The following is a 57671-nucleotide window of genomic DNA, read 5'->3' as shown; positions in this document are numbered from 1 at the left end:
AAAGCAAGGAGCCTTATCAAATGGCTGGCATTTATTGCCTAGATTGCACATCATTTTGCGCGAATTTGAAGCGAACAAAAATGATCTCAATAAGTGGGATGCGATTAAAGCTCAGCTTGGCTTTAGCCTTTTTGATCAAACCGAGGCTAAATCAATCAGCAATAATGATTTTCTGATCATTGCCATGAGCCATGCCACTAAACTCAATTATTTACCGCTGTTTGAAATGTGGGGATTAACGGTTTCTGATAAAGCCAAGTTACAAGTGAATCAATTTGGCTATACTGCCACCATAAAACAGGTGTTCGCATTTGAAAAAGACGGTTATTGCTACGGTTTAGACATGCCAGCCGTGGCCATTGATGGTATTCAACCTTGGCCTTTTAATTAGCAAAGCAAACAATCAAACAATAAAATCAGAGGGTTAATATTATTATCCCTCTGATTTTTTTATTAGCCTCAATATTATGCCGTTAAACAAGGCATTTTAAATCGCTATCTTTTCTATTAGGTTGCCAAAACACTTTCACCATCAATCAGCATAATTCGTCAATAATACTGGTCAAATAACGCTAATTACTGTAAAAGCTTCAGCCAAAATCATCATCCAATTAAATGGTATTCCGCTATGTCAGATAAATTCTTTTTTAAAGGTCGCAGAACCCCAAAACCGGCCTATGGCGAAAGTGGCTATAACACCAAACGCCAAACCAAAATTGGCACTGAAGCCAGCCCGTTGCAATTAACAGTTCAATCGGATGAGCGCAAACAAGCGGTGCAAGCCATTGTCGATGAACAAGGATTATTTGCCATTATTACCATAAATAGTGACATTGAAGAAAACATCGTTCAGCTTGAGCGCATCTTAAACAAACCTAAAGCGGTTGTTGCTGAAGCAAAAATAAATCGCAATGCCCCTTGCACCTGCGGCAGTGAAAAGAAATACAAAAAGTGTTGTGGTCAATAACCTTGTTATCTTAAATCTATGTCAGTCGACACCACTGGCATAGATTGCTTTCAAGATCGCAATACAAGCAAACGTTCTACAATCATTCACACAGATTCATTAGTCAAAGCCACTCTCTTCTATCGCCCAATATACAGGTTACTGGTAAGCATCTTTTACCTGCAAATCACTTTCATGCGGCAGTAAAAACCACAAATAGCGATCGACTTTAGCTTAGCAAGTAAATGAGTAAGCAAAGATATAGCCCGCTAAATCACCATAACCACATTGGCCTTGGTTTTTAACGCCAAAGTTAGGTAAAGTGTCTGCCAATTTCGCTAAACAATCATAACAAAAGGGTAACTTATGAGTGCTAATTCACACTCAGGCAATGACCTAAGTGAAGTAAAACAACTTGGTATGTGGGCCTCCATCACCAGCCTTGGCTATATTTTCTGGCTAGTGGGCGGCATGGAGCTGGTAGAACGTATTGCCTATTATGGCGTAAAAGCGAGTGCGGGCTTATATGCTAAATCACCGCAGTCTGAAGGCGGATTAGGGATTAATCTACACGATTACGGTATTATCCTCGCGGCCTGGGCCTTACTACAAACTTTTATTCCCGTTTTAACCGGGGGCATATCTGATCGCGTTGGCTATAAAGAAACGATATTTGTATCAACCATTATTAAAATCATGGGTTATCTCACCATGGCTTTATTCCCTAATTTTTGGGGTTTTTTAGGCGGGGCCATGTTGTTGGCTGCCGGTACAGGGGTATTTAAACCCGGTATTCAGGGGACATTAGTTCTCTCCACAAAACGTGAAAACACGTCTATGGCTTGGGGAATTTTTTACCAAGTGGTCAACATTGGCGGATTTTTAGGGCCATTAGTTGCAGTGCATATGCGTCAGTTATCTTGGGATAATGTGTTTTATGCTTGTGCGGCGATTATTTCATTAAACTTTTTATTTCTATTAGCCTACAAAGAGCCTGGTAAAGATGAACGAGTTGAACGTGCGCGCAAAGTAAAATCGGGCGAAATAAAACAACAAGCCCTGTGGAAAGATGCCCTGCATGAGCTGAAAAAACCTGTTGTCATTTACTACATGCTGGTATTTGCCGGTTTCTGGTTTTTATATAACTCATTGTTTGATGTGCTCCCTATTCATATTGCAGAATGGGTGGATACTAGCATTATTGTTACCTCTTTATTTGGCCCAGAAGGTACCAGTAACGGTATCTTACAATTCTGGTTAGGCTTAAATAATGAAGGCACAAAGGTGATGCCTGAGGGTATGCTGAACTTGAACGCAGGTATGATCATGACAACCTGTTTTTTAGTGGCTGCCTTTACGGCTAAATACCGCATTACCACCGCCATGTTAGTGGGTTGTATTTTAAGCATTGTGGCCATCATGTTAGTCGGTGCATTTAATGCGGCATGGATGATGGTATTAGCCATTGCGATGTTTTCTTTTGGTGAAATGATGATCAGCCCAAAGAAAAATGAGTTTATGGGTAACATTGCCCCTGAAGGTAAAAAAGCCATGTACCTTGGTTTTGTGATGTTACCGCAAGGGATTGGTTGGACATTAGAAGGGTATTTTGCGCCTAAGCTTTATCAAATTTATGCCTCAAAAGAAATCATTTCTCGCAATGAGCTAGTGACTCGAGGCATGAGCCAATCCGATGTTGATGCCATTCCTCAAGGTGAAGCCTTTATGCGCTTAGTTGATTTTACAGGCATTGAAGCACAGCCATTAACCCATATGCTTTATGAAGCGAATAACATTGGTATGGCTTGGTATATTATTGCTGCGATTGGCATTATTTCTGCTGTGGGCATTTTCATCTACGGTAAGTGGTTACTGCAAATGCAGCGCCAGCAAGCCTAACGATATTCGATGGGGTGTAGCGCGAGTTACAATCACCTCAACAGACGCAAATAATAAAGGGAGATGCATGTGCATCTCCCTTTTAGTTTGGCTGAAGTATTGAGTGGCTATTTAGATAGCATGGCAATGAAAATTATCACGTCATTGTTACCTGTATACTTCATAGATTGTTTAATAAGTCGAACTAACCTTACCTAGTGTGCTGTTGTGAATTAATGTGCACCTCCCATATGGACCTTATCGATACCATAAGTTTTACCTTCTGCGTGACAAGTCGCACATGATTCAACAGGTAAATTAGCGGTTGTTGCAGGATTACCTTCTACATATGCGCCATTACTTTCAAAGTGAGCTAAAGCAGAACCTTTAATGTGACAAGAGCGGCAAGATTCAGCAATAGGCGAAATATACTCAGTCGCACTCACTTGAATAGAACGTTTACCTGAAGTTAAACCACCATCATCAGCAAACAACGTTGCGCCTGCTTTATGACATGCCTGACAATCTGTTGCTAAGGCAGGATAACCCACGGTGTTGATATTTTTATCAAAGTATATTGCCCCACCGTCCCACGCACCGCTATGGAATCTGTGCGATACGGTAACAAGGTCTCTGTTACTGAAGCTTAAGCCATCAATATTAGCAAAAATCGGTTTACCATCGGCATCAACCTCACCGGTATCGTAGGCCACATCACCGTGATATGAGCCAGGATAACGGTTATTGTGACAATCCATACATTGGGTAAACTCGGTAGCTCCGTGAGTCCCTTTAACATGAGTTAGATTACCATGACAGGTATTACATTGGGCTTCACTCACCGTGATACGAGCTGGGTCATCAACGCGAGCGATAACTTCATCTGCCGTAGGGTCTGATAAATTGAAGTACTGAATGGGTGCATTATTCGCCACACCAAGTTGTTCAATATCGCCATCGGCATTTTTTGTACATTTGACAATTTTGTCAGCTTCAGCACAAACCTGAACTTCTGCGGTGACATATATTGGTCCCATTAAGCGGCTGCTACTAAAGTCTTTAGCTAGGGTCATAACCCCACCCGTTACACTTTTTACATCAGTGACAACCGACATACCTAAGCCTCTAAGTGGGGTGCCATCGGCTTCTAAGTTACCAATTAACAAACCCCGTCTGGTACTGGTCATGTACTCACTTAAGTTAGTGCCATCGGCAATGGCTACCCCATTTAACATCACTTTAGCGGTAATCGTTAAGGTAGAAACTAAAGGGTCAGCTGTGGTAGTTGCTACGGCAGAGGTAAAGTCAAAGGTTAAGCCTTCAGCAACTCGGTCTCGCTGGCCCACTTTATGCGCTTGCATAGGACTTAAAACGCCTGCGCCATGACAACCTGAACACACTGCATCACTGCCAGGAACAATACCACGGTGGTTTTCACCCGTTACTAAGTCAACATTCACGTGACATGACAAACAAGCTTCGGCATAAACATTATCATTCCATGCAGTACCATTGTCATGACAAGTGGTGCATTGGCTAAGCTCGGCTGGAAAACCAATTTCACCAAACATTTCTTTGGCTTCACCGGTTAAATCATCCGCAATATGATGACCTGCGTGAATGGTGTGGATCATCGCATTAAAGTTAGCATTAAAGCCTTTTTCAGGATCGTCCTGTCCACCAGCATAAGCAGGGTTATGACAAGCAACACAGTTTTCTACTTTTTGGTAATTATGGTGAGCACCGATATTCGCAATACGCATATCAGTATCCGCATAACCTTCCATTGGGCTATGACACTTAATACACGCCGCATTTGATACCGTATCTTTAGCTGAAATAGCTAACTCACCGGTCGCAGGAATAAAATCAACTGGAGTTGACATTATCTTATCTGATATGCCCGTACCATCAGCCATGGTCACGTCATAGGCGCGAATAAATACCCGCACAAGGTCATTGGCATCGCCAGCGGCCAAGACAACAGGCGCATTACCATCGTGGGCCCAAGTACCCGTATAGGTGCCGGGGTTGGCTTCATCTTCAACTAAGGTACAAGCATCAACCTCTGCGCCGCCTCGGGCAGTGGCTTTGCCTGTTGGCGTACAATACATGCTACTGCCAAATTCATTTGCCAAGGTATGGTTCACCCACAGCATTGGCGCGCCGGTGTCGGTTGTATTTTCAGATTGGCTCATGACATACAGCGCCACTTTCTCTAAACCAGAAAATGCTTTTGCATTACCCGCTGTATTTTTACCTATTGCAGTAAATTTAAGGGTAAATGGGCTGTCACCAACCACAACAATATCTTCAGGCATGACAGAAACAACTAAATCAGCTGCTGAACTCACAGTGGTTACAACATCACCTGCAGGAGTACCAGGAGTGCCGGGAGTACCAGGTTGACCTGGAGCGCCAGGTGCTCCAGGGGCACCATCTGAACCGTCAGATCCGCATGCAGCTAGGCCGAATGCGGAAATAAAGGCGATGGCGATTAACGATTTATTATAGGTTTTCATTTTAAATCCCCCGATTTAATGAAATATGCTTTTGCATACTTAAAATATAATGAAAACCTTACTTTTTGCGCGGGTAACGTATCGAAGATGTGAACAAAGGTTAAAGTTTCGTTAAGTGAAATTTACAATTTCTAATTTGCGGATTGCAGATCCTTTAATTGGTGATTTCTCTTTTTGAAATCGATAAAGCAGTAAATGGTTATTCAAACATAAAAACAATACCACTAATTAGGTATAAGATTAAATATTCAATTTAAAAACAATCAATTAAAATAGTTAGAGGTTACATGTTTATTTTTATCTGTTGAGAGGGTATAAGTGTTTTATTTACGAAACAGTTAAAAACAACTTATTAATGAGAGTAATTATTATTTGCTTGGAGGCTTCAGAATATCGACGATATTGCTCATCGCCTTCAAAAAAACAATACACAGGAAAATTCATCACCTTCTTTAACTTGTTTAACTCTTTCGTTGGCAAAGGTTGCGAACATACCCGAGGAATATCATTGGCTATCAACCCCTCAGGCATTATTGTTAATGACACACTGCCCATGGTCATCAGATGCCAATACCAATCATCTAATCCTGAAACGTACTCGATATTAGTCAAAAAATGGCCACTTTCTTGGCAATACAACTCTAAAGGATCAATACGATGGTTATAGCCGTGACATTTTAAATACACATAATCAAATTCAGCAATATCCGCTATCGAGATAGGAGCTGGGCATTGCCAAATAGGATGATCTTTACTCGCGACAACATAAAGGCTACTGACCTCAATAATGGGAGTCACATTCAGCCCATGTTGGTTTTGTTCATCAAAGCCAATGCCGAAATCAATTTCACCTTTATGAATTTTCTCTTCCGTGTCATTTTGCCAAGGATGTAAGCGTAAAGGCCCAAAATGATTAAAAAATTCAGGTAAGCTCAACGACATCGCCAAACTGGTAATGATACTGGGAGACACAGCCACATTGAGCACGGGTTTTAATGGGTTTCGTTTGGTTTGTTGTGCGACCGATTCAATTTGATCAATAGTATCGCTGAACTGACAAATAGGTTGATAAAGCTGTTCGGCTAAAGGCGTTGGTTTTAATCCTTGCTGGCGACGATAAAATAACTCATCGTCAAAAGTATTCCGCAACGAAGTTAAGCAACGGCTAACTTTAGGTGCTGAAACCCCCAAAGCTTTAGCGGCCAAATTGGCATAACCCGTTTCATAAATGGTTTTAAAAACCAATAAACAAAAAACATCTAACTCGCTTATTTTTTTGATTACTTGAGTATCCACACTTTTTCTCGGTGTTCGGCCAATTAATCAAAGCTAACATCTCACTCAGGTTAAAAAATTGATCTATCTCGCTAAATGAGTATCTACTGATGTAATCGTCAATTTAACAATGGTGAAATCACCCCGAATAACAAATTGATTTTTATATTACAAATAATAACCTTAGGTATAAATTGAATTAATCTCAGATATCGACAAAGCTCTAAATTTTCCTTGGTCTAAATCATCGTCTAAACAAATTGCCCCCACCGACTCTCGGTGTAATGCAATCACAGGGTTTTGAAAACGACCAAACATGCGTTTAATTTGGTGATACTTACCTTCTTTTAACTCAACCAAAGCCTGATGAGTTGACAGCACAGTTAACTTCGCCGGTTGGGTGGTTATGCCTTCATATTCAAACCACATCCCTTGCTCAAAAGCCGCTATATAGGTGTCATCAATCGGGTTCGCTAACGTGACTAAATAGCGTTTAATTACTTTACTTTCGGGCGCCATTAACCTTTGTGACCATTTGGCATCATTTGTAATTAATAATAATCCGGTCGAATTAAGATCTAACCTACCCGCTATATGCAGTAAATCGTGGTCAATACCTTTTAATAAATCTAAAGCCGTAACATGCTGCTCGTCAACCGTAGCACTCACCACGCCTTTGGGCTTATTTAGCATCCAATAAGCACGTTGTCGTTGTTGCAATACATTACCTTGACATTCAACTAGGCTAAATTCATCTATTTGGGTATCTGCAGTTAATACCTGATGCCCATCGATAAATAACTGCTTGGAAGCAATCAAGTTACGTACCATTTTTTTAGGTATTTGCAGGCGTTTAGCTACAAAAGTGTCAATTCGTCCACGCTTGGAAACCATAAGTTATCGATTTATCAAAGTTGAGTTAGGTTACATAATACCTTACCCTGTAGGTGGAAAAAACAAACAAGGAGTAACATGGTTTCGCAACCTGCTAGTACAGAATTGCGCTCTGGGATGACAATTAGCGAGCTTAAACAAGCCATTTCATCACTAGATAAATTTTTAGAAGACAATATTCTACATTGCTCGATTAACGAAACGCTGACCAATCGCGCGAACTTTTTTGACCAATTGCTCAGCCTACTTTGGCAACACCATCAATTTGATAGCGATTCTATCTCACTGAATGCCGTTGGCGGTTATGGCCGTCAAACCTTGCATCCTTTTTCAGATATCGACATTTGTATTATTCACGACGCTCCTTTAAATCAGCAAGACTCAGCAAAAGTCAGTGCGTTTTTAACCCAGCTATGGGATTTAAATTTAGACTTAGGCCACGGTGTTCGCTCACTGCAAGACACTTATCAAAGTTGCCGCGATGATGTCACAATTGCCACCAGCCTGTTAGAAATTAGACATGTTATTGGTAAAGAAGATCATGCGAATAAGGTGCTAAAAGCCTTGTACAGTGATGAGTTATGGCGCAGCGATACCTTCTTTGAAGCTAAGTTAGCAGAACAACAGCAGCGCCACGCTAAAGCACAAGGCACGGCATACAGTATTGAGCCTAATTTAAAAACCAGCCCTGGTGGTATGCGTGATTTACAAACCTTAACCTGGGTTGCACGCAAACACTTTGGCGTGGCAGATATGCTGACCTTAAGACGTCGCGGCTTTTTTACCAACGACGAATACGCCGAATTAATGGAGTGCCAAAACTTTCTATTTAGGGTGCGCTTTGCGTTACATCAAGCCGCCGCCCGTCCTGAAAACCGCTTACTACTTCAATACCAAGCTGAAGTCGCTAAGCTTATGGGGTTTGGTGAAGGCAGTTCATTAGGCGAAGGTGGCAATATTGCCATTGAAAAAATGATGCGCCAAATCTTCCGCGCAATGAAAAGGATACGTGAATTAAACCAACTGCTAATGGCTTATTTTTCCCGAGAAATAGCACCTAATACGCCCTCTCACGTTATCCCAATTAATGATAAATTTGAAATCGTTGACCAACATATTCATGTACGCGATGAAGATGTATTTATTGACCGTACACAAATTATGGCGCTGTTTTTACTGATTGCCACACACCATGACCAAATTACAGGCATCAGTCCTGAAACGCTAAGGTTACTCCGTCAAGTGCGACGACGTTTAATGGGCGATCTGCAGGATTTTCAAGTTTGCCGACAAACCTTTAAGCAAATTTTTAATCACCCTGAGGGCATGGGCCTAGCAATCACCCTTATGCATCAACATGGTATTTTGGCATCATACTTACCACAATGGCGTGAAGTGGTAGGTCAGATGCAATTTGACCTGTTTCACGCCTATACCGTGGATGAACATACCCATAAAGTGCTTAAAAATATTTATCGCTATGGCACAGATATTCAAAACGGCACTATCGACAAAGACAGGCAATTAGCTGCCGATATTTATGACAAAATGCCGAATAAATCCTCACTGCTTTTTGCGGCTTTATTCCATGATTTAGCCAAAGGGCGTGGCGGTGACCACAGTGAATTAGGTGCGGTAGATGCACGTTTATTTGCGAAGTTTCATGGGCTAAAACTGTCTCAAGAACGGTTAATTTGTTGGTTAGTAGAAAACCATCTCCTAATGTCGATTACATCCCAACGCATGGATATTCATGATCCAGATGTGGTTAATCGCTTTGCCAAAGCCGTTGGCAGTCAAACGCGTCTTGATGCGCTGTATTGCTTAACCATTGCCGATATTCAAGCGACCAATGATGACTTATGGAACAACTGGAAAGCCGCACTGTTAAAAGAATTATATTTTTCAACCCGTAAAGCACTTCACAATGGCTTTGAAAATGTGCAACAGTTACGAGCAATTGTGCGCGATCATAAACAAGATGCACTGCAAATCCTGCTGGCAGATGATGCAGATATTGACACTGTTAAAGCGCTATGGAAGCGTTTACCATTGGCATTTTTTAGTCATGCTGAAGCCAATAATATTGCGCGCTACAGTAAAGCCTTAATTAAGCATCAATTACAACCTGACTACGATAGCCAGTTCGAAACCTTGATACTAATCGATAATGTGACCGTGAAAGGCTGTAGTGATGTGTTTGTTTACAGTAAAGACAGACCAGGGCTGTTTGTTAAATTATTCAATGCCCTCGCCACTTTAAAAATCTCGGTAAAACAAGCACAAATATCGAAAACCAAAGATGGCTATGTGGTTGAGTCATTTAAGGTCTTAGATTTTGATGATATGCCTATTTTTAGCGAGACTCGTCGTAATCAGGTGCTGCAGAAACTCTATCGAGTGCTTGACCATGATGCAAAACTGCCGAAAATTCGTCAGCCACGTACTCACAAAAGTTTCGAAAATCAGCTAAGTATTGCGTTTTTATATTCTCGCCAGTCGACACGTACCGTACTTAACGTGTCTGCATTAGATACCAGTGAGTTTATGGAACAAATATCCAGTGCATTTAGAAAACAGGAACTGACCATTCACAGTGCCAATATCAGCACTGTGGGTGAAAGAGCAGATAATGTCTTCTTGCTGTCAAATGCACAAGGTCAAAGGCTAGACCAGAATGAGCGCCAACAATTAACTGAATTGCTTAACCAAACAGTGGGCGACTAGCAACCTGATACCATCTGATTAACGCTGATAATTTCTGCACATTATCGGCGTTTTTATTTATCCGTGAGTAGCCATTCAAATCAGTTGTGAGATAATAGGCGCCAATATAATACCAATCACTGTCAATAAGTGATCAGATATAACGAAGAAAAATACAGCATAACAAGGTAAGTTTTTATGATAAGCAGTTGTTATACATTCTAAAAATTTAACGCCGTTAATGCATGTTTTCACCCGCTAGAATAAACAGTAATTTATTACGATTGGTATACCCCCAAAGTTCACCCTAAAAGAGCTATCCATACCTATGACAAAGCCATTCTCGTTCAACCATGAATTTACCCTTGATAAAAGCTACTTTGCCGAAACCTATGATGCTTCTATCGATCCTCAAATTAAAGGGAAAGACTTTATAAAAACGGCCATTTTTGCTGTTATTGGTTTCGGTATTCTACTGTCAACCAATCTTGGTAATCATGAGCTTGCCCATAAAAACACTTACTATTTAGGTTATTTTTTCATTGGATTAAGTGTCGTAGAGGCACTGAGTATTAAGTTTAAACGCACTTGGTGGTTATGGCGTCAAATGATGAGCAAAGCGGCTAACAACAATGCCTCGTTGACATTAAATGAACAAGGGATATTAATCGAGTCGGTTTATGTTAATCAAACCACCTTATGGACAGACGTGTACCGTATTAGTGAAATGGATACTGGCTTTATGATCACCCTAGCAAACAGTAAAAGTTACTTAAGTAAACGGGGATTATCTGAAGAGGCGATCGCTTTCATTCGCACAAAAATATAAACCTCACCATAAAATAAAACTCTTACGCTGCAAGGTATAGTTAATTTGTTGAAGTTAGATTAATATTTGGTTAACAGCATTCAGTATCATGAACTGCCCAAAGTACATGCTTTGGCACGACTGGTACTGATAAGTCACACCATAATAATGATAAAGTGCTATCGAAAATAGGATATTAAAATGAAATACCCTGCTATTAGCTTATTATGCTCCACTGTCGTGTTATTTTCGGCTGCTGTTAACGCTCAGCCCCAGGCACAACTAAAAGATGTTATTTCGCTGAAAGCCGCCTGTGCAGAAATTGCTCAAGAAGATGCTTTACCCGAAAATGAAATTCCCTCTTTTTTACTCGATTGTGTCAATGACCAACTGAATGAGCGCGGTTATGAGAGAGTTGAATATTTAGACGGTGTCACGCCAAATGATAACGTCGCAATCGATACAGATAATGAATCAACTGACACATCAGAAAATCAAAAGTCCTTGGTTGAAGCCTTGTCTGAAGAAGACACGTCGCCGGAAGAAGTTAACCAGTAATACAACATAACACCTACGGTTTAAGTAGGTGTTATATATTTTACAGTTAATCATGGTTAAAAATTACCGTTAACAATCAACTGGTCTCAATACTTGTCATGCTCGCTTGCTTATCTTCAACAGCTTGCCAATAACCTTGTTTAATCCCCTTTTCAATCATTTCAGCTACCGCTAACTCAATCGCTTGTAATACACAAAACTGCACAGGCTCATTGGTCGTAAAACCTACTTCCGCCTCTGCTAAACGATTCAAACTGGTAAAACGGAATAATCCAGCGCGCATCTCTTGTGATAACACACGCTTAGTCGTCGATACCGACATCATTACTTTACCTGTGTGCACATCTACAGCACGTAAATAAATGGTAACCTGATCTTCACGGTACATTTCTGATGCCCCAATGCCATAATACTCAACTCCCGCACCACCGGTACTGGTATTGGTTTCATAGCTAATTATCCCACCCTCTAACAATAAACGAGCATTAGATAAACTCGGAACATCATCATCCTTTGCTCCCTGCTTTTTACTGATTTTACGCTCTGTTAATAGATTTTGCAGGCCCTCACGCTCGACTGGGGTAAACCACTTAGAATCTAACAGGGTTTGGATCAACATTGATGTTGCCCCTTGAGTCACCGCTGTTGAAAATGAACTCACGTTTGCTTGAGGTTTATATTGACCAGTTTGATCTCTAAAAGAGTACACAGCAACAGGGATAGGATATTTAGGCCCTGATTGTGCTTGAAGAGCCAGCATAGTTTCACTTGTTGGGTTAACTTGCGCAGCGGTTAAATTAAGCTCGGGTTTAGGGATCAAACTGCAACCAGACAATAATCCTAATAAACCAAATAGAGCAATTGATTGGGAGAATAATTTTTTCATTCAATTACACCCCATAAGTTGGCATTTCAATAACGGTGACATCACCCGAAAGCAAGTTTGTGATAGTTAACATCACGCCATTGCCCGTAGAAACCACCTCAATACGAAAATCACCCGTATCATATACACCATCGGTGATTTCACCATCTGCTACGCCGCGTGTAATGGTATTTATAATGTTTCTTTCTAATGACTCTTTAAACCGTGTCACAAAATCTTTTTCATTTGTGGGAGATTGATTATCATTCTGCGCGTTGGCTTTATTAAGTAAAAAAGATCCATTTAAAGCAGAACCGCCAAAACTGGGATTAACCGGGGTATAGACTAATTCAGTCGACGCCACTCCAGTTACAAAAAAAGCACTCATGCAGAGTGTATAAAATGGTTTTAACATCCTGTTTTTCATTTTTTTATCCTAAAATCCGTCTGATGAATCTGCAAAACCCGTTGTTAGTGAATTTGCTTTTATTTGAGCAATGTAATCAATGGTAATTAATACCGCTTGCTCTGCCCGCTCTTTAATCGGCATTGCACGTCGCCCAAAATGAGTGCGGTATATTTGCGTACCATTGACTTCTAGCGTTAATAAGGTACCCGCTTGCGGGTAAACGGTTTCGTAAAGGGTAACATTGAAGCCTTGGGTAAAGGGAAGGTCGCGCCAGTAGCCAGAGTAATAGAAGCCAAAGTCTTTACCAAAACGTGTTAACGTTCTATCAATTACTAAGCCGCTAATTTCAATATCAGTCTCTTGAGCTAACGCTTTAGAAGGTAGGCCTATTACCGTCATTAAACTCAACAATAAACTGCCCACTAGGCATTGTAGGTTTAATGTATAAACGTCGCGACGCTTTCCTGTCATTGATGGGTAATCCTTCCCCTAAGTATAGAAAGGTAACATTAACAACATCACCCCAGTTACGTCATCCTTCAATGGGTAAATTCCGCTTAAATTAGCCCGTTTGTCTAGGTCTAAAGTAGTAAATTAGTACTTTTGGGTAGGCTAGAAATTGCAAAAGCAGCCCTGAGGCTGCTTTAGAATAAAACATACAAATTTATATCCTTACAGTGCCTGCACAAAAATACCAATAGATGCTCCTATTGCCACAAACCAAGATAATGACCGTAAAGTACCGTAATTTAATAAATATAAAACGTGGTAAACCACTCGGGCGATAACATGGATAATGGCTAACGTGCCGCAGGTTTCGTTAACCGTGTCGGTCGCCATCACCGTTAATACCGCAAGGCCAAATATAAGCAATGACTCGAACGCATTTTGATGCCCTGCTAACGCTCTTGCCCCAAATCCAGTCAGTTTCGCTTGTTGGGCTCGTGGATGGGCATTGTCGTAGCCACCTAATTTTGCCATCGCCACAGCAACTGGGATTTTGGCCAGATAGGGTAATAGCATCGCGATAAATAAACAGGTGATTAAAATATTCATTTTCATTCCTTGTTGTTATGTTTGTTTGATGAAGGCAATTCAATATATCAAGGCGAACTGTTCTTTGCTTAGGCTAGTTCACCAATTGATAAAATAATTAATAATATCAATTATATAAATAATACAACCTCAGCCTATCTTATCCAGTCGCGAACAAATCACCTGCGCATCTGCAAAGCCACTTTGACAAATCTTCGACCAGCATTAAAGGTATGCTAAATGCTGGGCTGACGAGCCCTATCTAAGGCTTCACATAACGCTGTCACCCCTAATAATGCTCTGGGTGAAGCCCGGTGCAGTAAGTCTGCATTAAGTTGATAAATATGCTTATTTTTTACCGCAGGTAACTCTGGCCATGCCGACCAATCAACCCCTAAAATATTACCCTCATCCTGACTTTGTAATATCACTTGCGCTTGGGTTAGCAATACATTCTCAATACTAATTTGTGGATACTCACTGGCGGCATCATAAAACACGTTATCGCCATGACATGCTGCAATACTTTGCTGTATCCAGCTGCCTTTCGCCACTGTCATTAAAGGCGTTGACCAGAGTTGATAAAACACTTTAACAGATGGTTTACGGCTATTGTGTTGACGAATATCAGTTAATTGCGTCCGATAGTCTGCGGCAACTTGATAAGCCTGTGTTTGCAAACCTGTTAGCTCTCCTAACTGCTCCAATTCACTCGCTACATCATCTAATGACTTAGGATCGCTATTAAACACCTTAAAACCTAATTGCTTAATATGATTAATGTCTTCGAGTTTATTGCCACTTTGCCACACCACGACTAAATCTGGATTTAACTCAATAATACGCTCAATTTGAATACCGTAATATCCGCCGATGCGTGGGATAGATTTTGCCGCTTCAGGGTAATCAGCATGATCTGTGGTAGCGACAATCATATCGCCAGCGCCAATTGCAAATAGCATTTCTACCCCGTGGGGCGACAATGCCACAATCCGTTTTACTGTATGGCTAGCATTTAACGGATAATCAGCCGCTAAAACGGTACCGCCCACAAAGGCCATAAACAACATAACCATTTTGATTAATTGGTTAACAATACACTGTGGCAAATGAAAATCCTTATCATAAAAATGAACATGATGGAAAAGCAAAAACACTGCTAGATATTACACATACTGCTGATTTGCAGCGCTAAACAAACGCCCTCACCACCCCTGCAACTTAGCTAGGTCAATGAGATTTTCTGGACGATATTGATCATCTTGCTGCCAACGCTGTTTCACTGAATCATGCACTTTAATCGTGTCCCCCATTTCGATTGGGCGTAACGACTTTTGCTTTAATCGATAAAACTTACGCCTAGAATTAGTTATCTTGGCTAACGGATTAAGCACAATACCATTCAATAAATGATTTTCAATGTTTAACCCACTTAACTGCGCTTGTTGCATCATCCACTGTAATGAAATATCTGACAAGGCACTGCCATCGGCATCTGGAGGGTAACTGCCCCCCACATTACAGTGAGCACCGGCAAACCACATTTGTTCTATACTCACGCTATCTTTTGGTGACCATATGGTAGGCTCAAAGTCTTCGAGGTGTTCATCAATAGCCAAAGCATGCCGTGCCACTTTGACATTGCCACCAATTTTGGTGTCATAAAACTCATCTTTGTCTTCAAACAAGCCTAAAAATGAAAATGGGATCCCCATGGCACCTACCGTGTCCCAAACACCAATAAAGGCGACGTCTCTTGAGGGGTGCGAATATTGCTCTCTAAAGGTAATTGATTTACAGCCATCAGGAGCGTATTTATCATCTTGGATTTTGTAATGATCAAATGCCTTCTGAATGAATTTTGCTTCGGGACGTTTAATAATGCCGCAATTATTTATCAAACCAGATAAACAGCGCACCGTATAAGCCCCGCGGCTAAAACCGAACAGCCAGATCTCATCACCTGGTGAATAATTTTGCACAATGTAACGATATCCATCGACAATGTTTTTATGTAATCCGCGTCCCGTTGCTCCGCCAATCAAGGCGTCATGATATGAACCAATTCCCCAATCATAAAATACCTGCTGCGGCTTACCATCATCTGCAATCGGCTGAATAGCACGGGCCAATTTTAGCACATTGGTGGCATAGTCCTTTGCTACATCAAGCTCAGGGCGATTCCAAGTGCCGTCGGCACAAACGATAATTCTCTTATTCATGGTTATAAATCCTTTTAATCGTTGCGCTATAGACTAAGGCCCTATTGGAAACTTGTCTAAAAAACATCTACTGTCATAGTAATTATTTCACTCTTACCACTGACACTAAAGCGAGTCCGAAGATGATAAACCCAGCTGATTGCATACTAATGGTCGTTGATGTTCAAGGTAAGCTTGCACAAGTGATGCAGCATTCTAGCCAATTACATCATCAAATATCGACCCTGATTAAAGGCACTTCACTGTTTGATATACCGATCATTTGGCTGGAGCAATTGCCTGACAAACTCGGGACAACATCAGCGGAACTGGCTGAAATACTGGCCCCTATTTGCCAGCCGATTGCCAAACAGCACTTCAGCGGGTGGCAATCGGCACAAGTACAAACCCTGCTCGCTAAAAAAGGCCGTAAACAGATTATTTTATGTGGAATTGAAACCCATGTCTGCGTTTATCAAACCTGTAAAGATTTGCTACAACATGATTTTTCTGTCCACATCGTCGCAGATGCAATGTCTTCGCGCTCAATCGATAACAAGGTTTTAGGCATTCAAATGATGCTAAACCTTGGTGCACAACTTACCAATGTCGAGTCGTTGTTATTTGAACTGCAACATCAGGCTGAAGGTGACCGATTTAAAGCACTATTAAAATTGATTAAATGATCTTTTCACGCTAATCGGCGTATCATCATTTATGTTTGTGACCCTGATAGGTTGGTATGAATAAACAATCCGATCCGCTAAAGGCAGCTAGAATCCCTAGTAGCCGTTTTTCACGCTTTTCTGCCTTTGGTGGATTAGCCACTCGCCTTGCCGGGAATGTGATTAAAGAAGGGGTCAAGCAATACAGTCAAGGACAATCACCTAAACTGCAACAACTAATCATGACCCCAACCAATATTGGCCATGTCGCCGACAAATTGGCACAGCTTCGTGGCGCGGCAATGAAAGTCGGTCAAATGTTGTCTATGGATGCTGGGGAGTTATTACCGCCAGAGTTATCAGATGTTTTAGCAAGATTACGCTCTGAAGCTAATTTTATGCCCCATAAGCAACTTGTTGGGGTGTTAAAACGCCATTGGGGCGAGCACTGGCTTGATGCATTTGGTCAATTCGAACTGCGCCCATTTGCTGCAGCCTCTATTGGTCAAGTGCATTTAGCCTATTTAGCCACTGGTGAAAAGCTTGCCGTTAAAATTCAGTATCCAGGAATTAAAGACAGTATCGACAGCGACATAGATAACGTAGCAACAATGTTAAAAATGTCGGGCCTAATTCCGGATAACGTCAAGCTTGACCAACTCCTGCTAGAGGCCAAACAGCAATTGCACCATGAGGCGGATTACATTCACGAAGCCGCCTTGTTGAATCAATATCAGCATTGGGTTGAACAACAAAATCACTTTGTGGTGCCTAAGGTATATCCGCAGTTAAGTAATGACAGCATCTTGTGCATGGAGTTTGTTGAAGGGACGCCGATAGAATCGGTGATGTCACTCGATCAAGCCACCCGAAATAATATTGCCAGCCGCTTATTACAACTGTTTTTAGATGAGTTGTTTACCTTTAAATTGGTGCAAACCGATCCTAATTTTGGCAATTTTCAATACCAAGCTGATACAGGAAAAATTGTCCTGTTAGATTTTGGTGCAACCCGCGCGATTCCAGAACATTTATCTAATGGATACAAGCAATTAATGGAAGGTGCTATCACCAGTGATTATGAGGTCATTTCTCGCGCAGCATCTGACATTGGCTTTTTTCAAGATAATATTACTCACCATCAACAACAGCAAATTGTGAATATATTTCACCAAGCCTGTGAACCACTGCGTTGCGATGGCGAGTATGATTTTGCACAAAGTCAGCTGGCTAAACGTATTACTGACGCTGCAAAAGTTATGAGCACCCAACAGGATCAATGGCACACGCCTCCGATGGATGCGATTTTTATTCATCGAAAATTAGCAGGTATTTATCTATTAGCCGCCAAAATTAAAGCCAAGGTGAATGTCAGAGCATTATTTTCTGTTCATCAGGCTAGCGATGATGCAAGAAAAGCGTAACATATTCTGTCTATTCAGCGGGTAGTGACAACAGCGGCATTACCCACTCATCAGCATCATCTGGGATCATTATGAATACTGCGTTATCAATCAGCCTAAAAAGCTTATGTTTGTTGGGATTATTAATAAACCATGCTAGCCAAGCTGATCCTGCCACTCTCAACACTGATAAAATCTCGCTATCAATACCCATAACCGGCTCTGTAACCCCAACAGCCACCGGCAGTGATCTTTCTCGCGACACAAATCAACAGCTTATTGTGACTCAAATTGCCGAGGGCGTTTATCAGCACAGTTCGTTTTTGAATGTCACCAATTTTGGTTTGGTTGACGCCAATGGCCTAATCGTTGTGCAAAATAAGCAGGCGTATATTATTGATACCCCATGGACAGATAACGACACAGCAACATTACTTGAATGGATAAAACAACAAGGCTTTACCGCGGTAGCCAGCATTTCAACCCATTCACATCAAGACCGCGCTGGCGGTATTGGCTATTTAAACAGCCAAGGCATTAACACCATAGTGTCTGAAAACACCCAAACCATTTTAGCTGAGACAGACAAACCCCAAGCACAAAACACATTTAAAGGTCAGCATTATAGTATGCAAACCGATCTTATCGAGGTGTATGACATGGGCGCAGGCCACACCAAAGATAACCTCATCGTCTGGTTACCCAAGCAGAAAATATTGTTTGGTGGCTGCCTGATTAAGTCGCTGAGCTCAAATAGCATGGGATACATAGCAGAAGCCGATATACAAGCTTGGCCATTGACCATCAAAAAAATAATCCAAGAATTTCCGCATATTAACCAAGTGATTCCTGGCCATGGTGCAAAAGGTGATACCAGATTACTTAATCACACAATCAGCCTAATCCAACAATATCATAGCCAGCAACCACAATAAGTTTGTTCGATATTGCGGTGTAAAATTAATAAAAACCACTCGATAAGAGTTCTTACAAGGAGAGTCACCATGTTTAGTCACGTTATGATCGGTGTTAATGATATACAAAAGTCGAAAAAGTTTTACGATGCAATATTAGGCGAATTAGGTCATGCACCGGGCACTATCGATGAGAAAGGTCGCTGTTTCTACTTTACACCAACGGGTATTTTTGCCTTAACTAAACCCATTAATGGCGAACCTGCTACCCACGGTAATGGCACAACGATAGGTTTTGCCGCAGCAACACCTGAATTGGCCAATGCTTGGGAAGCCGCAGGAGTAAAAAATGGCGGCACCGCCTGTGAAGATGCCCCCGGTATTCGTCAAGGACCGGGCTTTCAGCTATACCTAGCCTATTTACGTGACCCTGATGGAAATAAACTGTGCGCGTTGCACAGAGTATAAAAGCGACCTAACCACATTGTGCTTTACTCATCAGGCACTGCAGAGTAAAGCACAGTGATTAACACAATCAGTCATTAACCCGCTCCACTAATCGATAAGAAAAAAGCTAAGATGAATTTGAACATTGAAAAAGTTGGCCAAATTGCAATTGCCGTAACAGACATCAATAAATCCGTTGCCTTTTATCAAGATATTCTTGGCTTAAGCTTGTTATTTGAAGTGCCTTCGGGATTAGCTTTTTTTAACTGTGGTGATACAAGAATAATGCTCACCACCTTACAGGGGAAAAGTGAAGACCATAAAACCTCAGTGATTTATTATCAGGTATCAGATATTCACCACGCCACAAAACACCTAAAAGCTAAAGGTGTGACCTTTGAGCGCGAGCCTCAATTAGCCGCTAAAATGACCGACCATCATTTATGGATTGGTTTTCTTCGCGACCCAGATAACAACTTAATCGGCTTAATGGCTGAGCTCCCATTGGAATAAATCCATCCTCTATTGTGCGCCATCTATAATGGGTATTGCACCCATGCTACTTAATGTAGCAATTGATGATGTCCCATCGCCCCCATAAATCACCCGTTAGTGGTGCATCCGCTTCACCAACAAGGTAAAATACCCGTCCTTTTTATACTGTGAGTGGCCTTTTACCATGTCTGTTATCGACCCCTGCTTTATTCAATTCAATGACAGCATTGCCCAACACAGTTTACCAACCTCTTTTACGTTTCCGTTTTACTACCAACCACACCCAGTATGTTTACAAGCTGCACATCAACTTCAGCAAGACTGGTTAATCAAAAATCCCTGGCAGCATAACTTTGGTTTAGACCCTGAAAATGATCGCGGTATGGTCATTGGTAAAATGTTTGGAGTGTTGGTGGTAAAAGATCAACAGGGAAAAGTGGGGTTTTTAGCCGCATTTTCAGGCAAGCTTGCCGATCAAAATATTCTGCCACCTTTTGTGCCACCGGTTTTTGATATGCTGACTAAAGACAGTTTCTTTAGCGAAGAAAACAAACAGATTAATGAAATTAACCAGTTAATTATTCAGCATGAAGCTAAACCTGAATTGGCATTTTTACATAGCTTGCTCGATCGGCAACAGCAGCAAGCCGAGACGGAATTAACTTTGTTACGCTCAAACATAATCGACAACCGTAAACAGCGAAAAAGTCAACGTGAGCAAGCCGATATAGATTTAGCTCAGGGAAAGCTAAGCCCTGAAGCATATAAAACCCTGTCAATTGAACTAAGCCGTCAAAGTGTGCAGCAAAAACAGCAATTGTCCGAGTTAAAACAACACTGGGCAGACAAAGTTGAGCTCACCCAAAAACAAGTCGATACGCACCAGTATCAGATTAAACAACTTAAAAAACGCCGTAAGCAACTGTCTAATCAATTACAAAAAAAGCTATTTAATCAATATCAGTTTTTAAATATTTCCGGGCTCACCCGAGACTTAAATAGCCTATTTATTGAAACGCCAAATCATTTATCCCCCGCAGGAGCTGGAGAGTGTGCAGCGCCAAAATTATTGCAATATGCTTTTAAACAGCAATTAACGCCAATCGCCATGGCCGAGTTTTGGTGGGGGCAATCACCCAAATCAGAAATTAAACAACATCAAAATTATTACCCTGCTTGTCACAGCAAATGTCGGCCTATTTTGGGGCATATGCTAACCGATATGCAGGTCGATCCTGATCCATTACTCGTCAATACTGCTCAAGATAAACACATTGACATTATTTATCAGGATGCTGATTTTGCGATTATTAATAAGCCTGCTGAAATGCTGTCAGTCGCAGGGAAAAATGTCACCGACTCGGTACAAACCCGCATGCAACAACGCTTCCCACACGCGACTGGGCCTTTGATCGTGCATCGCCTTGATATGTCGACATCAGGACTGATGGTGATCGCATTAACAAAAGAGGCTAACAAAGCCTTACAACAGCAATTTATCAATCGCACTGTGACAAAACGCTATATCGCCTTAGTAGAAGGTCAGCCTAGCCAAAAACAAGGTAGCATCACTTTACCCTTGCGCGTCGACTTAAATGATCGCCCCAAACAATTAGTGTGTTATGAGCATGGGAAAAATGCCGAAACATTCTGGGAAGTTTATAAAAACAAAGGTGAAACCACCCTACTTCACCTCTACCCTAAAACCGGCCGCACCCATCAACTTAGGGTACATTGTGCCCATCATTTAGGTTTAGGTTTACCAATAGTGGGTGATGATTTGTACGGTCAGCAAGCCAATCGATTACACCTACATGCTGCATATATTGGTTTTAACCACCCCTCTTCAGGTCAGTGGGTTGAGTTTACTGCTCTAGCGGATTTTGAATAAGCAACCTCCGCTAGGGATAATAAACGCTGCCTATCCAATTCGACCAAAAATCAAGCGAACCTTATATTGATATCAGAGAGTTAAATTCAGCTGATCATTTGAAAAAAAGCGATCATTCAAAAGGGTGGTCATGTAAAAAAATATAGGTTAATGTAAGCAACTCTTTATATTTCAATCGCCACACCAATGTTTTTTATGCTTCAAAAACCAACAAAAAAATAGCGTAATTGGAATTTAAAACACCTTGAGTACAGTAACAAAAAACAAGCTACACCCCTGATTAATATATCATTATAACTTAAACACTATTAAGGATAAGAGTGGAACTATGAAAGAGTGGTATTTCTCAAATAATGGTGAAGTGAGTGGACCATTAGGTCTGGCAGCATCCAACAAATTTATCGAAAAAAACCCGCACACCTATGCTTGGCATCCATCTTATGCCCAATGGCTCCCCGTAAGCCATATTGATGAGTTTGATATTGTTATCACTCCCCCGCCACCACCCCAAGCTATCCCTAAAAAACTGATTGAACGTTTTATTGCTAAAGAAAAAGAGCTTAATACTGAGTTAAGCCGCATTGAAACCACTTTAAAGGCAATTTCGACCTCTTTTGCTGATTTTGATCGCGATACCAATAAAACCAAAACGGTCACACAAAACTTAAATCAAGAAGTTAAAGCAACAATTCGCAGCGTCAACGAACAATATGAAGCTTTGCAACGCAAGTTGGCTGGTGTGGCAAGTTAATGTTGTTGATCTGATTACGATCACAATCACTGTTGATAACGACTAAATAAGAATGATAACTATGAAGAAATGGTTTTTTTCACATGATGGCAATGTTACAGGGCCATTAACTCAAAGTGAGGCAATTTCGTTTTTACAGAACGAACCTAACTGCTATGGCTGGCATCCTTCATTCACACAATGGCTACCTGTAAGTCATATCGGTGAGTTTGCGGGAATTGTTCCCCCACCCACCTCACCAGCTCAAATTCCGACAGAATTGATTAATGAGTTCAATACAAAACGTCATCTACTACAAGACAAAATCAATGAAATGGATGAGTCTGTTAAGTATTCTAAAACTTATCTTTATGAGCTAGAACAAGAAATTAACATCTACAAACGCTTAACTAGCAAGCTCAGTGATGATGTTAAAAACAACATCAAAACAATTGAAAAAAAGTATGAAGGGTATCAAAAAGTATTAGAAGAATTGGTTAATGCCGTTAGCATTGCTAAATCTGAAATCACTGAGGTCACAAGCGAGTTTGATAAACGTGTTGCAGAACGAACTGCAGACCAAGCATTGGTTCCAACGCCTCCACAAGCGATCCGAGAAACCGAGCAAAGCTTTAATTTGGACGAGCTTCTGACTCAAACTGCATCAGTCCCCGTGGCAGCTAAATCTGGCTCCGAATCCATTCCAGAGTTATTACCCGCTTCCCTAGCCCCTATGGTAACAAAGTCAGAGTGTGAACCATTAATCGCTTCTTTAGACCCTTTGGCAACAAAATCAGTGTCTGAGCCATTAATCGCTTCTTTAGACCCTGTGGCAACAAAATCAGCGTCTGAACCATTAATCGCTTCTTTAGACCCTTTGGCAACAAAATCAGTGTCTGAGCCATTAATCGCTTCTTTAGACCCTATAGCAACAAAATCAGTCTCTTTAGATCCTATCGCAACGCCAAGAGCAACATTAGATCCAATCCCGACCAAATCACTCTCTTTAGATCCGATCGCAGTTAAAGCTACGCCTTTAGATAACGTTGCCGAAATCAGACCCAAAACAGCATCTTTAGATCCACAACCTATACGCCCTTCAGCAAGTTTAGATAACGTTGCCGTACGCTTAAAACCGGGGGAATCGATTGATGACATCGCGCCAAAAAAGTCGCAAGAGAAAATTGATAACATTCAATTTTCTGACAAACTTAAAGACACTATAGAACAAAATCTGGAAAAAGTTTTTGAACAAAGCCCAGCGGTGCCAACTGAAAAAACCAGCAAAGAATCTGATATAAAAAAAACCAACATAGATGCACCCGCTAAGCGACATGGTGTAGCCAGTATCTTGAAGTCAGTGTTCAGAGGCGATAAAAAAGTTGAACCTAAGCAAGAAGTGAAATTGGATTCTCCAGTCACTCTCGCCCACAGTAATGATAACTTCGATGATCACAACGAACATGATGATGACCATGAAGAAAAAAATGGCACCACGGGTGACATATCTGCCACTAAAGAAGGCCGAATGCGTCGTCGCAGCAGAAGACGCCGCTAAGCCATTAGACTAGAAATGAAAGGCCAACTTAATCTAAGTTGGCCTTTTTTTAAACTAGAGTTTGTCAAAAAAATACCACTGGAATCGGAATATGAATTTTCGGCTAACAAATTCTTTTTTAAGTGAAACTGTGGCAGCAAACATTAAATGGGTTAAATTTGTCAAACTATGGGTACATTATGTCAATCTATGGGTTAAAAGAAAAAAATGCTTAATAATCAAACCCTAATTGAGCTTTGACTCCCGCATTAAAAGCGTGTTTTATGGGTTGCACTTCACTCACAGTGTCCGCTAACTCAATGATTTCACGATGACAGGCGCGGCCGGTAATGATCACATGCTGCATTGCGGGTCTGTTTTTTAAAGCCGTTAACACGCGTTCCAATTCGATATAGTGGTAGCTAACCATGTAAGTTAATTCATCTAACAACAATAAGTTAACCGACTCGTCCTGCAATAATTTCTCTGCTTGCTGCCAAGCTTCCATGGCCGCTTTGGTGTCTTTTTCTTTGTCTTGAGTTTCCCAGGTAAACCCTGTACCCATGACATGAAACTCCACCCCTGCACCTTCCAATAAATTACGCTCACCACAAACCCATGTGCCTTTAATAAACTGCACTACAGCCGCTTTTTGACCGTGTCCCACTGCACGGGCAACAGCACCAAAACCAGAGGTTGACTTGCCCTTACCGTTACCGGTTAGCACCAATAAAATACCTTTTTCTTCCTGTGCCGCGGCAATTTTTGCATCCACACCTTGTTTTACTTTCTGTTGGCGCGCTTTATGCCGCTGGGCTTTTTGATCATTTATCTGATTTTCGTCTTTGTTGCTGTCCATTATGAAATCACTCCTATTAACTTGTTTAAATCTAAATGTTCTTCAAGCACATCAGCAAGACGATTCAATTGTTGTTCGCGAATGTGGTTAATGTCGATAGCTTGTGCCTGCTCAAGCCCAGCCCAAGTTAAAAGCAGCTGACACGCAGAAGGGTTATCCAATAAACCATGGATATAAGTGCCTAGAATCAAATTATCTTGGCTGACTTGACCGTCATGTTGTTCCGTTGGCTGCGTCATAGTGATCGGGTGAATTACAGTTGCCGCGGTAAAATTCGATACGCCACAATGAATTTCATAACCACTAAAACTCACCTGTTGGTGATCAAGTTGTAATTGGCCGCTCACCTGAGTCAGCACTTTTTGGGCTGTCAGTTCAGTGGTGATATCCAATAAACCTAACCCTGGGGTATTACCGGCGACATCTTCAATACCGAGGGGGTCGGCAATTATTTGCCCTAGCATTTGATAACCACCACAAATCCCCATCACTTTGCCGCCATAGCGTAAATGCTGAAAAATGGCTTTATCCCACCCCTGTTCACGCATGAAATTAAGATCCGCACGCACATTTTTACTGCCCGGTAAAATGATTAAATCGGCAGAGGGAAAAGATTTATGTTGATCCGCCATACTGACATAACGAAACTCAACTTGAGGATGCAGCCTTAAGGGATCAAAATCGGTATGATTGCTGATCCGCGGAAACACTAATACTAAAACCACCAGCTTTTGTTGTGAAGCCATGCACTGGGCTGAAGAAGGTGACGCAATTAAACTGTCTTCGGCGTCTAAGTGAAGATCGTGCAAATAAGGTAACACGCCCAATACTGGTTTGTGGGTATAGTCTTCAAGCCAATCAATGCCCGATTGCAGTAGGCTGATATCGCCCCTAAACCGATTAATGACAAATCCTTTTACCCTGGCCTGCTCAGTTGGGCTTAATAAAGCCAACGTGCCCACAAGGTGAGCAAATACACCGCCTTTATCAATATCGGCAATAATAATCACCGGACAATCAGCCTCTTCTGCAAACCCCATATTGGCAATATCGCCCTGGCGTAAATTGATCTCAGCGGGACTGCCAGCACCTTCTATCACGACCAAGTCATATTGTTGCTGTAAGCGAGTAAAGGATGCCATAACGGCATCCAGTGCCATGGCCTTATAACCTTGGCTTTTAGGCCCGAAAAAAACTTTGGCCTCAAGGGTGGTTAACGCTTTACCATGAATAATCACCTGCGCCCCTGTGTCCGAACTCGGCTTAAGCAACACAGGATTAAAATCGGTATGGGGTTTAAGGTTGCATGCCACAGCTTGAAGTGCTTGAGCTCTGCCTATTTCGCCGCCATCTTCTGTAACTGCACTGTTCAATGCCATATTTTGCGGTTTAAATGGGGCAACCTTTACGTCATGACGGGCAAAGACACGACATAGACCGGCCACTAAGGTACTTTTGCCCGCATCAGATGTGGTGCCTTGCACCATTAAGCTGCCTTGCAATCGGCTAAGTTGAGTCATTAAAGCGGCGTTTGGTGTTCTAGAGTTATGTATGGTCATGAATTAGGTGCTATTTTTAACCTAAGGGGTAATCCGGCCACAACAAGACTCACCTCATCCGCCAGCGCAGCAATAGCCTGATTTAGCCATCCAGCTTGGTCGACAAATTCTCGACTGAGTTCGCCCATCGGCACAATGCCTGAGCCCACTTCGTTACTCACCAAAACCACATGTGATTTGAGTGTCGGTAATACCGCTAAAAGCTGAGCTTTTTCTGTTTGCCAGTCGACTGAGATGACATCTGTTTCTAAGTGAGGGATTAGGGTTTGTGTTACGCCACCGAAACTGGAGCGCAATAAATGATTGGTTAAATAAAGGGTCAGACAATCAACCAGAATAACTTGATTAGCTTTATCTATTTGGGTTAAACAATCGGCTAGTGCTAATGGCGTTTCTAAGGTTACCCAAGCTAAGGCGCTGGTGTTTCTGTCACTTTGATGACGAGCAATTCTGTTTGCCATCTCGTCATCATTGCCGATAGTTGCCGTGGCAATATACACCGGCGGGCAGACTTGAGGGATTGAGGCTGTCAGTTGGGTTACCCAGTTTTCAGCAAACCGGCTTTTGCCGCTTCTTGCCCCCCCAAGCACTAAATGGATCATTAACTTAATCCAACCACCAATATTACGAGGTAACACACTATTTCGCTGATTTGTTGCGCCGCCCCTAAGGTATCACCAGTATAACCACCAATTTGACGTCTGAATAAGTTGCCTATTAGAAAACGCACACACCAAAGGATAATAAACAAAGCAAAGGCGGCGACACCGTTTAACCACAGTAAAACAAACAAGCCACTGGCTAATAAAATAAACAGATCATTCAATGATTGTTGCTGTGCTAGCGGTTTAGATTTACCGCTGTCATCTCTGACATATTTTTCACTAAAAATCAGACTGGCAGCTAATACACGGCTTAATGTATGCGCGACAACCAGACCACTGATGGCTGCCATTGGGCTGTATAGTGCCAACTCAACCAATAACTGCCACTTTAATAACAAGGCTAAACCAATGGCTAATGCACCGTAACTGCCCAGACGGGAGTCTTTCATAATGCGCAGTTTATCTTCAACGGTCCAGCCGCCGCCAAAGCCATCGGCGGTATCCGCTAAGCCATCTTCATGAAATGCCCCTGTAGCAATAACGCCCGCGACCATAGCAAGCAAAACCGCAATACTGGCAGGCAGAACTAATTGTGCAAGCCAGAAAATCAAGCCACTGAGCAAACCGATAACTAATCCCACGACCCCAAAGTATCGGCTTGATTGATTCAACTTGTCAGCATCAACCACCACCCACGACGGGATCGGAATTCGAGTAAAAAAACTCAATGCCACAAAAAATAAATTTAACTGCCTTAAACCACGGTATAAATTGAACATACTTTCCTTAGACCACATTTTTGACACCAGCATCTTCAAAGCTGGCCATGTCATTATAAAAATTCACTGCGGCTTGAACTATCGGTAGCGCGAGTGCGGCTCCGGTTCCTTCGCCTAGACGTAAGCCTAAAGACAAAATCGGTTGTGCGCTTAAGTGCGTTAACATCAATTTATGTCCCTGTTCTTCCGACTCATGGGCAAACACTAAATAGTCTCTTGCTGCGGGGTGTAATCTTACAGCGACAAGTGCAGCAGCGGTAGAGATAAACCCATCTATTAAGACTAATATTTTCTGCTCTGCTGCGGCTAAAATTGCTCCTGTCATTTGCACAATTTCAAAACCACCTAAATAAGCCAATACATGCACTGGTGAGGCCAATTTAGGCCGATGTAATTTCAATGCTTCATTGATCAAGGCTTTTTTCAAAGCCAAGGTTTTATCATCAATGCCCGTCCCTCTGCCAACACAAGTATTAACGTCAAGCTCGAGCAAAGCCGCCATGATTGCTGCGGCTGACGAGGTATTACCTATGCCCATTTCACCTAACGCGATAAGGTTGCAACCCGACAACACATGACGTTCAACCACTTCATGGGCCGCTTCAAAACCTTGTTTAACTTGCTCAAGTGTCATAGCTGGCGCCAAATGAATCGCCGTGGTGCCATTACCCAGCCTGTGCTCGGTAACGCCCTTTAAACCCAAAGGAGCCATAATGCCTGCGTCTATCACCTCAAGGTTAAAACCCAAAGGAGCCATAATGCCTGCGTCTATCACCTCAAGGTTAAAACCCATTTGACGGCAGAACACATTCACAGCAGCACCACCATGAACAAAGTTCGCTACCATTTGGCTGGTCACTTCACTGGGCGCAATAGATACCCCATATTGCGCAATGCCATGGTCGCCCGCAAATACCAGTAATCCTGGCTGAGTTATATGCAGTTTTTTGGCTTTTGGATCACGGGATAATTGCACTTGGGCAACTTGTTTAGCTAATGACTCCAGCTGACCTAGCGCACCTTTGGGTTTGGTTTTTTGATCAATTTTATGCTGAATTAAGTCGTCAAACTTATGACTAACATGATCAACTGCAAACATATACGCTCCACAAAGATAACAATGATAAACACCTTAATAGCACGGGCTTTAGCGCCTATGTCTTAATATAAACAAGAAAAATACACTGCCTATTGCAGCAGTGATAATACCAACGGGTAGCTCTTGATTGCCTAAAATGCAGCGCGCCACCACATCAATCCACACCATAAATAGTCCCCCAACAATGGCGGTCACTATCATCGGCTGACGCCCAGGAAACAATAAACGAACACAATGGGGGATCATTAAGCCAACAAAGCCAATGCCGCCACAACTTGCCACTAATACAGCGGTTATCAACGAGCACAGCAACAGCATATTAAGGCGCAATTTAGCCACATTGACCCCAAGGGTATGGGCGGTTTCATCGCCCGCTTGTAGTGCTACAATTTGACGTTTAAACACCACAATCACCGCTAAGCTGCCTAACACAATAACACTGGGGAGTATCACCCCAACCCAGTTAGCTTTTGCAAAGCTACCCAATGACCAGAACAATACTGATGCCGTGGCTTGTGGGCTTGAAAAATACAACAGTAAACTGGTCAATGCCCCAAATAAAAACGAGGTTGCTACCCCCGATAACAACATGCGTTCAACCTGACTACTTCGCCCTAAGCCAGACAAACTTAACACCAACAACACCGATAAACAGGCTCCTGCAAATGCCCCTACGGGTAACAACAAGTTTTGCCAACGCCACCAATCAAGTTGCCCTGAGGACATCGCCGTTACCTGAGTTTGTTCAAACAACCCGTTAGACAAAAAGCTGAAGACCAATACCGCGCCAAAAGAGGCTCCAGAACTAATACCAAACAAATAGGGATCCGCCAACGGATTACGGGTAACAGTTTGTAACACGCTACCCGCTATTGCTAAACCTGCGCCCGCGACAAATGCCAGCACAATACGCGGAAAACGCAGCTCAAATACGATTCGTTCGGTTACGCCTGTTGATTGCGCAGTTTCTTGCCAAGGAAGATGCTGGATTAGGGCCTGAAGCACATCAGTAAAGCTGATAGATGCCGCGCCAAAACTTGCCGCAACAAGGGGGCTTAATGTGGCAAACAAAGTTAATAAACATAGAAACAGTCGATACCTATATTGATCTTTCATAGGGCTCATGACTGCACCTCAGTAGCGTGAAGCGATGGATCTTGTTCGGTCTTATGACTAAGCTGATTTGACGATGGCACTATCGGTTGCGACATATAACCGTAAAAGTAATTCACTAAGGGTTTAGCATGTTGAGGGTGCGGCTTGACCTCACAACATACCTCAAAAACCTCACCAATTTGTGCCTCGGTAAGCACGGTGCTGGGAGTGCCTTGGGCCACTAGTTGGCCTTTATTGAGCAACACCAATGTATCACACATCGCGCTGGCTAAATTTAAATCATGAATAGAGGCAATAACGGTAATGCCTAAGCTTTTGACCAACTCAAGAATTTGGATTTGATAACGAATATCTAAATGATTTGTGGGCTCATCAAGTATTAATAGCTGAGGCCGTTGCACTATGGCTCTGGCAATTAATGCACGTTGTTTTTCGCCGCCAGACAGTTGACTGTATTGCAAAAAGGCTTTGTCAGTTAACCCTACTTTTTGAATAGCATCGTGGATCAGTTGATTATCTACTGCGGTATGCCCATCGAACATACCTTTGTGTGGCGTGAGGCCCATCGCCACCAGCTGGCTGGTATTCATATCAAAAAATTGTGGCGTGTCTTGCTGTACCACAGCAACTTGGGTAGCAAAGGCCTTGGCGTTAAATTGGCTAATATCTTGATCAAATAGACGGATTTGCCCATAGGTGGGTGTGATATAACGATAAAGACATCGAAGTAAACTCGACTTACCTGCACCATTTGGGCCAATAACCCCTAGCATTTGCTTTTTGTGCAGTGAAAAGGAAATATCCGCTAAGATGGCAACATCATCAACATGCCAACTGATCCCGTTTACAAATAAGGCCAGATCATCAGAGTGAGAGTTGACAATAACGGCATCAAAACTTGAAGACATCACACATCGTCTCCCAAATAGAGTTTTGCACCAAGATAAATAAGGCCACCTAGAGCAAGGTTACCCACTATAAAAGCAAACAAAATTTCAAACATATATGCCCCACTGAGTTATCCCGCTCAGGCAAAAATGAATAGTCTCAAGCTGGTATCTGACTTATATGGTTTGCCAAAATTCATGCTGGCATCATATTCACAGTTGCGGGTACAGTTCGGGCTTTCCCGATTCCCAATACTCAAGACTATAGTTAACGGTTGGCCTAACCTTGTGATAAATCACTCAGCCCAGGCCAGTTTAATCTCACGCTGAGATTGTTAAACGCGAATGTATCTTGGTCAACATGTTCAAGGTAGTGCCCATCGACATAAACATCAACATGAAATACCGCAGCATAGGGTAAATGAAACTGATTAAAAATACCTGCCGCTTGCTCAACGCCCAAGATGGCAGCCATTATACATCGCATCACGCCACCATGGGTGACTATTAATGCTGATGGCGTAGAAGCGGACTTAACAGTCGTAGGATCTACCGCGACTTCGGCAGCTAAGGGCTGCAGCATCTGCCATATTATTTGCGACACAACGGCTTGCACTCTGGCACTAAAATCTACCGTATACTCCCCCAGTGGCGGAGTGTGCTTAGGTTCCCAAGGGTTTGCCCAATAGGCGGTTATCTTGGCTTCATGATGTTGATACAAGGTTTGCCATGTTTGACCATCCCATTCTCCAAAATCAATTTCTTGTAAACCGTCCAAGACCTTGATGGGCAATTGATACTGTTTTGCGATAAGGTCACTAAACTGCAAACAGCGTTCAAGTGGAGAGGAATACACCACATCGGGCAATTTAACCAAGCGACTAAAAGCTTGCTGCATTTGTGTTAGCCCTTTTTCTGACAAGGGCACATTGGTTTTTCCACGCAAAATGTCGCCGCCCTGGCATTGACCATGGCGCAGGAACACCAATTGAAGATGTTTCATGGATTTCTGCCTTGCCCTAAAGATAACAACTCGCGTATTATGGACGTCTATACGTATAAATGTCCAAAAGTATTTCTGCTTGTCGAGTGTCCGCTATTCACGATGTATTAATTAACACTCGATAAAATAATAAGTTAGATAAATTTGGTGCTTTGTTAGCTAAGCGCCACTGCATTAAAAGGTAATGAGTTATGCTGAAGTCGACTTCCTACAGTCAGGTTCTTGAACAACTTACAACTACGCTTAAAGAGCGAATTGTCATTCTTGATGGTGCGATGGGCACCATGATCCAAGACTACAAATTGGAAGAAGCCGACTATCGCGGTGAACGTTTTAAAGACTGGCATTGCGATGTTAAGGGTAACAACGACATGTTGGTGCTCAGCCAACGACAAATTATCAAAGACATTCATACTAAATATTTGTTGGCAGGCGCTGACATTATTGAAACCAATACCTTTAATGCTACCACTATTGCGATGGCTGATTACGACATGCAGTCGTTGTCGGCTGAAATCAATTTACAAGGTGCCCAAGTTGCCCGTGAAGCCGCCGATGAAGTTGCCGCGCAAACTGGCATTGCGCGCTACGTAGCTGGCGTACTTGGCCCTACAAACCGCACCTGCTCTATCAGCCCAGATGTGAACGACCCAAGTTTTCGAAATGTCAGCTTTGATGAGCTAGTCGAAGCTTATGTTGAATCCACCACTGCGCTAATTCAAGGCGGCGCTGATATCATTATGGTTGAAACCATTTTTGATACCCTTAACGCCAAAGCAGCTCTGTTTGCAATTGAAAAAGTCTTTGACGAGCTAGGCGATCGTTTACCTGTAATGATCTCCGGCACCATCACAGATGCCTCAGGTCGTACCCTAACAGGACAAACAACTGAAGGTTTCTATAACTCACTGCGCCACATCAAGCCATTATCCATCGGCCTAAACTGTGCTTTAGGTCCAAAAGAGCTGCGTCCTTACGTTGAAGAATTATCACGTATTGCCGAGTGCTTTGTGTCTGCTCATCCTAACGCTGGCTTACCCAATGAGTTTGGCGGTTATGATGAAACACCTGAAGAAATGGCAGAAGTGATCAGCGACTGGGCCCGTGAAGGAATGCTCAATATTGTCGGTGGTTGTTGTGGTAGCACGCCCGCACACATTCACACTATTCGTGAAGCGGTGATCAATCATGAGCCTCGAACTATTCCAGATATTCCGGTCGCTTGTCGCCTATCAGGGCTAGAGCCATTAACCATTGATGCCAGCTCTTTGTTCGTTAACGTCGGCGAACGCGCTAACGTAACAGGTTCGGCAAAGTTTTTACGTCTTATTAAAGAAGAAAAGTTTGAAGAAGCACTCGATGTTGTTCGTGAACAGGTTGAAAATGGCGCCCAAATCATCGACGTAAACATGGATGAAGGCATGCTTGATGGTGCTGAATCGATGAAGAAGTTCTTGAACTTAATCGCCTCAGAGCCTGATATCTCCAGAGTGCCAATTATGATTGACTCATCAAAATGGGAAGTCATTGAAGCCGGCCTTAAGTGTGTTCAGGGTAAGTCGATTGTTAACTCGATTTCGATGAAAGAAGGCGAAGAAGCCTTTATTAAACAAGCGACTTTAGTGAAGCGTTATGGCGCCGCTGCCATTGTGATGGCCTTTGATGAAGATGGCCAGGCCGATACCCGAGCGCGTAAAACTGAAATTTGTACTCGTGCCTACCGTTTGTTAGTCGATGTTGTTGGCTTTCCGCCAGAAGACATTATTTTTGACCCAAACATTTTTGCCATTGCCACAGGTATTGAAGAGCACGACAACTACGCCGTCGATTTTATCGAATCCATTAAAGACATTAAATCTACCCTACCTTATGCGATGATTTCCGGTGGTGTATCAAACGTGTCGTTCTCGTTCCGTGGTAACAACCCAGTACGTGAAGCTATCCATGCGGTGTTTTTATACCACGCGATTCAAGCGGGTATGGACATGGGCATTGTAAACGCTGGTCAGCTGGCGATTTACGATGACATTGACGCCGATTTAAAGGACAAAGTTGAAAATGTCGTCCTTAACCTACCCTGCCCCGTAGCCGATTCAACCAATACCGAACAGCTACTCGATATCGCCGAAAAGTACCGTGGTGACGGTAGCCAAGTAGCTAAAAAAGAAGATTTAGCATGGCGCAGTTTGCCTGTAAATGAACGTTTATCCCACGCCCTCGTAAAAGGTATCACTGAGTTTATTGACCTAGATACTGAAGAAGCGCGCTTACAAGCAGCAAGACCGCTTGATGTGATTGAAGGGCCGTTGATGGATGGCATGAATGTGGTGGGAGACTTATTTGGTGCAGGTAAGATGTTCCTGCCTCAAGTAGTAAAATCGGCTCGAGTAATGAAAAAAGCGGTGGCTTATTTAAACCCGTTTATCGAACTTGAAAAAGTAGAAGGCCAATCAAACGGGCGCATTTTGATGGTCACAGTTAAAGGTGACGTGCATGATATAGGCAAAAATATTGTCGGCGTGGTACTCGCTTGTAATGGTTACGAGGTCGTCGATTTAGGTGTGATGGTATCGGTTGATAAAATTCTTGATGCAGTAAAAGAGCACAATATTGACATTATTGGTATGTCTGGGCTTATCACCCCCAGCCTTGATGAAATGGTGCATAACGTCAAAACATTCCACCGCGAAGGACTGACTATTCCGGCCATTATTGGCGGAGCAACCTGTTCTAAAATACACACCGCCGTGAAAATAGCGCCACATTACCCACATGGTGCAATTTATATTGCCGATGCCTCGCGTGCTGTGCCTATGGTATCAAAGCTCATAAGCAATGAAACTCGCCAAGCGACCATTGATGAAGAATATGCTGAATACGATGTCATGCGTGAAAAACGCTTATCACAAACTAAGCGTAAAACCATTGTCCCAATTGAGGTTGCCCGCGAAAATCGCTGCACACATGATTGGGAAAACTATACCCCATTTAAACCCAATGTATTGGGACGCCAAGTATTTGATGATTACCCGCTTGAAGATTTAGTCGATCGCATTGACTGGACGCCTTTCTTTAGAAGTTGGGAGCTTCATGGACGTTACCCTGATATTTTAGACGATAAAGTTGTGGGCGAAGAAGCACGTAAACTCTTTGCCGACGGTAAAGCCATGCTGCAAACCATTATCAGTGAAAAATGGTTAACCGCAAAAGCGGTAATAGGCTTATTTCCTGCTAACACCGTTAACCATGATGATATTGAACTGTATACCGATGAAAGCCGTACCCAAGTGGAAATAACCACCCACCATTTACGGATGCAACTTGAGCGTGTTGGCAATGACAACTTCTGCTTATCAGACTTCGTAGCCCCTAAAGACTCAGGTGTGGCCGACTACATGGGTGGCTTTGCTGTCACTGCTGGGCACGGTATTGATGAGCACGTTGCCCGTTTTGAAGCCAATCATGACGATTATAATGCCATTATGCTGAAATGCCTTGCCGACCGTTTAGCTGAAGCTTTTGCCGAACGCATGCATGAAAGAGTGCGTAAAGAGTTTTGGGGTTATGCTGCAGATGAAGCACTGGATAATGAGTCATTAATTCGCGAGAAGTACAAAGGTATTCGCCCAGCACCAGGTTACCCAGCATGCCCTGATCACACCGAAAAAGGCTTGTTATGGGATCTATTAAAACCGGATGAAACCATTGGCTTAAATATTACCGAAAGTTATGCCATGTTCCCTACAGCTGCCGTCTCTGGCTGGTATTTCGCCCACCCTAAATCACGCTACTTTGGCGTGACAAATGTGGGTAAGGATCAGGTAGAAGACTATGCTAAACGTAAAGGTATGAGCATCGCTGACACCGAGCGCTGGTTAGCTCCTGTGTTAGATTATGATCCAGAGTAATCATCGCCAGAGCTTTGAGTGTGCTTAAACATCGTTCGAGTAAAGAATCCACCTTCTGAAGAAGGTGGCTTTGATATCACTCTCTAAAGGGGCGCTTTCCTACCGTGCATTAACAAGACGCCGTAAATACCCCCCTATAGGCGCTACTAAATCATTCCTGATTTAGAAGCTTGTACCGCACCATTAGAACAGCTCACCTATTACTTGATTTAATCAGCTATTGAACATACTTCAGGCAAAACCTAATTGATGATAACCACCTACTGAAGTCGGTAGTTTATGGGCTGAAAATAAAGAAATGTGGCCTGTGAGCCACATTTTTTATTCGCTAAATTCATTCGCACTCTGGTTTATGTTAATCACGATAAAGGAGTTTCTATCCCGAGCTGAGGTTACTAACAGTGAATTTAAACTGAGTTCTGATAACAAGGCGAATGTAAACATCAATAACGAGTTTGGACTTGAGTTCTAACCTTGCGCTAACTCCCTATCCTTGGGGTCGGATTACAAGTCAATTAAACACGCTTGACGGTAAGACTATTCGGTATAATTGCTATGGTTTCAGCCTAATGAAGCGCTTCTCCCGTTAGGATATCAAGCAATAAAACCGAATCTATCTAAGGTCATATTTTTATCATTTCTCTGGTCTAGTGTTTGATCCGCATACTGAGTTTGCGTTAATTTTTGCTCAGCCTGCTGTAACAATATTTGCCAACTCTGATCATGGATGGTTTGAATCGAATAGCCAATATTCAAGTTAATCTGGATACCTTTAGGTAAAGGTTTTATTTGCATGTTGGCGGTTTTTTCAGCTAAACGATCACTTAAACGCACTAATTGTTCAACCGTTGCCTCTTCAATCAACAAAACAAACTTATTAGTTTGAATTCGAAAAATACCACCTTGAATATGGGTAGTGAATTTCAGCACATTGGCAATATGCTTTATCACGCTATCACTTGCGGGGTAACCATATTGTTCGCTTAATTGAGGTAAAGCAGCTATCTCAACCACCATTATCCCCAATGGCGTTGCAGGAATACTTTGTTCAAACATGTCTTTAGCGCGTTGAGGTAAAGCCTGACGATTAAGTAGACCCGTTAATGAATCCACTTCAATGGCATCAAATAATTTAAGTTGCTGTTGGCGGTAAATAATCAAACAACAGGATAACATCATCAGTAATAAAAAGGTCATGACAGCCAATGTACCCAAAGTTTGTAATAAGTCATCACCTGCAATAGTTAAAGGTAACTGATTATCAAATACAACAAAGGTAAAGCGTACTAATTGTTGGCCAAAAAAGATTAACTCAGCAAGCATAAAAGGGTAGTAAATGGCATGAATTTTTTTCGATTTCACTCCCTGAATCACGGTAAAGACAGTATAAACATTGATAGTCATCAATAAGGGGTAAATATACAGTAATCTATGGGTGGCGGTTTCTAATAACCCCGGTATGTAGTGCGCTAGAAACACCGCTGTAGCTACCGATAACATTAAAGACCAGTTAGGCGGTAATAAAAGGTGGCGCCTTATGCCTGCCAGTAAAGCCAGATGTGCCAAGGTATAACAGGCGTTAGTGAGTGCAGGGCCAAGCCAATAGGGAACCTCAAACAAATAAGACGCCAGGCCAACGCCATTGCTAAAAAAGAATAGTCCACCAGCAATGCTCCAATCTATCAGACTGCGTTCACGATTACCGACAAAATAAAAGGTGAGTAAACTGACGACCATCATGGCGCTAATTATCGCGGTCGAAATATGTAGGGTATAAGCATCCATTGCTAATGTTTATCCTGACTAGAGGTGAGCGATTAATATATCGTTTAAATTGTTTTTTTGAAAGGTTCAAACGCCGAACCTGTCAATTATAAATGGCCCGTTTTCACCCATATTACGGTATCTTGTTCAACATAAGGATTGTGTTGACTTAAATGCGGGCTTCTAAGCCAAGAACCTGCGGGATACTGACCAAATTCATCCATAAACACCCCGCTTATCACGTAAATTTCTTCGCCGCCAAAATGGCGATGAGGTTGAAACTTTGCCCCTGCTGGCCAAAATACCAGAGCGGTAGATTCGGTATTGTGTTGATGTAATGGCATCACCTTTAAGTCGCCATAACCTGGCAGCCAAGGGGTATTATGGGTATCAACTCGAACCTGCTTGGTATCTGTAGCTTGAAACTGATGCAGTTTCACCAGTAACTCGCATCCTTGAAGGCTAAAAGGGGCGTGACTAAACCCCTGTGGATTTCGCAGGTAACTGCCGGCAGGATAATCACCGGTTTCGTCGGAAAATACCCCTGACAAAACGAGTATTTCTTCCCCTGATGGGTGTGGATGCGTCGCAAAGCTAGCTCCCGCATCATACTTCACAATACTGGTTGCATGACCACGCTCAGCCTCTTCTCGAGCAAGTCGTTTACGCCATACTCCTGAGGCAGGACTCGCTTGCCATTGCTGATTAAGTGTATTGATATTCACTCGCTGGCTGAAATCCATATTAAGCATAATGTTCTCCCGATACTCACCACTGATGTTATACCGTGTTAACAAGGTAAATGATCACTCAACATCAATATTTTTAAGACTCTACCGAATATAAAAAATCCCAGTTATTAGCATAACTGGGACGAAAAGTCGGCACACATTCATTTAGTCGTTAAAGCTAGATAACCTCATCACGGGTTATGTTGGCACTAGAAGACAGTTGCTCCACTATATCCACTAATGACGATATCCACTAATGGCGATGCCCCATCAATAGCGAAAAATCTCAATGGAATATTAAATTTTAGGGTTGATTAACTACTTTGCTTTTGACTTTTATAGGCTTTTGCAGAAGCAGGTATAGGGGTCACTTTACCTGTTTCAAGCCATTTTTTGAGTCTATTAGCATCAGCCATATGGGTATACTTGCCAAACGCATCTAACACCACAAATGCCACTTTACGCTTATCCATTTCAGTGAGCATAATTAAACAATGCCCAGCTTTACTGGTATATCCCGTCTTAGTTAACGCAATGTTCCAAGTGTCTTTTGATACCAATTTATTGGTATTGTAAAAATCGAGCTTATATTTGGGATTACTAAAAATGACGTGTTTTTTCTCGGTTGAACTGAGTTTGCCCAGTAAGGGATATTTTTGACTTTCTTGTAGTAAAATAATTAAATCTCTGGCACTTGAAACATTATCCGCAGATAAACCCGTTGGTTCAGCATAGCGAGTTTGCTCCATCCCTAAAGCTTTCGCTTTCGCATTCATGGCTTTGATAAACGCGAAATACCCCCCAGGATAATGATGGGCCAATGCCGTAGCGGCACGATTTTCTGATGACATTAAAGTTAGCAACATCATGGTTTCACGACTGACAACACTACCAACCCGCACTCGAGAGTGTACATTACGCATAATTTTTGCGTCACTAATATCAACTGAGATCATCTCATCCAAAGGTAACTTAGCGTCTAAAACCACCATTGCTGTCATCAGTTTAGTCACCGATGCGATAGGCACTTGTTGGTTAATATTGCTTGAATAAAGCACCTCATTGGTTTTTAAATCTACCAACATTGCGCTAACTGCCGCTAACTCTTGCTGCTCTGAAGTTGAAACGGGTTTAGCCACCACTAAAGTGGAAGACAAGCTAGCAAGTAACATGACTGTCGAAAAAACGGCTTTGAATGGCATAATAAAGTACATTAAGTGAATAAATAAAATAAAGTATACGCTAAGTAATCCCAATTCTGCGAGTCAAATAATCACAAAAACACGCTTAAATATTAGTTCAATATCACCGCCGCTTTACTTACCCACGCCCATGGTTTTATTGGGGGGCATGATGTTTAACAAAAGCCAATCGCTTCGGCTTATCGCTTTACTATAATTCACCTCGTTAATTGTCATAGTTTATATTTTAACTAGTTGAATTTACTGCGATGACTTATCCCCATCACAGTAAATAAGTGAACAGAATTAACGAAGGTAAATAGGTGTGTTAACCAGGCATGTTTTGATGGTAAGTCATTATTTGGAAATTAAAAAAATCTAACGCTGCCATCAAGTATTTTATAACGCTAGCATGCGCTATTATTGATGACGATGGGAAACATATAACCTGTTATGGTGTGTATTGCGCTAAAGTATTTTCATGGATAGTCAATTAAACGGATAATATTATGGCTGTAACCTTCAATGCTATTACTGCTCAGTGGCAGCTATTCGTGGCACAATTAAAAACGATTTTTACACCACAAAAGACCGAATCTGAACCAACGGACAAACTCTCTTTAAAAGCGATTGCGCAAACGTATACTTACCATGGCATAAGAGGCCAATTAAAGCAGCAACCTTATGCCATACATGCTAATCGTATGAGTCCGCTTTTAGGTCGTGAACTCGCTCTTGAGCAAATAAACAATGCCATAGAATTGTGGCGAAAACAGCAAGGTGAGCTAAGTGCGATTACGGCACCATTTGGTGCAGGCCTAAGCCATTTCATTAATAACATTATTCATAGTCAACAAGGCGCAGAACCGATTTTATGGTTAAGTTTTTATCGCGCGCCCTTATCCACAAAAGACGCAATATCCAGCTTATTTAGTTGTTTTAATATTCATCATGAGCCCCAGTCGATTACCGATGCAATAAGCTTAATCAATACTCAACCCGCGAAAATCATTTTTATTGATGATATGCATAAATTAATGCTCAGAAGAATGGGGAACTATCAAGCATTAGTCACCTTAGCCACAATTTTAATGGAGACCCGCCAGCAACATTGCTGGATTATGGGGTGTGAAACATATGTTTGGCAGCGGCTATCATCTCAATATCAAATAACCCACTTTTTTAAAACCGTAGTCCATCTGTCTTATTTTAATCAACCGGCATTAAAGACACTTTTAAGCTTACATTTGACGGATTTAGGTATAACCTTGCCCGCACAAAACGCAGTCAAAACCGATGATAATACGGCGAATACAGACCCTTTAGACGTTGAATTAACGGCGATAGAAGAACTCAGTAAAACCTTAATGGTGATTAGTCAGGGGCATCCTAAATTAGCTTTATTGGTCTTAAAGCGCTCGCTTGAATCCCTTCCTATAAAGCAGCTAAGCAATCTGCCCGCCAAAGAGCTGATTTCGGTTGATACTCAGGCGTTAAATCACTTAAATGAAGAATCACTATTTGCGCTAGCAGAGATTTATATTCACGGTGGTTTAACGGTTGAAAATTTAAGCATTATTTTCAATATTTCAATAGAAAAAAGCTCGTTAACATTAGAGTTTTTAAATCGGCAGGGATTAATTATCCCACAGTATTGTGAAGATGATTTTGCCCGTCATTATTACCAAATCACCCCTGCATTAACCAAAATTGTGGCAATGCACTTGGTTAATCACAATAAACTATTTAGCCTATAACCAAAGGTAGAAGGAGTGAGTATGGAATCCAGCGCTGATGCCTTGCAATCGTTAATCAATATTATTTCATTTGAAAAAATAGCGATTATTGTTCTGATATGTGGCCTTGCTTGGGCAATGCTTGTTGGAATAAAAATGAGTTTAGATCTGCTCACCAATAAGTTGCCCAAATACCGATTACTCTGGGGGCGACTATACCCTTTTATACGATTATTTATTTGGGGCAGTGTGATTACCTACGCCACTGTTGGAATAATTGCTCCACATCAAAACGTCGTGTTGGCCATGATAGGGTCAATCAGTATTGTCATAGGTTTAGCCACTCAAGAACCGGCTAAAAACATGATTGCTGGCTTTATTATTATGCTAAATCCCCCCTATCGTGTTGGCGATATGGTCACCTTAGGTGGACACTATGGTGAGGTCACTAAATTAGAATGGAGTGTCACTTGGTTACGCACTTTTGATGACAATACCATCATGGTGCCCAACGCTGAAGCGCTTAAAACTGCAGTGTCTAACGCTAACAGTGGAGCACTCGATGAAATGGTGGCGATTCAATTTCACTTACCTGTACAGGTTGACCATAAAAAAGCCATGGCCTTGGCTAAAGAAGCAACCCAGTGCTCACCTTATACTTTTTTAAATAAACCCATTAATGTCATTCTGGGGACAGATTTCAGCTTTGGTCAGCATTTACAGACCATAACCATCAAGGCATATGTGATGGATGTGCGTTTAGAAAAGAAATTTATCAGCGACATTAATGTCAGGGTATTAGATGCATTTAAAAATGCACAGTTTTATGACAGTCAGCAAACGTTTTAATCACAAGTTGCGTTATAATCTTGCGAGTTTTTACAGTCTTCTTTTTAAAGCCACCAATGGAATAGCCTAATGACTCAAGATGAAATGAAAAAAGCGGCCGGATGGGCTGCACTGAAATATGTCGAAAGAGACACAATCGTTGGCGTGGGAACAGGCTCAACAGTTAACCACTTTATTGATGCTTTAGCGACAATAAAAGATGATATTCAAGGCGCAGTATCAAGCTCTGAAGCATCGACGGCAAAACTGAAGCAATTGGGTATTGAGGTTTTTGATTTAAATAACGTTGCTGATATTGCTGTTTATGTTGATGGCGCCGACGAAATTAATGATCGTATGGATATGATTAAAGGTGGCGGTGCCGCATTAACCCGTGAAAAAATCGTTGCTGCAGTGGCTAAAAAATTCATCTGTATCGTTGATAACACTAAAGAAGTCTCTATTTTAGGTGATTTCCCGTTACCGGTTGAAGTGATCCCAATGGCTCGTTCATACGTTGCCCGTGAGTTAGTTAAGCTAGGTGGTGATCCTGAGTATCGTCAAGGTGTTATTACCGATAATGGTAATGTTATTTTAGATGTTCATAACATGAAAATTTTAGATCCTAAAGTCATGGAGACTAAGATTAACGCCATTGTTGGCGTTGTCACTAACGGCCTATTTGCCAACCGTGGTGCAGATATTTTACTTGTGGGCACACCTGAAGGTGTCAAAACTGTTACTGCTAAGTAACAAGCCGAAATAAAAGAGCCACCTTCTGAAGAAGGTGGCTTTGATATCACTCCCTAAAAGGGAGCTTCCTACCGTGCATTAACAAGACGCCGTATATATGTCCCTATGGGCTCTACTAAATCTTCCCTGATTTAGAAGCTTGTACCGCACCATTAGCAAAGCTCACGTATCACTTGAGTTAATAAGCTATGTTCAAATTGACTCCTACAAATACCGTTGAACTTACTTCAGGCTGAGCCTAATTGATGATAACCACCTACTGAAGTAGGTGATTTAAGGCTGAAAATAAAAAAACCTAACTTGTGGGTTAGGTTTTTTATATCTTTTATCACCAACGTTACACTTTAAATACACTAACAGACTTGTGTAAACCCGCAGCACGAATGCGTAAATCTTCTGACGCTGCCGCATTTTCTTCAGAGGCATGCGATGATTCATCGGCAATATCACGAATAACCACCACATTTTTGTTCACTTCTGCAGCCACCATACTTTGTTCTTCAATCGCCGCAGCAATTTGAGTGCTCATATCCATAATATTGTTAACATCATCGTTAATTTGACGAAGTAAGGTGCCCGCACTAGCAGCTTGTTCAGCACTTTCAGCACCTTGTCTTTGGCTGGTTTCCATTAACTGAACAATAGAACGTGTACGAGTTTGCAAGGTGCTAATAATCCCCGAAATTTCTTCAGTTGACTCTTGAGTTCGCATCGCAAGACTGCGCACCTCATCTGCAACAACCGCAAAACCTCGGCCCTGTTCGCCCGCTCTTGCCGCTTCAATCGCCGCATTTAACGCTAACAAATTGGTTTGCTCCGCAATGCCGCGGATCACATCTAAAACACTGCCAATCGTTTTACTGTCCTGCTCTAATTCCGCCACAACTATTGAAGAATCATTTAACTGGCTCGCTAACAGTTCAATTTTAGCGATGGTTTCTTCTACTCCCCTTTGGCCTGTTCTCGCGTTGTCATTGGTCTGACTTGCTTTTAAGGCTGCTAACTCAGTATTTTTAGCAATTTCATCAATGGTGGCGCCCATTTCCGTTATCGCTGTGGCAACCATGTCGGTTTCACTTAGTTGTCTTAATACCCCCTCAGAGGCGACATTGGCATTTTTTGACAACTCATGGCATGAAAAATTCATTGCATCTACGGCTTCGTTAACTTGCTCAATCAAATCCTGAAATGACCCCACCATACTGTTAAAGTGAATTGCAATGAGTGATAACTCATCATCACCAGTAGTATCACAACGTATGGTCAAATCTTTGGTTTTTTCAATACTTGAAATAATACGGGTAATATTTTCCACCGGAGTAATAATACTGCGAATTATATAATAAGTGAAAATAGACAGGGCTAACGCGATAAGTAAAAATATGCCGCCGCCCAAATAAGTCCCATTATCCTCTGCTGCTTGAATTTCAGCTAAGGTTTGATCGTGGAGCAATTCTCTATCAGCATCTGTTTGATATATCGCATCTCGAAGCTGTTTCATCTTACCGCTAGTTTCAGATAAGCCAAACTCTTGCTTTTTATGTACTAGAGCTTGGAAAGCTTGTTGGTATTGCTCAATATTGCTTTGTAATTGCGATTTCACCTCAGAGGGTAAATAGGCGTTATTCACCGCTTGTTTGAACTTTGCAATATTGTCTTTAAAACTGTCGTTGTACTTAATATCGTTGCGAAGCATGAAGTCTTTTTCATTACGTCTAAGTTGCAACATGACGACTAATAATGCATCTTCATTATTTGCATCTAAAATCGATTCAACATTATGTACGGCCTCTCTTAACTGGCCATATAAACCTGTTTTTGGAGTTAAACCAATTTCTTTCTGCAAATCCACAATATCATTGAATGCTTCCAGATAAAGATTAACGCTATTTCTTACGCCATCGAGTGCGTTTGTGGGAATGTTTCGATCGTTCAACACCTGCTCAACATCATTAAATAACACCACTAAATCGGCATAATTCTGTTGATGCTTGTCAAGATAAACCAGATCTAACCTCGTTAAGAAATCTTTCTCTTCTTTTCTAAGTGAAAAAATTTCTTTTTCAATTTCCATCACACTTGTTGTGGCTGTAGACAATTTTTGTTGAATATTTACCGTGTATTTTTGTAAAGCAAACATCGCCACCAGCGCGGAAATTGACACTACGGCACTTAACACCAGCTTAGAACGGATCAACATAAAGTACCCTTCTTATCTAAAGTTATTTTTTAACGTGTTTTAGTTAAAGTTTTTAGTTAACGTTTTTAGTTAAAGTTTATTGTTAATATATAGTCGTTTTTAGGCATATAAGCGAATCATACAACGAAAAAAAATCAATCGAACATTGCTGTTAACTGAATTATCGGCGGTCAAAATTAAAACTAAAGGCTGAAAAAATTAGTAGTGAATGCCGTAAGGTCAAAAACATGAGATGGTATTGATATTGACTGTTATGCATAAACGACATCATCTTTGTCAATGGCTGCTACACAGATGTTAAACATAACAGTTTCATTGCAAGGAGGGATGATATGAACAACAAACTTAAAAAGTTAGCGGCGACTTTTATTTTAAGTGTCAGCATTTTACTGGTATCGCCGATGGTATTTGCGGCAATAAATGTGGAGCAAACCTTAGATCTCATAAACCAGCCCAATATTGAGCTGGAAGTTCAACGTGGTCATGTCGAAATAATAGGTTGGAACAACAATAGTGTGAGCGTCAAAGGCCAACGGGATGAATTATCGCAAGGATTCATTTTTGAGCAACAAGGCAATACACTGATCATTGAAGATACTCTACCTAAAAGTTATAGCAGCAAAAATAAATCAGGTTCTAACCTAGTGATTTTCATCCCAAACAACACCCAATTAAATGCAACAGGTATATCGGCAAATTACCAAGTAAAACAGCTAAATGGTAACATTAACATCGCATTAGTGAGCGGCAATATCAAAGCAGAGAATTTAACGGGGGAAATACAGTTAAATTCGAAATCGGGGTCTATCAATGCTCAACATTTAAACGGCACTGTCAACCTGGAATCTATATCAGGTGAGATTACTGACACCCATACAAGCGGTAAGGCGACGTATCGAGTCGTCAGCGGCAACATTCTATCTAAAGCAAGCAAAGTAACTGACCTAGCCATAAACAGTGTTTCAGGAGACATCACAGGAACACACCTTAGCGTAGAAAAAATCAATACAGTCAGCATTAGCGGTGATATTGAACTGGCCTTAAGTGACGCAATTTCGGATGCATTTTTTGACACCATCAGTGCTGATGTCACATTAACCTTTCACACAATGCCCAATGCCGCGTTTAACATTGACGGCGCAGCAAATGGCAGATTAAACAACCAACTCACCCAAGACCAACCTATCAAACAAGCTTATTCACTCTCAGCAAAGCTAAAGTTCAACACCGGAAATGCAAAAGGAAACATAAAAATAAACACGGTTAGCGGTAAAATAGCACTGCTCAAGGCATCAAAATAACACTTAATGTTAGGGCTGATTAACTCTAGGGCCTGTTTGCAATGCAAGTGAAAACTGCACACAGGCCCTCGCATAATCCAACAACAAAACTAGAATGAATAAAGCAGTGTCATGTTGGTTTCAGTATCTGTGCTTTCTTTGCCTTCTAATGGCTCGCTGTTATAACGCACTATCACAGCAAACTTCATTGCCAAGGCGCCAACAATACTCGCTGTCAAAGAGGTTTCAGAACGGGCATCTAATTTTTCCCCCCAGTCGGCAACAAAACGTTGTTGAAACTTTGATGAATCACTGATTTTAGTCTGGAAGTTTACCACGCCGTGGGCAACCACACTGTCGGTAGACTCATAACCTTCAATTAAGGCAGTTTCAGTATCTAAACGTTGATAAATATAACCAGGACCGATTTCCGCTTTTAAAGAAGTATCAGCAGTATCAATGAATCGATGACCATAACCCGCTGATGTCGTGGAAGTAAAATCGTAACCGGTAAAAGGATCTAATTCGTAGTTGGTATTGGCAAACAGGTAGCTGAGTTCGTTAATTTGATAATCACCCTGAACACCAGCAAAGAAACGCTTCGCAGTCACTTCTTTAGTATCTTCTTTATAAAGCCCTTCAAGTAAGTATTGGTTTTCCCAATTACCTAGCTCATGCTTCATATCCAAACGCGCTTTATAAGATGAAGTATCCGTGTTACCCGTGGTTAAGGTTGCCCCTAATTCAGCATCTGCAGCAAATGTTTTATCACCTTCGACAAAGTCTGCACCGGCAAAGGCTGTACATGGCATTACCAATGATATTGCAGCAGTTAATAGTAACTTTCTCATGTTGTCCGATCCTTTATTTAACAATTAATCCCCTCAAAATCGCGGGCATGTTAACACTTTCGTGACCAAAATGAAAAACTCAACACTAAGCAAACCGAATATACTTTAGGGGTTAAGGATGCTCCAGCACTAAGCTTTTAGTTTGCCAGCGACCACTGCGCCAACGCCAAAGCATTGCAAGCCCTCTCACCCACTCATCAATAGCTAAAGCAGCCCAAACACCGACAAGCCCATAGTCTAAATGCACACCAAGCCAATATGCTCCGGGAACGGCAATACACCACATGGAAAACACGCCAACAAAGAATGGATATTTGGCATCACCACTGGCGCGTAAAGCATTTATCACCACAAGGTTAAAGGTACGACCGGGCTCCATAAATAACGTTAAAATAAACAAAGGCGCAACCAGTTGTAATACATCCTTCTCATCGGTAAACCACGATACAAGGTATTCGCCATATATCGCTGCTAATGCTGCCACGGAAGTGGTGACGATTAGGCCTATTTTTAAGGCGCGATATAATTGCGCCTCAGCGGCCTTAATCGCCTTTGCTCCAACCAAATGACCGATGATAATTTCGTTGCCGATGCCGATAGACAAACCAAACAGCAAAATGAACATACAGATCTGAAAATACAAGGATTGTGCAGCTAATGCTTTATCACCCATCAAACCGACAAAAGAGGTCACCACCAAAAATTGCAGCATCCAAGACAAATTCTCACCCGCTGCTGGCAGACCAATATGGAATACTTTTTTAAGCATTTTCCATTGCGGTTTAACAATGGAAGGAATGTGAAGGTGGATACCGGTATAACGAACAAACAAAAATAGCATGATACACATGCCAATAATTCGACCTGTAACCGTGCTAATTGCAACACCTGCTACGCCCATTTGTGGCAAACCGAACCAGCCATATAAAAGCAATAAATTTCCACTGAAGGTAATGACATTCATCGCCAATGTTACCCACATTGCTTGCTGGGTATGCCCATGGGCGCGCATTGCTCCTGCTATGCACATGGCAACGGCTTCAGGTATCAGGCACAGGCCAACAATTTGCAAATACAACTTACCGTCAGCCAATAGGTGTTCAGGTAAATTCATTAAATACAAAATGGTACTTGCACCAGCAATGATCCCCGCTGCAGCAACCACACCCACCCCTAAATTAAATCCAATTGATGAGTAAACTACATCTCTAGCTGCTTGTTTATTCTTAGCCCCTAAGTACTGAGTAATAACAACGCTGGCACCGATACTGACAAAGCTAAATAGGGTAATCGCTAACTCAAAGACCATATTGCCAACAGATAATGCCGCAACGCCTTGGTAAGAAACATGGCTTATCATAAATGTGTTTAACGCCGCGGTCAGAAAGTGCAGCGCAAAATCAATAAACAATGGCCAGGTTAAGGCAAAAAGCTTAAGGGGTTTATCTGTTGTTGTTTGCATAACTAAGTCACTTTAACAATATAAAAAACAAATTTAACTACATTGTGCCGCAGCCACTAGCACAACCTCACGTTAGAGTGATTGAGCTGTCAGCCAATATTAAGACAATATTTTAAGGGCGGCGATGATGCGCCATTTTGTATGAATATACAACAGATTTGGTAGTAAACTTTCAAGTAATGAATTCACCTTCTGAAGACGGTGGATTTGATATCACTCCCTAAAAGGGCGCTTTCCTAACGTGCGTTAACAAGACGCCGTAAATATATCCCTATAGGTGCTACAAAATCATCCCAGATTTAGAAGCTTGTACCACACCATTAGTAAAGCACACGCATTACTTGAGTTAATCAGCTATTGAACGTAATTCAGGCAGAGCCTAATTGATGATGACCATCTACTGGAATCGGAGGTTTAGGGCTGAAAATTAAAAAGCCCGCTTAACTGACGTTATACGGGCTTAAATAGAAACGAACACTCAGTAATGAGATGTTGATTGGTATATTAACTGGCGATTAGTTATTGATCTTTGGATCTAACTCACCAGATTGATACGCTTTATACATAGCTTGTAAAGACTTAGGCTTGATTTTAGAACCCATACCCGCACAACCAAATGCTTCATAGCGTGTAGTACAAATGTCAGCCATGGCTTCCATTGATGCTTTTAAGAATTTACGCGGATCAAATTCTGCTGGGTTTTCTGCTAAGAATTTACGCACAGCACCGGTAGATGCCAAACGCAGGTCGGTATCAATGTTAACTTTACGCACGCCATGCTTAATACCTTCAACGATTTCCTCTAAAGGAACACCGTAAGTCTCAGGGATAGCACCACCGTATTGATTGATAATCTTTAGCCATTCTTGTGGCACAGAAGATGAGCCATGCATAACCAAGTGAGTGTTAGGAATACGTGCATGGATTTCTTTAATGCGATCTATACGTAATACATCACCGGTTGGTTTACGGCTGAATTTGTAGGCGCCATGGCTGGTACCAATTGCAATCGCAAGTGCATCAACATGAGTATCGGCCACAAAACGCGCCGCTTCTTCAGGTGTAGTTAACAGTTGATCATGGCTTAAAATACCTTCGGCACCCACACCATCTTCTTCACCCGCCATACCGGTTTCTAAACTACCTAAACAGCCGATCTCACCTTCTACTGACACACCACAGGCATGTGCAAAAGCAACAGTACGACGGGTAACATCCACGTTGTACTCATACGATGCAGGGGTTTTACCATCAGCCATTAATGAACCGTCCATCATCACTGATGACATACCTAGCTGAATAGAACGCTGGCAGATATCGGGATCGGTGCCGTGATCTTGGTGAATACACACTGGGATATCAGGATACTGCTCAAGCGCGGCAGCCATCAAATACTTTAAAAACTGAGGACGAGCATACTTACGCGCCCCTGCAGATGCTTGTACGATAACAGGGCTGTCAGTTGCTTCAGCAGCTTGCATAATCGCACGCATTTGCTCAAGGTTGTTTACGTTGAAAGCCGGTACGCCATAACCGTGCTCTGCAGCATGGTCTAGCATTTGTCGTAGAGAGATAAGAGCCATTTTGTTCTCCAATTATAGGGTGATTACTCACCTAGGTCGCTATGTTTTGGATGGATTTTTATATTCCTTAAACCGCAAAAAAGCAGTTTAAGGAACGGTTTTTTCTAATAATTATTATTTTGTCGCTTGACGCTTATTTTGCGCCGCGTTGCTCTAACATTTCAACTGCAGGTAACTTTTTACCTTCAAGAAACTCAAGGAAAGCACCACCGCCAGTTGAAATATAGGAAACTTTATCTGCGATATTGTATTTATCCACTGCCGCTAAGGTGTCGCCACCGCCTGCAATAGAAAAAGCTTTTGATTCCGCTATCGCCATCGCAATGCGCTCTGTCCCTTTACCAAATTGATCGAACTCAAATACACCCACGGGACCATTCCACACAATGGTGCCAGCTTGTTCGATAATTTTAGCTAACGCTTCTGCGCTATCAGGGCCGATATCAAAAATCATATCAGTATCAGAAACATCACTTACCGATTTAAGGGTTGCTGTGGCCGTCGGGCTAAACTCGCTAGCAACAACAACATCCGTTGGCACAGGAATATCGCCACCACGGCTTTGCGCATTAGCAACTAAGCGTTTTGCTTCATCAAGTAAATCAGCTTCGTATAATGATTTACCCACATTGTAACCAGCTGCTGCGATAAAGGTGTTTGCAATACCGCCACCCACAACTAGTTGGTCAACAATAGTCGATAAGCTTTCAAGTACTGTCAGCTTAGTGGACACTTTAGAACCACCAACAATCGCCACCAATGGACGAGCTGGATTATCCATGGCTTTAGCTAATGCATCTAATTCTTGAGCCAGTAAAGGACCTGCGCATGCGATAGGCGCATATACACCCACACCATGGGTTGATGCTTGAGCGCGATGTGCGGTACCAAAAGCATCCATGACATACACATCACATAGTGCAGCCATTTTCTTCGCTAAGGCTTCATCGTTTTTCTTCTCACCGGGATTAAAGCGTACGTTTTCAAAAACAACCACTTCACCCACTTTAGCATCCACACCATTAAGATACTCATTAGCGAGACGCACTGGGCAATCAAGTGCTTTTGCCAGATAATCCACAACAGGTTGCAATGAAAACTCTGCATTAAACTCACCCTCAGTTGGGCGACCTAAATGCGACATCACCATGACTGCGGCACCTTTTTCAAGTGCCAGTTTAATGGTGGGTAATGCTGCACGTAAACGAGCATCACTGGTGACGACGCCATCTTTAACAGGTACGTTTAAATCTTCACGAATAAGCACACGCTTATTTTGTAGATCTAAGTCCACCATATTGATAATTGCCATAATTAGCCTTTCCTCATAAATGTAAAAATAAAAAACAAAATGGGTACAAACCGCCGACAAACATCCACGGTTAATTAATCTTTGTTGCCTTTACGTTTTAGGCACTAAATACGGCAATATATTATTGCCCAGAGTGCTTAGCTTGAATCATCGCCAAGCTAGTGTCGAGCATGCGGTTGGCAAAACCCCACTCATTGTCACACCATAAAAGTAATTTAACCAAATGACCGGCACTGACACGGGTTTGGGTTCCATCGACAATACTCGAGCGTGGATCATGATTAAAATCACATGATACTAGCGGCTCATCAGTATAGCCTAAAATGCCATTAAAACTGCCATTTGAAGCCAAGGCTAACATGTGATTAACCTGCTCAATATCAACCTTTTTTTCCACGGTGACCGACAGGTCGATAGCGGTCACATTAATGGTTGGTACACGTACTGAAATAGCTTCAAACATATCTTTCATATGCGGTAATATGCGTTCAATACCTCGAGCAAGTTTGGTATCAACCGGAATAATCGATTGACCCGCTGCGCGTGTGCGGCGTAAATCATCATGATAAGCATCAATCACTTGTTGATCGTTCATTGCTGAATGGATAGTCGTAATAGCGCCACTTTTGACACCAAAATGCTTATCTAATACTGCAATCACCGGCACAATACAATTAGTAGTACATGACGCGTTCGACACAACGGTATGCTCTGGGCGCAATAAATCGTGATTAACACCATACACAATGGTGCCATCCACATCTGCTGAAGAAGGATGAGAGATCAGAACTTGTTTAGCGCCTGCTTGAATATGTATTTCGCATTCTTGGCGATCATTCAAGCTACCCGTAGCTTCGTAAACAATATCAATATCCAACTCACCCCATGGCAATAAACTCGGATCGGCTTGATTAAGTAATAAAATAGCATCATCACCTACGATAAGGTGATTGTCTTTCAACCTGACTTGATGTTGAAAACGGCCATGGGTGGTATCGTATTGTGTGAGGTGACAAATGGCTTCTGGTTTAGCCAGCTCATTGATTGCAACGATTTGAATCTGCTGGCGTTTACCTGATTCATACAGGGCTCTAAGAATAGACCGGCCAATACGACCATAACCATTTATTGCAACTCGAATCATTCCATTCCCAGCATAAAAAGATAAGTTAATAAGGCAGAAAAATAAAAACGGCCCACACGCAATGTGTAGGCCGTTTTATTATACACAATTAAACACTTAACATATAAGTGATAATTTGTGTAAGTGACTCAACTGTTTATTATGCTAATGCGTTAACTTTGTTAACCACATTTTCAACAGTAAAGCCAAAGTGCTTCATTAAATCGCCACCTGGCGCTGACTCGCCGAAGGTAGTCATACCTACAACGTCACCACCAAAGCCCACATACTTGTACCAATAATCAACGTGAGCCGCTTCAATTGCGACGCGCTTAGTCACCGCTTTTGGTAGCACTGACTCTTTGTATGCCGCATCTTGCTTATCAAACACATTCGTTGATGGCATAGACACTACGCGCACTTTCTTACCTTCGTTAGTCAATGCAACCGCTGAATCTAGCGCAAGCTGCACTTCACTACCTGTCGCAATTAAAATCACATCTGCAGTGCCTTCACAATCAGAAAGTACGTAACCGCCTTTAGCAACATTGGCTAATTGCTCAGCAGTACGTGCTTGTGCTTTTAAGCCCTGACGACTAAAGATTAAAGACGTTGGCGATTGACGAGTTTCAATGGCAGCCTTCCACGATACGGCTGTTTCAGCAGCATCACATGGACGCCATACTGTCATGTTTGGCGTCATACGCAAGTTAGCAAGTTGCTCAACGGGTTGGTGGGTTGGGCCATCTTCACCTTGACCAATTGAATCATGGGTATAAACGAAGATATTTTGAATGCCCATTAATGCCGACATACGTACCGCATTGCGCGCGTATTCCATAAACATCATGAAGGTGGCACCATAATTGATGAAACCACCGTGAAGTGATGCACCGTTCATAATACCGCTCATACCAAATTCACGCACACCGTAGTAGATGTAGTTACCCGCTGGATCGTCTTGAATACCTTTAGAACCAGACCAAAGGGTTAGGTTTGAACCTGCTAAGTCAGCGCTGCCACCTAACAATTCTGGTAACATTTCACCGAAGAATCCGATCGCATTTTGTGATGCTTTACGGCTAGCAATACCTTCCGCTTTGTCTTGGCATTGTTGAATAAATGCTTGTGCTTTAGCTTCAAAATCTGCGGGTAAATCGCCATTTAATACACGACGTTCAAATTCAGCAGCTAATGCAGGTTCTGCCACTTTATACGCGGCAAATTTTTCATTCCAGGCATTTTCATTTGTGTTGCCAGCTTCTTTAGCATCCCAACCTTGGTAAACATCAGCAGGGATTTCAAATGGTGCATGTGGCCAACCAAGGAATTCACGCGCCGCTGCAATTTCAGCATCACCAAGTGGTGCACCGTGACAATCGTGGCTACCAGACTTATTTGGCGAACCAAAACCAATAATGGTTTTACAACAAATCATGGTTGGTTTATCAGTAACCGACTTAGCTTCTTCGATAGCCGCACGAATGGCATCGCTATCATGGCCATCAACATTAGCAATAACATGCCAGCCGTATGATTCGAAACGCTTAGGGGTATCATCCGTAAACCAACCTTCAACATGACCATCGATAGAAATACCGTTGTCATCCCAAAACGCAATCAGTTTACCTAAACCTAAAGTACCCGCTAATGAACAAGCTTCGTGTGAAATGCCTTCCATTAAACAGCCGTCACCTAAGAAACAATAAGTGAAGTGATCAACAATATCAAAACCTGGGCGGTTAAATTGCGCAGCTAAGGTTTTTTCAGCAATAGCCATACCCACAGCATTACTGATACCAGCACCTAATGGGCCAGTGGTGGTTTCAACACCTGGGGTATAACCGTATTCTGGGTGACCTGGTGTTTTTGAATGCAATTGACGGAAGTTTTTAAGCTCTTCAATAGGTAATGCATAACCAGAAAGATGCAGTAGAGAGTAGATAAGCATTGAGCCATGGCCGTTAGACAAAATAAAACGGTCACGATCAGCCCAATTTGGGTTATTCGGGTTATGCTTTAAAAAATCATTCCATAACACTTCAGCAATATCAGCCATACCCATAGGTGCGCCTGGGTGTCCTGAATTGGCTTTTTGAACGGCATCCATACTTAACGCACGAATTGCGTTTGCGAGTTCTTTACGAGATGACATGCTCTCTCCTGCTTGTTGATGAGGTCTAGCGGGCAATTGTGAGGGGATATTTTCCCCTACTAGGCGACAGGACGCAAATTAAAATTTCCGCGGCAACTTCAGTATCGATACTAACAGCGCTTACAGGGCTATTAATGTTTAAAAAACAGGCTAAACCATCATAAATAAGAAAAAATTTGCGGCAATGTAATCGATATTGTCAGCTTAACAAGCATTTTGATTATATGGATATTGTTTCAGTATCGACATCATCCCTTATTTTAAAATCACATAAAATATAATGAAGTCTTTAAATTTCATATTGTTAATTGCGCAACATAGAAAACAGGTAAATTTCGCTTACGATTATTTTTTGCTGCATTGCACAATTCTAAGCATTAATTCGTATAGAGGGGTGTTATCAGATTAATTTTCGACTAGAATAGACGTCTAGACGTATAAAACTATTTATTTTTTATCAGCAAACGACGAGATTTTCCCACTATGGCAAAGCACTTGTTCACTTCTGAATCAGTTTCAGAAGGTCATCCAGATAAAATCGCCGATCAGATTTCTGATGCGGTATTAGACGCAATCCTTGAGCAAGACCCGAAAGCTCGTGTTGCGTGCGAAACCTATGTTAAAACAGGCATGGTATTAGTGGGCGGCGAAGTGACCACCTCTGCTTGGGTTGATATTGAAGAAATTACCCGTAAAACCGTTCGTGATATTGGTTACACCCATTCAGATATGGGCTTTGATGCTGATTCTTGCGCAATCTTAAACGCGATTGGTAAACAGTCACCAGACATCAACCAAGGTGTTGACCGTAGCGATCCAGCTGAGCAAGGCGCTGGTGACCAGGGATTAATGTTTGGTTATGCAAGCAACGAAACTGATGTGTTGATGCCTGCGCCAATCACCTATGCGCACAAGTTAGTTAAGCGTCAATCAGAAGTGCGTAAAGACGGTACTTTACCTTGGTTACGTCCTGATGCAAAAAGCCAGGTTACCTTTGCCTATAACGAAGGTAAAATCGTAGGTATTGATGCAGTTGTGTTATCTACGCAACACAAAGAAGAAATTAAACAAGCTGACTTAATTGAAGCAGTGATGGAAACCATCATCAAGCCAGTATTACCATCACAATGGTTAAATAAAGAAACTAAATTCTTTATTAACCCAACAGGTCGTTTTGTGATTGGTGGACCTGTGGGAGACTGTGGTTTAACCGGTCGTAAGATCATCGTTGATACCTACGGCGGCATGGCTCGTCATGGTGGTGGTGCTTTCTCTGGTAAAGACCCTTCAAAAGTTGACCGTAGTGCGGCTTATGCTGCTCGTTATGTGGCTAAAAACATCGTTGCCGCGGGCTTAGCTGACCGTTGTGAAATTCAGGTATCTTACGCAATTGGTGTTGCAGAGCCGACCTCAATCAGTATTGAAACATTTGGTACCGGTAAAGTTTCTGAAGAGGTGTTAATCAAGCTAGTGCGTCAACACTTCGAACTTCGTCCTTATGGCTTAACCGCAATGTTAGATCTGGCTCGTCCTATCTATCAGCAAACCGCTGCCTACGGACACTTTGGTCGTGAAGGTTTCCCATGGGAAGCGACTGATAAAGCTGAAATATTACGCGCAGACGCTGGACTATAATTGTCTTGCTTTGCAGCCTAAAAAAACCGCCATCATGGCGGTTTTTTTATCGGTATAATTTAGGACATGTAACCTGTTATAAATGAATGTTAATCATACAAGGTCAACCGCTGCAAATATTAGCAATGATCAAAATGAGCGCTCTCAATACACATAAAGCCAACCTGTTGCATAGTCATCACGGGGACTTTGATTTCATCAATCATGTCAAGCGAAGGTTTATCAGTGTCATCAACCAAGCGTAAACCCACTTGGTATTGATTTAATTGACCGCAATCAATCCAATAATCTAACCATTTAACCCCATAATGTTTAATGGATGTTGTCGCATCATCAGTTTGTAAAATGATTTCTGCAGCCAGAAACGGCTGCGCATTAGCCGCTAACACAGACACCACAAGCTTAGCATTATCAAAAGCGCTCAAGCGAAGTTCAAAATAAGGTTTAAATAACGTTTCAAATTGGCCTGACACATTCAGCTCCACAATTTAAGGTTAAGACAACTTTCGTAGCAACAAATAAAAATCACGATGTTGGAACCCAAAATAATCCACGACATGCATATCCGCATATTGGGTGTGAGCCTTAAAAGAACGCCCATTATCCTCGGCTATATAAGCCACTAAGTAGTCACTTTTATGCTTGATAGTAAGAACCAATTGCTCCACTAACCGAGAGAAAATCCCTTGGCCTCGATATGATTGAGCAATCCAAATTGGCCCATATTGCAGGCTATTATCTTGATTAACCCGCAGTGGCAAACCATCTAGCCCGAGTGAAGGAAGTTTTTGAATTATTTTTTGATATAAAGCCTGTTTACCAAAAAAGCTCCATTGAGCCGCTATCACATAGCCAACAATCTTGGCGCCATCTAATGCCAATATAATCCAATGCTGGTTGATCAAGTGCGTTAATTGAACTTGGGTTAACCCCTGCCCTTGAAGACTTGGATCATGTCGAGATAGCTCAGCATTTACATGTTTACGTTCCAGTTCAACTAACTGAGGCACATCCGTTAAATGAGCTTGGCGATATTGAATCACGATTTATCCTGAGGTTTATCCTGATGTTTTTCTGATGGTT

50 protein-coding genes and 1 riboswitch (2 of these 51 cut by a window edge) are annotated in these 57671 nt (G+C 42.0%); of the genes, 20 read left to right on the top strand and 30 right to left on the bottom strand.

Features of this window, described 5'->3' with window-relative positions:
* From OHT75_RS12205 to OHT75_RS12195, 3 genes are all read left to right on the top strand, one after another.
* Nucleotides 1–391 carry the final stretch of an ImpA family metalloprotease gene (locus tag OHT75_RS12205; protein WP_264726983.1) on the top strand. Its footprint begins 2621 nt before the window's first position, so 391 of the gene's 3012 nt are visible here — the last part of the coding sequence; its start codon lies beyond the left edge, outside the window; its stop codon occupies nucleotides 389–391.
* A 237-nt stretch (nucleotides 392–628) separates the two neighbouring features.
* Entirely contained in the window at nucleotides 629–967 is a 339-nt protein-coding gene (locus tag OHT75_RS12200; protein WP_264726982.1) for a PBPRA1643 family SWIM/SEC-C metal-binding motif protein, read from the top strand.
* A gap of 345 nt (nucleotides 968–1312) precedes the next feature.
* Nucleotides 1313–2845 (top strand): MFS transporter, encoded by a 1533-nt coding sequence (locus tag OHT75_RS12195; RefSeq protein WP_264726980.1) that lies wholly within the window; start codon nucleotides 1313–1315, stop codon nucleotides 2843–2845.
* Between the two features lie 212 nt (nucleotides 2846–3057).
* Here the strand turns inward: OHT75_RS12195 and OHT75_RS12190 are convergent, their stop codons facing one another.
* The 3 genes from OHT75_RS12190 to OHT75_RS12180 all read right to left on the bottom strand — a co-directional run bounded on the left by OHT75_RS12190 (nucleotide 3058) and on the right by OHT75_RS12180 (nucleotide 7515).
* On the bottom strand, nucleotides 3058–5346 hold the full coding sequence (locus OHT75_RS12190; protein WP_264726978.1) for an OmcA/MtrC family decaheme c-type cytochrome: 2289 nt from the start codon (nucleotides 5344–5346) through the stop codon (nucleotides 3058–3060).
* Between the two features lie 327 nt (nucleotides 5347–5673).
* Complete coding sequence (locus OHT75_RS12185; protein ID WP_264726976.1) at nucleotides 5674–6642, bottom strand: LysR family transcriptional regulator; 969 nt, start codon at nucleotides 6640–6642, stop codon at nucleotides 5674–5676.
* A 162-nt stretch (nucleotides 6643–6804) separates the two neighbouring features.
* Entirely contained in the window at nucleotides 6805–7515 is a 711-nt protein-coding gene (locus tag OHT75_RS12180; RefSeq protein WP_264726974.1) for a 16S rRNA pseudouridine(516) synthase, read from the bottom strand.
* Between the two features lie 78 nt (nucleotides 7516–7593).
* On the opposite strand from OHT75_RS12180, the gene glnD reads away from it, so the two are divergent.
* The 3 genes from glnD (at nucleotide 7594) to OHT75_RS12165 (ending at nucleotide 11587) form a co-directional block, all read left to right on the top strand.
* A complete protein-coding gene (gene glnD / locus OHT75_RS12175; protein ID WP_264726972.1) occupies nucleotides 7594–10242 on the top strand; it encodes a [protein-PII] uridylyltransferase in 2649 nt (882 codons plus the stop codon).
* A 307-nt stretch (nucleotides 10243–10549) separates the two neighbouring features.
* Nucleotides 10550–11050 carry a YcxB family protein gene (locus OHT75_RS12170; protein ID WP_264726970.1) on the top strand — a complete coding sequence of 167 codons (501 nt, stop codon included), beginning with the start codon at nucleotides 10550–10552 and terminating at the stop codon, nucleotides 11048–11050.
* A 180-nt stretch (nucleotides 11051–11230) separates the two neighbouring features.
* Complete coding sequence (locus OHT75_RS12165) at nucleotides 11231–11587, top strand: hypothetical protein (protein ID WP_264726969.1); 357 nt, start codon at nucleotides 11231–11233, stop codon at nucleotides 11585–11587.
* A gap of 76 nt (nucleotides 11588–11663) precedes the next feature.
* Here the strand turns inward: OHT75_RS12165 and OHT75_RS12160 are convergent, their stop codons facing one another.
* From OHT75_RS12160 to OHT75_RS12135, 6 genes are all read right to left on the bottom strand, one after another.
* Complete coding sequence (locus OHT75_RS12160) at nucleotides 11664–12473, bottom strand: CsgG/HfaB family protein (protein WP_264726968.1); 810 nt, start codon at nucleotides 12471–12473, stop codon at nucleotides 11664–11666.
* Nucleotides 12474–12477: 4 nt separating this feature from the next.
* Complete coding sequence (locus OHT75_RS12155; RefSeq protein WP_406682019.1) at nucleotides 12478–12879, bottom strand: curli assembly protein CsgF; 402 nt, start codon at nucleotides 12877–12879, stop codon at nucleotides 12478–12480.
* A gap of 9 nt (nucleotides 12880–12888) precedes the next feature.
* A complete protein-coding gene (locus tag OHT75_RS12150) occupies nucleotides 12889–13260 on the bottom strand; it encodes a curli production assembly/transport protein CsgE (RefSeq protein WP_264727745.1) in 372 nt (123 codons plus the stop codon).
* Between the two features lie 273 nt (nucleotides 13261–13533).
* The gene (locus OHT75_RS12145) at nucleotides 13534–13917 is read right to left on the bottom strand and encodes an MAPEG family protein (RefSeq protein ID WP_264726967.1); all 384 of its coding nucleotides are present in this window, start codon (nucleotides 13915–13917) and stop codon (nucleotides 13534–13536) included.
* 215 nt (nucleotides 13918–14132) lie between these two features.
* The gene (locus OHT75_RS12140) at nucleotides 14133–14957 is read right to left on the bottom strand and encodes a cobalamin-binding protein (protein WP_406682028.1); all 825 of its coding nucleotides are present in this window, start codon (nucleotides 14955–14957) and stop codon (nucleotides 14133–14135) included.
* 144 nt (nucleotides 14958–15101) lie between these two features.
* Nucleotides 15102–16118 (bottom strand): DUF2235 domain-containing protein, encoded by a 1017-nt coding sequence (locus tag OHT75_RS12135; RefSeq protein ID WP_264726965.1) that lies wholly within the window; start codon nucleotides 16116–16118, stop codon nucleotides 15102–15104.
* 122 nt (nucleotides 16119–16240) lie between these two features.
* Here OHT75_RS12135 and OHT75_RS12130 point away from each other — a divergent pair, with 122 nt between their 5' ends.
* The 8 genes from OHT75_RS12130 (at nucleotide 16241) to OHT75_RS12095 (ending at nucleotide 24200) form a co-directional block, all read left to right on the top strand.
* Nucleotides 16241–16783, top strand: coding sequence for a hydrolase (locus OHT75_RS12130; RefSeq protein WP_264726964.1), 543 nt, complete (start codon nucleotides 16241–16243; stop codon nucleotides 16781–16783).
* 56 nt (nucleotides 16784–16839) lie between these two features.
* Entirely contained in the window at nucleotides 16840–18186 is a 1347-nt protein-coding gene (locus OHT75_RS12125) for an ABC1 kinase family protein (protein WP_264726963.1), read from the top strand.
* A gap of 71 nt (nucleotides 18187–18257) precedes the next feature.
* Nucleotides 18258–19100, top strand: a complete 843-nt coding sequence (gene blaDIM, locus OHT75_RS12120; protein ID WP_264726962.1) for a DIM/SIM/IMP family subclass B1 metallo-beta-lactamase — start codon at nucleotides 18258–18260, stop codon at nucleotides 19098–19100.
* Between the two features lie 69 nt (nucleotides 19101–19169).
* The gene (locus OHT75_RS12115) at nucleotides 19170–19547 is read left to right on the top strand and encodes a VOC family protein (RefSeq protein WP_264726961.1); all 378 of its coding nucleotides are present in this window, start codon (nucleotides 19170–19172) and stop codon (nucleotides 19545–19547) included.
* A gap of 111 nt (nucleotides 19548–19658) precedes the next feature.
* Complete coding sequence (locus OHT75_RS12110; RefSeq protein ID WP_264726960.1) at nucleotides 19659–20039, top strand: VOC family protein; 381 nt, start codon at nucleotides 19659–19661, stop codon at nucleotides 20037–20039.
* 166 nt (nucleotides 20040–20205) lie between these two features.
* The gene (locus OHT75_RS12105) at nucleotides 20206–21912 is read left to right on the top strand and encodes an RluA family pseudouridine synthase (RefSeq protein ID WP_264726959.1); all 1707 of its coding nucleotides are present in this window, start codon (nucleotides 20206–20208) and stop codon (nucleotides 21910–21912) included.
* Between the two features lie 328 nt (nucleotides 21913–22240).
* Complete coding sequence (locus OHT75_RS12100) at nucleotides 22241–22663, top strand: DUF4339 domain-containing protein (RefSeq protein ID WP_264726958.1); 423 nt, start codon at nucleotides 22241–22243, stop codon at nucleotides 22661–22663.
* A 61-nt stretch (nucleotides 22664–22724) separates the two neighbouring features.
* Nucleotides 22725–24200: a DUF4339 domain-containing protein gene (locus tag OHT75_RS12095; RefSeq protein WP_264726957.1), complete on the top strand. Its 1476-nt coding sequence runs from the start codon at nucleotides 22725–22727 to the stop codon at nucleotides 24198–24200.
* Between the two features lie 211 nt (nucleotides 24201–24411).
* On the opposite strand, the gene cobO is transcribed toward OHT75_RS12095, so the two are convergent.
* The 8 genes from cobO to OHT75_RS12055 form a co-directional block, all read right to left on the bottom strand.
* On the bottom strand, nucleotides 24412–25038 hold the full coding sequence (gene cobO / locus OHT75_RS12090) for a cob(I)yrinic acid a,c-diamide adenosyltransferase (RefSeq protein ID WP_264726956.1): 627 nt from the start codon (nucleotides 25036–25038) through the stop codon (nucleotides 24412–24414).
* Entirely contained in the window at nucleotides 25038–26558 is a 1521-nt protein-coding gene (locus tag OHT75_RS12085; RefSeq protein WP_264727744.1) for a cobyric acid synthase, read from the bottom strand. The genes cobO and OHT75_RS12085 overlap by 1 nt, the downstream gene beginning before the upstream one ends.
* 35 nt (nucleotides 26559–26593) lie before the next feature.
* Nucleotides 26594–27199 (bottom strand): bifunctional adenosylcobinamide kinase/adenosylcobinamide-phosphate guanylyltransferase, encoded by a 606-nt coding sequence (cobU, locus tag OHT75_RS12080; RefSeq protein ID WP_264727742.1) that lies wholly within the window; start codon nucleotides 27197–27199, stop codon nucleotides 26594–26596.
* Complete coding sequence (locus OHT75_RS12075; RefSeq protein ID WP_264727740.1) at nucleotides 27199–27981, bottom strand: adenosylcobinamide-GDP ribazoletransferase; 783 nt, start codon at nucleotides 27979–27981, stop codon at nucleotides 27199–27201. Before OHT75_RS12075 ends, cobU begins: the two co-directional genes overlap by 1 nt.
* Nucleotides 27982–27988: 7 nt before the next feature.
* Nucleotides 27989–29080, bottom strand: a complete 1092-nt coding sequence (locus tag OHT75_RS12070; protein WP_264726955.1) for a nicotinate-nucleotide--dimethylbenzimidazole phosphoribosyltransferase — start codon at nucleotides 29078–29080, stop codon at nucleotides 27989–27991.
* Between the two features lie 48 nt (nucleotides 29081–29128).
* Complete coding sequence (locus OHT75_RS12065; RefSeq protein WP_406682018.1) at nucleotides 29129–30205, bottom strand: FecCD family ABC transporter permease; 1077 nt, start codon at nucleotides 30203–30205, stop codon at nucleotides 29129–29131.
* Nucleotides 30202–31104 carry an ABC transporter ATP-binding protein gene (locus OHT75_RS12060; protein WP_264727736.1) on the bottom strand — a complete coding sequence of 301 codons (903 nt, stop codon included), beginning with the start codon at nucleotides 31102–31104 and terminating at the stop codon, nucleotides 30202–30204. The genes OHT75_RS12065 and OHT75_RS12060 overlap by 4 nt, the downstream gene beginning before the upstream one ends.
* 125 nt (nucleotides 31105–31229) lie before the next feature.
* A riboswitch (cobalamin riboswitch) is annotated at nucleotides 31230–31358 on the bottom strand.
* Nucleotides 31359–31363: 5 nt separating this feature from the next.
* Entirely contained in the window at nucleotides 31364–32086 is a 723-nt protein-coding gene (locus tag OHT75_RS12055) for a histidine phosphatase family protein (protein WP_264726954.1), read from the bottom strand.
* 191 nt (nucleotides 32087–32277) lie between these two features.
* On the opposite strand from OHT75_RS12055, the gene metH reads away from it, so the two are divergent.
* Nucleotides 32278–35994, top strand: a complete 3717-nt coding sequence (gene metH, locus OHT75_RS12050; protein ID WP_264726953.1) for a methionine synthase — start codon at nucleotides 32278–32280, stop codon at nucleotides 35992–35994.
* A gap of 594 nt (nucleotides 35995–36588) precedes the next feature.
* On the opposite strand, the gene OHT75_RS12045 is transcribed toward metH, so the two are convergent.
* The 3 genes from OHT75_RS12045 to pbpG form a co-directional block, all read right to left on the bottom strand.
* Nucleotides 36589–37779 (bottom strand): GGDEF domain-containing protein, encoded by a 1191-nt coding sequence (locus OHT75_RS12045; RefSeq protein ID WP_264726952.1) that lies wholly within the window; start codon nucleotides 37777–37779, stop codon nucleotides 36589–36591.
* Nucleotides 37780–37865: 86 nt separating this feature from the next.
* Entirely contained in the window at nucleotides 37866–38510 is a 645-nt protein-coding gene (locus OHT75_RS12040; protein WP_264726951.1) for a cupin domain-containing protein, read from the bottom strand.
* 293 nt (nucleotides 38511–38803) lie between these two features.
* On the bottom strand, nucleotides 38804–39661 hold the full coding sequence (gene pbpG / locus OHT75_RS12035; protein WP_264727734.1) for a D-alanyl-D-alanine endopeptidase: 858 nt from the start codon (nucleotides 39659–39661) through the stop codon (nucleotides 38804–38806).
* Between the two features lie 518 nt (nucleotides 39662–40179).
* On the opposite strand from pbpG, the gene OHT75_RS12030 reads away from it, so the two are divergent.
* The 3 genes from OHT75_RS12030 to rpiA all read left to right on the top strand — a co-directional run bounded on the left by OHT75_RS12030 (nucleotide 40180) and on the right by rpiA (nucleotide 42987).
* On the top strand, nucleotides 40180–41427 hold the full coding sequence (locus tag OHT75_RS12030; protein WP_264726950.1) for a hypothetical protein: 1248 nt from the start codon (nucleotides 40180–40182) through the stop codon (nucleotides 41425–41427).
* A gap of 21 nt (nucleotides 41428–41448) precedes the next feature.
* Entirely contained in the window at nucleotides 41449–42255 is an 807-nt protein-coding gene (locus OHT75_RS12025; protein WP_264726949.1) for a mechanosensitive ion channel family protein, read from the top strand.
* A 69-nt stretch (nucleotides 42256–42324) separates the two neighbouring features.
* Nucleotides 42325–42987, top strand: coding sequence for a ribose-5-phosphate isomerase RpiA (rpiA, locus tag OHT75_RS12020; RefSeq protein ID WP_264726948.1), 663 nt, complete (start codon nucleotides 42325–42327; stop codon nucleotides 42985–42987).
* A 337-nt stretch (nucleotides 42988–43324) separates the two neighbouring features.
* Here the strand turns inward: rpiA and OHT75_RS12015 are convergent, their stop codons facing one another.
* Nucleotides 43325–45187: a methyl-accepting chemotaxis protein gene (locus tag OHT75_RS12015; protein WP_264726947.1), complete on the bottom strand. Its 1863-nt coding sequence runs from the start codon at nucleotides 45185–45187 to the stop codon at nucleotides 43325–43327.
* Between the two features lie 332 nt (nucleotides 45188–45519).
* Here OHT75_RS12015 and OHT75_RS12010 point away from each other — a divergent pair, with 332 nt between their 5' ends.
* Nucleotides 45520–46488, top strand: a complete 969-nt coding sequence (locus OHT75_RS12010; protein ID WP_264726946.1) for a DUF4097 family beta strand repeat-containing protein — start codon at nucleotides 45520–45522, stop codon at nucleotides 46486–46488.
* Between the two features lie 89 nt (nucleotides 46489–46577).
* Here OHT75_RS12010 and OHT75_RS12005 read toward each other — a convergent pair whose 3' ends face one another.
* From OHT75_RS12005 to tkt, 6 genes are all read right to left on the bottom strand, one after another.
* Nucleotides 46578–47318 carry a DUF481 domain-containing protein gene (locus OHT75_RS12005; protein WP_264726945.1) on the bottom strand — a complete coding sequence of 247 codons (741 nt, stop codon included), beginning with the start codon at nucleotides 47316–47318 and terminating at the stop codon, nucleotides 46578–46580.
* A gap of 112 nt (nucleotides 47319–47430) precedes the next feature.
* A complete protein-coding gene (locus OHT75_RS12000; protein ID WP_264726944.1) occupies nucleotides 47431–48780 on the bottom strand; it encodes an MATE family efflux transporter in 1350 nt (449 codons plus the stop codon).
* Nucleotides 48781–49295: 515 nt separating this feature from the next.
* Entirely contained in the window at nucleotides 49296–50363 is a 1068-nt protein-coding gene (gene fba, locus OHT75_RS11995; protein ID WP_264726943.1) for a class II fructose-bisphosphate aldolase, read from the bottom strand.
* Between the two features lie 133 nt (nucleotides 50364–50496).
* Nucleotides 50497–51675: a phosphoglycerate kinase gene (locus OHT75_RS11990; protein WP_264726941.1), complete on the bottom strand. Its 1179-nt coding sequence runs from the start codon at nucleotides 51673–51675 to the stop codon at nucleotides 50497–50499.
* A gap of 121 nt (nucleotides 51676–51796) precedes the next feature.
* Nucleotides 51797–52819 (bottom strand): erythrose-4-phosphate dehydrogenase, encoded by a 1023-nt coding sequence (gene epd / locus OHT75_RS11985; RefSeq protein WP_264726939.1) that lies wholly within the window; start codon nucleotides 52817–52819, stop codon nucleotides 51797–51799.
* A 139-nt stretch (nucleotides 52820–52958) separates the two neighbouring features.
* Nucleotides 52959–54953, bottom strand: coding sequence for a transketolase (tkt, locus tag OHT75_RS11980; RefSeq protein WP_264726938.1), 1995 nt, complete (start codon nucleotides 54951–54953; stop codon nucleotides 52959–52961).
* A gap of 483 nt (nucleotides 54954–55436) precedes the next feature.
* Here tkt and metK point away from each other — a divergent pair, with 483 nt between their 5' ends.
* Nucleotides 55437–56588: a methionine adenosyltransferase gene (gene metK, locus OHT75_RS11975; RefSeq protein ID WP_264726936.1), complete on the top strand. Its 1152-nt coding sequence runs from the start codon at nucleotides 55437–55439 to the stop codon at nucleotides 56586–56588.
* A 119-nt stretch (nucleotides 56589–56707) separates the two neighbouring features.
* Here metK and OHT75_RS11970 read toward each other — a convergent pair whose 3' ends face one another.
* The 3 genes in view from OHT75_RS11970 to OHT75_RS11960 are tightly spaced (at most 21 nt apart) and all read right to left on the bottom strand, a layout consistent with a single transcriptional unit that may run on beyond the window.
* Nucleotides 56708–57061 carry a hypothetical protein gene (locus tag OHT75_RS11970; RefSeq protein ID WP_264726934.1) on the bottom strand — a complete coding sequence of 118 codons (354 nt, stop codon included), beginning with the start codon at nucleotides 57059–57061 and terminating at the stop codon, nucleotides 56708–56710.
* Between the two features lie 21 nt (nucleotides 57062–57082).
* A complete protein-coding gene (locus OHT75_RS11965) occupies nucleotides 57083–57631 on the bottom strand; it encodes a GNAT family N-acetyltransferase (RefSeq protein WP_264726932.1) in 549 nt (182 codons plus the stop codon).
* Nucleotides 57628–57671 carry the 3' end of a hypothetical protein gene (locus OHT75_RS11960; protein WP_319803636.1) on the bottom strand. 250 nt of this gene lie beyond the right edge of the window, so the window shows 44 of its 294 coding nt (coding positions 251–294); its start codon lies beyond the right edge, outside the window; the stop codon is at nucleotides 57628–57630. Before OHT75_RS11960 ends, OHT75_RS11965 begins: the two co-directional genes overlap by 4 nt.

This window comes from Shewanella subflava (assembly GCF_025971955.1).
GTDB classification, from domain to species: domain Bacteria; phylum Pseudomonadota; class Gammaproteobacteria; order Enterobacterales; family Shewanellaceae; genus Shewanella; species Shewanella subflava.
The sequence above is the reverse complement of the archived record's forward strand: the minus strand, read 5'-3'. Positions and strand labels throughout refer to the sequence as shown.

Excerpts from the sequence above, each read along its gene's own strand:
- OHT75_RS12200 (WP_264726982.1), top strand. The coding sequence starts at position 629 with ATGTCAGATAAATTCTTTTTTAAAGGTCGCAGAACCCCAAAACCGGCC.
- OHT75_RS12195 (WP_264726980.1), top strand. The coding sequence starts at position 1,313 with ATGAGTGCTAATTCACACTCAGGCAATGACCTAAGTGAAGTAAAACAA.
- OHT75_RS12190 (WP_264726978.1), bottom strand. The coding sequence starts at position 5,346 with ATGAAAACCTATAATAAATCGTTAATCGCCATCGCCTTTATTTCCGCA.
- OHT75_RS12180 (WP_264726974.1), bottom strand. The coding sequence starts at position 7,515 with ATGGTTTCCAAGCGTGGACGAATTGACACTTTTGTAGCTAAACGCCTG.
- glnD (WP_264726972.1), top strand. The coding sequence starts at position 7,594 with ATGGTTTCGCAACCTGCTAGTACAGAATTGCGCTCTGGGATGACAATT.
- OHT75_RS12170 (WP_264726970.1), top strand. The coding sequence starts at position 10,550 with ATGACAAAGCCATTCTCGTTCAACCATGAATTTACCCTTGATAAAAGC.
- OHT75_RS12165 (WP_264726969.1), top strand. The coding sequence starts at position 11,231 with ATGAAATACCCTGCTATTAGCTTATTATGCTCCACTGTCGTGTTATTT.
- OHT75_RS12160 (WP_264726968.1), bottom strand. The coding sequence starts at position 12,473 with ATGAAAAAATTATTCTCCCAATCAATTGCTCTATTTGGTTTATTAGGA.
- OHT75_RS12155 (WP_406682019.1), bottom strand. The coding sequence starts at position 12,879 with ATGAAAAACAGGATGTTAAAACCATTTTATACACTCTGCATGAGTGCT.
- OHT75_RS12150 (WP_264727745.1), bottom strand. The coding sequence starts at position 13,260 with ATGACGGTAATAGGCCTACCTTCTAAAGCGTTAGCTCAAGAGACTGAT.
- OHT75_RS12145 (WP_264726967.1), bottom strand. The coding sequence starts at position 13,917 with ATGAATATTTTAATCACCTGTTTATTTATCGCGATGCTATTACCCTAT.
- OHT75_RS12140 (WP_406682028.1), bottom strand. The coding sequence starts at position 14,957 with ATGGCCTTTGTGGGCGGTACCGTTTTAGCGGCTGATTATCCGTTAAAT.
- OHT75_RS12135 (WP_264726965.1), bottom strand. The coding sequence starts at position 16,118 with ATGAATAAGAGAATTATCGTTTGTGCCGACGGCACTTGGAATCGCCCT.
- OHT75_RS12130 (WP_264726964.1), top strand. The coding sequence starts at position 16,241 with ATGATAAACCCAGCTGATTGCATACTAATGGTCGTTGATGTTCAAGGT.
- OHT75_RS12125 (WP_264726963.1), top strand. The coding sequence starts at position 16,840 with ATGAATAAACAATCCGATCCGCTAAAGGCAGCTAGAATCCCTAGTAGC.
- blaDIM (WP_264726962.1), top strand. The coding sequence starts at position 18,258 with ATGAATACTGCGTTATCAATCAGCCTAAAAAGCTTATGTTTGTTGGGA.
- OHT75_RS12115 (WP_264726961.1), top strand. The coding sequence starts at position 19,170 with ATGTTTAGTCACGTTATGATCGGTGTTAATGATATACAAAAGTCGAAA.
- OHT75_RS12110 (WP_264726960.1), top strand. The coding sequence starts at position 19,659 with ATGAATTTGAACATTGAAAAAGTTGGCCAAATTGCAATTGCCGTAACA.
- OHT75_RS12105 (WP_264726959.1), top strand. The coding sequence starts at position 20,206 with ATGTCTGTTATCGACCCCTGCTTTATTCAATTCAATGACAGCATTGCC.
- OHT75_RS12100 (WP_264726958.1), top strand. The coding sequence starts at position 22,241 with ATGAAAGAGTGGTATTTCTCAAATAATGGTGAAGTGAGTGGACCATTA.
- OHT75_RS12095 (WP_264726957.1), top strand. The coding sequence starts at position 22,725 with ATGAAGAAATGGTTTTTTTCACATGATGGCAATGTTACAGGGCCATTA.
- cobO (WP_264726956.1), bottom strand. The coding sequence starts at position 25,038 with ATGGACAGCAACAAAGACGAAAATCAGATAAATGATCAAAAAGCCCAG.
- OHT75_RS12085 (WP_264727744.1), bottom strand. The coding sequence starts at position 26,558 with ATGACTCAACTTAGCCGATTGCAAGGCAGCTTAATGGTGCAAGGCACC.
- cobU (WP_264727742.1), bottom strand. The coding sequence starts at position 27,199 with ATGATCCATTTAGTGCTTGGGGGGGCAAGAAGCGGCAAAAGCCGGTTT.
- OHT75_RS12075 (WP_264727740.1), bottom strand. The coding sequence starts at position 27,981 with ATGTTCAATTTATACCGTGGTTTAAGGCAGTTAAATTTATTTTTTGTG.
- OHT75_RS12070 (WP_264726955.1), bottom strand. The coding sequence starts at position 29,080 with ATGTTTGCAGTTGATCATGTTAGTCATAAGTTTGACGACTTAATTCAG.
- OHT75_RS12065 (WP_406682018.1), bottom strand. The coding sequence starts at position 30,205 with ATGAGCCCTATGAAAGATCAATATAGGTATCGACTGTTTCTATGTTTA.
- OHT75_RS12060 (WP_264727736.1), bottom strand. The coding sequence starts at position 31,104 with ATGTCTTCAAGTTTTGATGCCGTTATTGTCAACTCTCACTCTGATGAT.
- OHT75_RS12055 (WP_264726954.1), bottom strand. The coding sequence starts at position 32,086 with ATGAAACATCTTCAATTGGTGTTCCTGCGCCATGGTCAATGCCAGGGC.
- metH (WP_264726953.1), top strand. The coding sequence starts at position 32,278 with ATGCTGAAGTCGACTTCCTACAGTCAGGTTCTTGAACAACTTACAACT.
- OHT75_RS12045 (WP_264726952.1), bottom strand. The coding sequence starts at position 37,779 with ATGGATGCTTATACCCTACATATTTCGACCGCGATAATTAGCGCCATG.
- OHT75_RS12040 (WP_264726951.1), bottom strand. The coding sequence starts at position 38,510 with ATGCTTAATATGGATTTCAGCCAGCGAGTGAATATCAATACACTTAAT.
- pbpG (WP_264727734.1), bottom strand. The coding sequence starts at position 39,661 with ATGTTACTTGCTAGCTTGTCTTCCACTTTAGTGGTGGCTAAACCCGTT.
- OHT75_RS12030 (WP_264726950.1), top strand. The coding sequence starts at position 40,180 with ATGGCTGTAACCTTCAATGCTATTACTGCTCAGTGGCAGCTATTCGTG.
- OHT75_RS12025 (WP_264726949.1), top strand. The coding sequence starts at position 41,449 with ATGGAATCCAGCGCTGATGCCTTGCAATCGTTAATCAATATTATTTCA.
- rpiA (WP_264726948.1), top strand. The coding sequence starts at position 42,325 with ATGACTCAAGATGAAATGAAAAAAGCGGCCGGATGGGCTGCACTGAAA.
- OHT75_RS12015 (WP_264726947.1), bottom strand. The coding sequence starts at position 45,187 with ATGTTGATCCGTTCTAAGCTGGTGTTAAGTGCCGTAGTGTCAATTTCC.
- OHT75_RS12010 (WP_264726946.1), top strand. The coding sequence starts at position 45,520 with ATGAACAACAAACTTAAAAAGTTAGCGGCGACTTTTATTTTAAGTGTC.
- OHT75_RS12005 (WP_264726945.1), bottom strand. The coding sequence starts at position 47,318 with ATGAGAAAGTTACTATTAACTGCTGCAATATCATTGGTAATGCCATGT.
- OHT75_RS12000 (WP_264726944.1), bottom strand. The coding sequence starts at position 48,780 with ATGCAAACAACAACAGATAAACCCCTTAAGCTTTTTGCCTTAACCTGG.
- fba (WP_264726943.1), bottom strand. The coding sequence starts at position 50,363 with ATGGCTCTTATCTCTCTACGACAAATGCTAGACCATGCTGCAGAGCAC.
- OHT75_RS11990 (WP_264726941.1), bottom strand. The coding sequence starts at position 51,675 with ATGGCAATTATCAATATGGTGGACTTAGATCTACAAAATAAGCGTGTG.
- epd (WP_264726939.1), bottom strand. The coding sequence starts at position 52,819 with ATGATTCGAGTTGCAATAAATGGTTATGGTCGTATTGGCCGGTCTATT.
- tkt (WP_264726938.1), bottom strand. The coding sequence starts at position 54,953 with ATGTCATCTCGTAAAGAACTCGCAAACGCAATTCGTGCGTTAAGTATG.
- metK (WP_264726936.1), top strand. The coding sequence starts at position 55,437 with ATGGCAAAGCACTTGTTCACTTCTGAATCAGTTTCAGAAGGTCATCCA.